Below are 55,660 nucleotides of genomic sequence, written 5' to 3'. Positions count from 1 at the left end.
CGGCGTGGCCGTTGTGCCGCGCGTACTCCTCGATCATGTGAATGAGCACCCACCGCAGACTGACCTCGACCCCTGCCATCGGCCCGTCCTCGATCCGCCCCACGCTGTCCAGAGCCCGCGCGCCACAGACTTCCCGCCCCCGCGCGATCTCCCGCCGCCACACATCCAGCGCCTCGCCGATCCCGCGCCCGGCGTCGAGGGCGTATCCGCTCCCGTTGCCCTCCCCGTACACCGGCGGCACGTCCACCCCGCCCGCCACCCGCTGGAACCAGTTCCGCTCACACTCCGCGAGGTGCTGCACCAGACCGAGCAGGGTCAGCCCCGAGGGCTCGGCGGAGGCCAGCCGTACCTGGGCGTCGCCCAGCCCCGCACACTTCAGCTCCAGCGTGGCGCGGTGGAAGTCCAGCCAGCTCTCCAGCATGGGGCGCTCGTCGCCGGTCGTGAGGGGGATGGGGCGACCGTCGGGGAGGTTCATGGGGGCGGGCGCGTCGGTGGTGGTCATACCGGGAGCGTTGCATGGCGGCCCGGACCCAGACCACCCGGCGCGCAGGCCAAGTCTTTCGCCAAACACCGGAGGGGCTGGGTATTTCAGCCCGTCCGGCGTTTGAGGACGAGGCCCGGAGGGCCGACAGCGGGGGTCTGGGGGCGCAGCCCCCAGGGACGGGACGGGTAGGGGCGGCGGGGGCGAGAAAGGCCCCTAGCGCCAGCCCGTGTCCACCGCCCGCAACGCACCCTCCACATCCACACCCAGCCCCTGCTCCGCCAGCGCGTCCCCCAGCGCCGCCACACACCCCCGCACCACGTCCGCCGTCGCATCGCCCCCGTAGTGATTGACCCGGATCATCTCCTTGGCCAACGCCCCACCCCCGGCGACCAGCGGCAACCCCGGATCGCTCGCCACGGCCCGAGCCACCACGTCCGACGCCACCACCCCCACCGGCACCCTCAACGTCGTAGCGACCGGAGCAGCCTCCCGGACGTCGTGCACATACGGCTCCAACCCCCCGCCAAGGGCCACCGCCCCGGCCCGAGTGGACAGCGCGGCGGCCTGATGCCGGCCCATCACCGCCTCCAGCCCGTCCCCCTCGATCCGCTCCACACACGCCTCCAGCGCCAGCATCTCCAACTGCGCGGGCGCATGCAGCAGCACCCTCCGCCCGCCGTCGACCCACCGCTCCTTCCAGTCCAGCAGCGACAGATACGACCGCCGCGGCGCCCGCGGATTCGCCGCCATCCGCGCCCACGCCCGCTCGCTCACCGACACCGCCGACACCCCGGCCGGCCCGCCCATCGCCTTCTGCGCCCCGATCACGCACAGGTCCACACCCCACGCGTCCGGGAGCACCGGCTCGGCCCCGATCGACGCCACCGCGTCCAGGTAGAACAGCGCCCCGTGCGCCCGCACGACCTCACCGATCTCCGCGACGGGGTTGGTGTTGCCGGTCGCCGCCTCCGCGTGCACCAGGGACACGAAGTCGATCTCCGGGTGCTCGGCGAAGGCCTCCCGGATCTGGTCCGCGGTGACCGCCGTGTGGAAGGGCACCGCCAGATCGATCACGGTCGCGCCGCAGTCACGCAGCCAGTCCCCGAAGGTCTGCCCGTAGGGGCCGGTGATGACGTTCAGCGCGACCGTGCCGGGCCCGGCCGTCCCCCGGATCGCCCCCTCCAGCGGCAGCAGCGCCTCCCCCTGCATGATCACGACGTCCTGCTCGGTACCGAGCAGCCGCGCCACCCGGTCCTCGATGGCGGCGAATCGGGCGGCGCTCAGCGGGGCCAGGTCCAGGAAGGGGTGGGTCACGGCGGTGCTCTCTTCGCTCTCTTCGCTCCGGGGGACGACGTGACGAGCGTAACCGCGAGCCCCAACGCCCCTTCCCGCACCCGACTTCTTAGGTCGAACGACCCCTTAGCCATCGGTTTGGTTTGGGGATCTCAAACCTCTCCTTATAATCGGAACTCATAGTTCCCTGACAGGAGGCCCCCCGTGAAGACGACCTTCGGGCGCCGGACCCGCATTCTGGCCGCCACCACCGCGACGGCCGGGCTGGTGCTCGTGGCCGGCTGCTCCTCCGACGGCAACGGCGGCAGCGGTACGAAGACGGCGGCCGGCGGTGTCGAAGTCGTCAAGGCGGGGCAGCTCACCACCTGCACCCATCTGCCCTACCCGCCCTTCCAGTCGGAGATCGACGGCAAGGTGCAGGGCTTCGACGTGTCGCTGATCGACCTGGTCGCGGACGACCTCGGCGTGCAGCAGGCGATCGTCGACCAGCCCTTCGAGAACTTCAAGACCGGTGGCTCCCTCAACGCCGGACAGTGCGACCTCGCCGCCGCCGGCATGACCATCACCGACGAGCGCAAGAAGAACGTCGACTTCTCGGACCCGTACTTCGAGGCCACCCAGGCCGTCCTGGTCGACAAGAAGAGCGGCATCTCGTCCTTCGCCGGCCTCAAGGGCAAGAAGGTCGGCGCCCAGGCGCAGACCACCGGCGAGGACTACGCCAAGAGCAAGGGCCTGGACCCGGTCTCCTTCGAGTCCTCCGACGCCGTGATCAACGGCCTGCGCACCGGCCAGGTCCAGGCGGTCGTCATCGACTACCCGGTCGTCCAGGGCTGGCTGAAGGACAAGGCCAACGCGGCCGCCTTCGAGGTCGCCGAGCAGATCAACACCGGTGAGCAGTACGGCTTCACGGTGAAGAAGGGCAACACCAAGCTCCGCCAGGCCATCAACAAGGCGATCGCGGACGCCAAGGCCGACGGCACGTACAAGAAGCTGTACGAGCAGTGGATCGGCCCGTACGACGAGTCCGCGGCATCCGCGTCTCCGTCCGCCTCATGACCGGCACGGACGTACGACTCCAGCCGAAGAAGAAGGGCCTGACCCGGCGCCAGAAGCGCAGCCTGTCGCGCGGCATCCAGTACGTCGTCTTCGTCGCGGCCGTGATCGCCTTCGCGGTCGCGGCCGACTGGGACCGGCTCGCGAACCAGTTCGCGCAGGGCGACATCGCCCGGCAGATGTTCCCGGACGTCATCACGCTGGCGCTGAAGAACACCGTGCTGTACACCGTGTCCGGCTTCGTCGTCGGACTCGTGCTCGGCATGGTGATCGCGCTGATGCGGCTGTCGTCCGTGGGTCCGTACCGCTGGCTGGCCGGCGTCTACATCGAGATCTTCCGCGGCCTGCCCGCCCTGCTGATCTTCATCTTCATCGGGGTCGCCGTACCGCTGGCCTTCCCGGGGACGGAGATCCCCGGCGGGACGTACGGCAAGGTGGCACTCGCGCTCGGCCTGGTGGCCGCCGCCTACATGGCGGAGACGATCCGCGCGGGCATCCAGGCGGTCCCCAAGGGACAGATGGAGGCGGCGCGTTCGCTCGGCTTCTCGCCCGCCCGGGCCATGATCTCGATCATCATCCCGCAGGCGTTCCGGATCATCCTCCCGCCGCTGACCAACGAACTCGTCCTGCTCTTCAAGGACTCCTCGCTGGTGCTGTTCCTCGGTGTCACGCTGGAGGAGCGCGAGCTGTCCAAGTTCGGCCGCGACCTGGCCAGCCAGACCGCCAACTCCACGCCGATCCTGGTCGCGGGCCTGTGCTATCTGCTGGTGACCATTCCGCTCGGCTTCGTCGTGCGCCGTATGGAGGCGAAGGCCCAGGAGGCCGTGAAGTGACAGAGAAGATCCAGACCCCGGGCTCCCGGCCGGAGATCGAAGTCCGCGGCCTGTACAAGTCCTTCGGCGCCAACGAGGTGCTGCGCGGCATCGACCTGGAGATCAAGCAGGGCGAGGTGGTCTGTGTGATCGGCCCGTCCGGCTCGGGCAAGTCGACGCTGCTGCGGTGCGTGAACCTGCTGGAGGAGCCCAGCAAGGGCCAGGTCTTCGTCGGCGGCGCCGAGCTCACCGACCCGGACGTCGACATCGACGCCGTACGCCGCGGCATCGGCATGGTCTTCCAGCAGTTCAACCTCTTCCCGCACCTCACGGTGACCGAGAACCTCACCCTGCCGCAGCGCCGGGTCCTGGGGCGGGACAAGGCCGCCGCCGCGAAGGTCGCCGCCGAGAACCTGGAGCGCGTCGGCCTGTCGGAGAAGGCGTCGGCGTACCCCGCCTCCCTCTCCGGCGGCCAGCAGCAGCGCGTCGCCATCGCCCGTGCGCTCGCCATGGGCCCCGCGGTGATGCTCTTCGACGAGCCGACGTCGGCGCTGGACCCCGAGCTGGTGGGGGACGTACTGGCGGTGATGCGCATGCTGGCGAACGAGGGCATGACCATGATGGTCGTCACCCACGAGATGACCTTCGCGCGCGAGGTCGCCGACCGGGTCGTCTTCATGGACGGCGGAGTGATCGTCGAGGACGGCACTCCCGACCAGGTCATCGGCAACCCCCAGCACGAACGCACCCGCCACTTCCTGTCCCGGCTCCTGGACCCGGCGATGGCCGAGGTGGAGGAGGAGACCTCCGGCCAGGTGGGCAAGGGCGACTAGCCGGTCATCGGGGCCCGGTCATTAGGGTGCACTCATGAGCGAACGCGCGGTGCTGCACGTGAAGGGCCGGGTCCTCGTCGGTCCGCAGGACGTCCGGGACGAGCTGTGGGTGGTCGACGGCCGGATCTCGTACGACCGTCCCGTGGGTGGCCGCGACGTCCGGACCGTCGAGGGCTGGGCCCTCCCCGGCCTGGTCGACGCGCACTGCCATGTCGGGCTCGGCCCGCACGGTCCCGTCGACGACGACGTGGCCGAGAAGCAGGCGCTGACCGACCGCGACGCCGGCACCCTGCTCATCCGCGACGCCGGCTCGCCCTCCGACACCCGCTGGGTCGACGACCGCGAGGACCTGCCGAAGATCATCAGGGCCGGCCGGCACATCGCCCGCACCCGCCGCTACATCCGCGGCTACGCCCACGAGATCGAACCGGAGGACCTCGTCGCCCATGTCGCCCAGGAGGCCCGCCGCGGCGACGGCTGGGTCAAGCTGGTCGGCGACTGGATCGACCGCGACCTCGGGGACCTCGCACCGACCTGGCCGCGGGACGCGGTCGAGGCGGGCATCGCCGAGGCCCACCGCCTGGGCGCCCGGGTCACCGCGCACTGCTTTGCCGAGAGTTCCCTGCGCGACCTCGTCGAGGCGGGCATCGACTGCATCGAGCACGCCACCGGGCTGACGGAGGACCTGATCCCCCTCTTCGTCGAGCGTGGCGTCGCCATCGTCCCCACCCTCGTGAACATCGCGACCTTCCCCAACCTGGCCGACGGCGGTGAGTCCAAGTACCCCCGCTGGTCCGCCCATATGCGCCGGCTCCACGAACGCCGCTACGACACCGTCCGCTCCGCCTACGACGCCGGCATCCCGGTCTTCGTCGGCACCGACGCGGGCGGCACCCTGCCGCACGGCCTGGTGGCCGCCGAGGTGGAGGAACTGGTCACCGCCGGCATCCCCGCGGTCGAGGCCCTCGCGGCGACGACCTGGTCGGCCCGGACCTGGCTAGGCCGCCCCGGCCTGGAGGAGGGCGCCGCGGCCGACCTCGTGGTGTACGAGTCCGACCCGCGGGCGGACGTACGGGTGCTGGCGGCGCCCCGGCGGGTGGTGCTGAACGGGCGGGTCGTCGGCTGACCTCGACGGGGCGACGGGGCGACGGGACGACGGGACGTTACGGATCGTGACGGAACCCCGCGGTGGCCGTCGTGCGCGCCGTCTCGCGCTCCGGGGCGTCAACCCGCATATTCGGAAAGACGCCGGTGCGACGGTGAAAGCATGGAACACCCGTGCCGCGCGATTCGAAAAAGTTCACGGAAACCCCACGGAGGAGTGAAGTCCGGGCGGATTGCTGACTGTTCACTCTCGGTACGCGATTCTTGCCGGGTCCCGAGCAAGTCTCCCCTGGGGGTCCCCACCTTGAACGGCAAGAACTTCCGCCTGCCCGCACGCCGTCTCGCCACCGTCGCGACGGCCACCGCCCTGGCCGCCGGTCCCGCGGCCCTGGGCACCGCGGGCACCGCGCACGCGACCGGTGACGAGGGTCGCGCGAGCGCCGTCGTGCTCCGTACCGGGCTCGACGTCTCCCTGCTCAACAAGACCGTGAACGTCCCGCTCGCGGTCTCCCTCAACGAAGTGCAGGCGCCGCAGAGCGCCGAGAAGGCCACGCTCACCGCCGAGTTGAACGGCGTCGACGGCGGCCGGCCCTTCAGTGTGCTGAACGCCGAGGTCGCCCAGTCGAAGGCCACGGTCGCGGACGGCAAGGCCGAGGGGTACACCCACCTCGCCCACGCCAAGGTCCACGTCCCCGGTCTGCCGTTGCTCTCCCTCATCGAGGTCGGCCAGGTCACCTCCAAGGCGACCTGCGAGGCAGGGAAGGCGCCGACGGCCACCTCCAACCTGCTCGGCGACGTCACCGTCCTGGGCAAGAAGGTCACCCTGACCGCCGGCGGCACCACGAACGTCAAGGTGCCCGGCGTGGGCGACGTGCGCCTCGACTACGCCAAGACGGAGGAGACCTCACGGACGGCCGCCGCCACCGCCCTCGAACTCAAGGTGTCCGTCAACCCGTTGAAGCTGAACGTGGCCGACGTCCAGGGCACCCTGACGCTGGCCGAGGCGACCTGTGAGAGCCCGGCCGAGCCCGCGCAGGAGGCCGACCCGAGCGCCGGTCCCAGCACCGACCCGGGAGCCGGTTCGGCCGGTGACGTGAAGCCCCAGGGCGAGTCCGGCGACGAGGGTCTCGCCGAGACCGGCGGCAACTCGATGACGCCGTACATCGCGGGCGGCGCGGTGGCCCTGCTCCTCGCGGGCGGGGGAGCGGTGGTCCTGGCGCGGCGCGGCAGGAGCTGACCTCGCGGGGGAGGCTCCAGAGGGCCCCTCGGTCAACAGCCCGGTCAACCGTGGAGCGCGTGCCGGCCGGGCTCAGCGACGCGCCAGAGCCATCGCCTGGTCCAGCGCCCGCAGGAGCCGGTTGACCGTCCCCCGGTCCCGCACCGCCAACCGCAGCCACTCCTCGCCCAGTCCGGGGAAGGTGTCCCCGCGCCGCACCGCGAACCCGAGGTCGCGCAGATGGTGCCGTACGCCGGCCGCCCTCGGCAGTCGTACGAGGACGAAGGGACCCTCCGCGGGCTGGACGACCCGGAGCCCGAGCGAGGCGAACTCGCCAAGGCCGGCGACGAGATGGGCCCGGTCGGCGGCGATGCGGTGGGCCGCGTGAGCCGCCTCCGCCAGGGCCTGCGGTGCCACGCAGGCCTCGGCGGCGGCGAGCGCGGGTGTGGAGACGGGCCACAGGGGCTGGGCGCGCTCCAGTTCGGCGATGGTCTCCGGCGCGGCGAGGACATAGCCGATCCGCAGCCCGGCCAGCCCCCACGTCTTGGTCAGGCTGCGCAGCACCACCAGACCCGGCACGTCCGTCCGCCCCGCCAACGCCTCCCGCTCACCCGGCACCGCGTCCATGAACGCCTCGTCCACGACCAACGTCCGTCCGGGACGGGCGAGTCCGGCGAGGGCGGCGGCGGGGTGCAGCACGGACGTCGGGTTGGTGGGATTGCCGATGACCACGAGGTCGGCGTCCTCGGGGACGGCCGCCGGGTCGAGGCGGAAGCCGTCCTCCTCCCGCAGCAGCACCCGGTCGACGCTGTGCCCCGCGTCCCGCAGCGCCGCCTCCGGCTCCGTGAACTGCGGGTGCACGACGACCGGCCGCAGCACCTTCAGCGCCCGCGCCAGCAGCACGAACGCCTCCGCCGCCCCCGCCGTCAACAGCACCCGCTCCGCCGGCAGCCCGTGCCGCGCCGCGACCGCCGCCCGCGCCGCCCGCCCGTCCGGGTAGGCCGCGAGCGAGCCCAGCGAGGCGGCGATCCGCTCCCGCAGCCATGCGGGCGGCGTGTCCGCGCGGACGTTCACGGCGAGGTCGACGAGTGCCGAACCGTCGTCACGGACCTCGGCGTCACCGTGATGCCGAAGATCGTGCGCTTCAGTGTGCATGGGAGAGTGCCGCCTCCTCGTACCGCTCCATCACCAGATCCAGCAGCTCCGGCACCGGACCGAGGACGTCCGCCGACCGCACCTCGATCTCCGGATGCGCCGCCGCCCACCCCTCGGCCCGATCGCGCACCCGGTCCGGCAGGACGCCCGGGAACAGGAAGTACGGCAGCACGACGATCCGCCGCGCGCCCAGCTTCACGCACCGGTCGAGACCGCTCGGCACATCAGGCGCCGCCAGCGACCCGAACGCCGTCTCCACGCCCGCGAAACCGCGCCCCTCCCACAACAGCCGCGCCGCCCTGTGCACCTCGGCGTTGGTTTCCGGGTCGGTCGAGCCCCGCCCGACCAGCAGCACGGTCACCTCGGCCCGGTCCCCCGGCGTGCGCCCCGCGGAGCCGAGCGCGTCGTCCAGCCGCCGCTCCAGTACGGACAGCAGCGCGGGATGCGGGCCCAGCGGGCGGCCGCAGGTGTACGAGATCCCGGGGTGCCGCTCCTTCTCGTGAGCCAGCGCGGCCGGGATGTCACCCTTGGCGTGCCCGGCGGGCACCAGCATCAGCGGCACGGCGGCGAACCGCCGTACACCCCGCTCGACCAGCTCCGCGACGGCCTCGCCCAGCGGCGGCGAGGAGAGCGCGAGGAAGCCGCCCGAGACGGGCAGCTCGGGGTGGCGGCGCCCCAACTCCCGTACGACGTCACGGAACGCCTCGGCCCCGGCCTCGTCCCGGGTGCCCTGACCGGCGATGAGCAGGGCGGGCGGCTCAGTGGTCACGACGACTCCTCGGAGGGCGGAACGGGGTGGTGCGGCAGGACGTCGCCTGCGGCGGCGCGGTCATCATGTCGGCCGTCCGGCCCGGGACGCCGTACGACGGCACAGGTCGCCCTCGCCGGCCGTCCGTCGGCGCGCTCCGACTTCCGCTTCGGTACGAGGAGTTCCCCGCCGCGCGCGAGGGCGGCCGCCTCGGCGACCGAGCGGGTGCCGGTCGCGGCGAGGGACGCGTCGGAGGGGTGGGGGACGTCGACGGCGGCCAGCGCGTCGGCGGAGTAGGTGACGAGGGGGACGCCGAGGAGCGCGGCGGCCCGGACGATGCCGGGTTCGCCGGCCTTGGCTTCGACCGTGGCGAGCTCGGTGAGGGACGCGGGGGAGAGGCCCCGGTCGCCGAGGGCGCCCTCGATCAGGGCGAGGATCTCGCCGACGGGGACGCCCTTCGAGGCGCCGACACCCACCACGAGCTCCCCGACCGTGTCCGTTCTCACCGGGCGACCCCGTCCGCGGTACGGCACCTCGCCACGAACCGCCGGGCGACACCGGGCTCGGCCGCCCAGTGCGTGTGCAGATAGCTGGCGTGCACCCCGCGCCGCACGAACCCCTCGACCCGCTTCTGCGGCAGCCGCATCCCCCAGGCGGGCAGCTCCCCCGCCCCGGGCTCCACGACCGTCCGATGAAACTCGTGCCCCCGCATCCGCGTCCCGGCCACCGCGAGCACACTGTCACTCACGGCCACCGCGTCCCGGTAGCCGAGCGTCAGCCGCTCCGACATCCGAGCCCCGGCGTCGAGCACCCCGCACATCGGCCGCCCGTCCAGCTCCCGGCACAGATACAGCAACCCCGCACACTCGGCCGCGACCGGAGCCCCGCTCAGCGCGAACTCCCCGATGGCCTTGCGCAGCGGCTCATTGGCCGACAGCTCGGCCGCATACACCTCCGGAAACCCGCCCCCGATCACCAACCCCCGCGTCCCGTCCGGCAGTTGCTCGTCCCGCAACGGATCGAAGGGAACGACGACGGCCCCGGCCGCGGCGAGCAGCTCGGTGTGCTCGGCGTAGGAAAAGGTGAAGGCGGGCCCACCGGCGACGGCGACAACTTGCTTCAGCCCGTCTGTTTCTTCCAGCCCGGCCGGTTCTTCCAGCCCGTCCGGCGTTTGAGGACGAGGCCCGAAGGGCCGATGCGGGGGTCTGGGGGCGGCAGCCCCCAGGGATGGGACGGGTAGGGGCGGCGGGGGCGAGGAAGCCAGGACCTCAGCCGCATCCCACCCAGCACACGCCAACGCCCCCGCACTCCGCGCCAGCGAGACCAACGCCTCCAGATCACACCCGTCCCGCACCTGCGCGGCCATCGCCCCCACCGCATCCACCGCAGCGGCCCGCCGCTCGGCGACCGGCACCAACCCCAGATGCCGCGACGGCGTATCCACCTGAGCCGTCCGCCGCAACACCCCCAGCACCGGCACCCCGGCAGACTCCAACCCCTCCCGCAACAACTCCTCGTGCCGATCGGAGGCGACCTTGTTCAGGATCACACCCCCGACCCGCACCTCCGGATCCCAGGACACGAACCCGTGCACCAGCGCCGCCACCGACCGCGACTGCGACGACGCGTCGACCACCAGCACCACCGGCGCCCGCAGCAGCTTCGCCACATGCGCGGTGGACGCCAGCTCCCCCTGCCCCGCGGCCCCGTCGAACATCCCCATGACCCCCTCGACGACCGCGATGTCGCAGCCCCGCGCCCCGTGCAGGAACAACGGCCCCACCAGCTCGGGCCCGCACAGATACGCGTCGAGGTTCCGCCCCACCCGCCCGGTGGCGAGCGCGTGGTACCCGGGGTCGATGTAGTCCGGCCCCACCTTGTGCGGGGACACGGCGAGCCCCCGCGCGGCGAGCGCGGCCATCAACCCCGTGGCGACGGTGGTCTTGCCGCTGCCGGACGACGGCGCGGCGATGACCAACCGGGGCACGGAAGCGGGCGAGGACGAGGACGAGGGCATCACCACTCGATACCTCGCTGCCCCTTCTGCCCGGCGTCCATGGGGTGCTTGACCTTGGACATGTCGGTCACGAGGTCGGCGAAGTCGAGGAGCTTGTCGGGAGCGTTGCGCCCGGTGATGACGACATGCTGGGTCCCGGGCCGGTCGCGCAGCACGTCGATCACCTCGTCGAGGTCGACCCAGCCCCAGTGCAGCGGATAGGCGAACTCGTCGAGGACGTAGAGCTTGTACGACTCGGCGGCCAGGTCCCGCTTGACCTGCTCCCAGCCCTCCCGCGCCTTCTCCTCGTTGCTGAGGTTGTCGCCCTGGAGCTCACGCTGCACCCATGACCAGCCCTCGCCCATCTTGTGCCAGTCGACGGTGCCGCCCTCGCCGCTGGCGCCCAGCACCCGCAGCGCGTTCTCCTCGCCGACCTTCCACTTCGCCGACTTGACGAACTGGAACACCCCGATCGGCCACCCCTGGTTCCAGGCGCGCAGCGCCATCCCGAAGGCCGCGGTGGACTTTCCCTTGCCCACCCCGGTGTGCACCATCACCAGCGGCCGATTACGACGCTGACGAGTCGTCAGTCCATCGTCCGGCACCACACTCGGCTGTCCCTGCGGCATTACGCGGCCCTCCTGTTCGATCCACCCTGCGATCCACCCTGAACATCCCTGACGAGGCCGGCGATCGAGTCCGCCCGCAACTCGTCCAGCGTCACCGCCGTACCACCCAGCTCACCCGCGAGCTGCCCGGCGAGCCCCAGCCGCACGTAGCCGGCCTCGCAGTCGACGACCACGGACGCGATCCCCTCGGCGGCGAACAGCCGCGCGGCCCGCCCGGCGAGGGCGACCGGTTCCGTCCCGCCGGTGGCCCGCCCGTCGGTCACCACCACGACCAGGGCCCGGCGCGCCGGATCCCGCAGCCGCTCCACCCGCAGCACCTCGTGTGCCTTGAGCAGCCCGGCCGCGAGCGGGGTACGCCCCCCGGTCGGCAGCGACTCCAGCCGGGCCGCCGCCGCGTCCACCGACGAGGTCGGCGGCAGTGCCACGTCCGCGCTCGTCCCCCGGAACGTCACCAGCCCCACCTTGTCCCGCCGCTGGTAGGCATCCAGCAGCAGCGACAGCACCGCACCCTTCACGGCGCTCATCCGCTGCCGCGCCGCCATCGACCCCGAGGCGTCGACGACGAACAGCACGAGGTTCCCCTCGCGCCCTTCCCGGGTCGCCTGCCGCAGATCGTCGCGCCGTACGACCAGTCCCGGTCCCGACCGCCCCCGCGTCCGCTGATGCGGGGCGGCCGCGTGCACGGTGGCGGCCAGGTGCAGCTTGGTCAGCGCCCCTCGGGGCCGTCGCGCCCCGGTCGTCCGTCCGTGCTCGGTCCGCGCCCGCGAACGCCGCCCCGCCGCACCCTCGCCGAGACCGGGCACGCTGAGCGCCTTGGTCCGGAAGGGCTCCGAGGCCCGCACCGGTTGCTGCTCCCCGGCACCGGGAGCCTGCGGCTGCCCGCCCTCCCCGGCCTCGGGAGGCGCGCCCGCGTCACCGCTCTGCGGCCCCTGCGGCCCCTGCGGCCCCTGCGGCCCGTCCGGCCCCTCCGGCCCGGAAGGCGGCTGCCCGCCGCCCCCGCCGGGCCCGTCCGGATCGGGATCCTCGTCGTTCTCGTTGTCCGCGTCGTTCTGGCTCTCGTCGCCGGCGAACTCCTCCAGCGTCTCGTCGAGCTTGTCCTCGTCGAGTCCCGGAGCGTCGAAGGGATTACGCCGCCTGCGGTGCGGCAGCGCGAGCAGCGCCGCCTGCCGGACGTCCTCGGCGAGCACATCGGTCCGCCCGGCCCACGCGGCCAGCGCGGTCGCCGTACGCGCCATCACGATGTCGGCCCGCATCCCGTCCACCTCGAACGCGGCACAGGTCGCCGCGATCTGCCGCAGCGCCCCGTCACCGAGCCGCACCGACGGCAGCAACTCCCGTGCCGCAGCGATACGTTGACGTACCTCGGCCTCGTCGTCCGCCCAGCGCGCGGCGAAACCGGCCGGGTCGTCGTCGTAGGCGAGACGCCGCCGCACGACCTCCACCCGCTGGTCGGGCTCCCGCGAGGCGGCGACCTCGACGGTCAGCCCGAACCGGTCGAGCAACTGCGGCCGCAGCTCGCCCTCTTCGGGGTTCATGGTGCCGACGAGGAGGAACTTCGAGGCGTGCCGTACGGAGACGCCCTCCCGCTCGACGTACGACGCGCCCATCGCGGCCGCGTCGAGGAGCAGGTCGACCAGGTGGTCGTGGAGGAGGTTGACCTCGTCGACGTACAGGATTCCGCGGTGCGCGTCGGCGAGCAGGCCGGGCTCGAAGGCCTTCACGCCCTCCGCCAGCGCCCGCTCGATGTCCAACGCGCCCACCAGCCGGTCCTCGGAGGCGCCGACGGGCAGCTCGACCATGCGGGCAGGCCGATCGACCCCCGCTCCCGGCTCGTGCGGTCCGTCCGGGCACCCGGGGTCCGGCCGCGCGGGGTCGCACGAGAAACGGCACCCGGGGACGACGGGGACCTCCGGCATCAGCGCCGAAAGCGCCCGTACGGCCGTGGACTTGGCGGTGCCCTTCTCGCCGCGCACCAGCACGCCGCCGACCGCCGGTGACACGGCGTTCAGCAGCAGCGCCAGCCGCAGGTCGTCCTGGCCGACCACGGCTGTGAAGGGGAAGGGTGTGCTCATGCGGGCGCTCCCGGTGGAATGAAGGGCAGTCCTTGCGGCGCGCCCGACTCGATGAGCCGCCAGAGCGCGTCCGTGTCCGCGTGCTGTTCGATCAGGTCGCCGAGCCGGTCGAGCTGCTCCTCGCGCAGCGCGGCGAACGACGTGTCGGGGGCCGGCACGAAGCGTCGGCCCGCGGCGGCCGCCACCTCCCGCAGAAAGGCCCGCCGGAATCCGTCCGACTCCAGCGAGCCGTGCCAGTGCGTTCCCCAGGTCTGACCGACCCGGCAGCCGTCGAGGAAGGATTCCCCGCCTACGACATCGGCGACCCCGTGATGGATCTCGTACCCCTCGACCCGTTCCCCGAGGGCCTCGCCGACGGGCCGGGTGAGGGTCTTCTCGCGGGCGAACCGCACCCGCACGGGAAGGACTCCGAGCCCCTCGACATGCCCTTGCCGGCTCTCGACCTCGTCCTCGATGTGCTCGCCGAGCACCTGGAAGCCGCCGCAGATGCCGAGGATCGGCCGCCCCTCGGCGGCCCGGCGCACCAGGGCCTGCGCGAGCCCCCGCTCGCGCAGCCACTCCAGCGCGCGCACGGTTCCCCGGGTGCCGGGGAGCACCACCAGATCCGCGTCGGCCAGTTCCTCCGGCCGGTCCACGAACCGGACGACGACACCCGGCTCGGCGGCGAGGGCGTCGACGTCGGTGAAGTTGGACATCAGCGGGACGGCACAGACGGCGACCCGCAGCACGTCCTCGCCGACGGGGGAGGAGACCTGGGACTCCCGCACCGCTCCCCGCAGCGAGACCCGCAACCCGTCCTCCTCGTCGATGCCGAGCCCGTGCCGGAAGGGCAGGACGCCGTAGGTATGCCGGCCGGTGAGGCCGTGGAGCATGTCGAGCCCGGGTTCGAGCAGCGAGACGTCGCCCCGGAACTTGTTGACGAGGAACCCGGCGATCAGCTCCTGGTCCTCGGGGGAGAGAAGCGCCACGGTTCCGAAGAAGGAGGCGAAGACGCCCCCGCGGTCGATGTCGCCCACGACCAGCACGGGCAGCCGCGCGCTGCGGGCGATGCCCATGTTGACGATGTCGGTCCGCCGCAGATTGATCTCGGCCGGAGACCCGGCCCCCTCACAGATCACCGCGTCATACGTGGCCCGCAGTTCGGCGAGACAGTCGAGCACGGTCCCGAGCAGCGCCTGCTGCCGCCCGCCGTGATACCCGCGCGCGCTCAGTTCACCCACCGGCTTGCCCAGCAGCACGACCTGACTGCTCCGCTCGCCACCGGGCTTGAGCAGCACCGGGTTCATCAGCGCGGTCGGCTCCACCCGGCACGCCTGCGCCTGCATGGCCTGCGCCCGCCCGATCTCGGCGCCCTCGCGCGTCACGAACGAGTTGAGGGACATGTTCTGCGCCTTGAACGGCGCGACCTTGACCCCCTGCCGCACCAGCCACCGGCAGATTCCCGCCGTGACGACGCTCTTGCCGGCGTCCGAGGTGGTGCCGGCGACGAGAAGCCCCCCGCCTGTCATGACGTACGTCCCTTCGCGATACGGCGGGCGGCGGCACAGACGCCGAGCGCCAGCCAGCCGACGCGCTGCGACAGCCGTACGGCCCGCTCGATGTCCTGGACGGTGACGGCGCGCCCCGCCCCGTTGAGCACCGGCCGGTGCTCGACCCGTCCGCCGTACGACAGCGTCCCGCCGAGGCGCACCCCGAGCGCACCCGCGAACGAGGCCTCGACGGGCCCGGCGTTGGGGCTCGGGTGCCGGCCGGCGTCGGCGCGCCAGGCCCCTACGGCCCCACGGGTGTCACCTCCGGCGACGGCGGCGAGTACGGCGGTCAGCCGGGCCCCCGGCCAGCCCGCCACGTCGTCGAGCCGGGCCGAAGCCCAGCCGTAGCGGCGGTACTTGGGCGACTTGTGCCCCACCATGGCGTCGAGCGTGTTCACGGCCCGGAACCCGAGCAGCCCCGGAACTCCGCCGACGGCCCCCCACACCAGGGCTCCCACCACCGCGTCGGAGGTGTTCTCGGCGACGGACTCCACGACCGCCCGCGCGATCCCGTCCGCGTCCAGCGTCTGCGGATCCCGCCCGCACAGATGCGGCAGCCGCGCCCGCGCGCCCTCGACGTCCCCGGCCTCCAGGGCGCGCCCGATCGTGCGGGCCTCCCGGGCCAGCGAAGTCCCGCCGACCACCGCCCAGGTGGCGGCGGCGGTCAGCGCGACGGAGGCGGCAGGGGACGTACGGACGACACGGGCGGCGACGGCGCCCAGCGCCACGGCGGCACCGGCGCACACGGCGGTGTGCACCGCACCCCGTGCGCGGTCGTCGCGCCACAACACTCTTTCCACGGCGCCGGCGGCACGTCCGAACGCGGCGACCGGATGCCCCCGGCGAGGGTCGCCGAGCAGCAGGTCACCGAGAAGTCCGGCGGCGGCGCCGTACGCGAAGACGCGATCGGCTCGCATCGGGGTCAGCCGACCGTGGGGTCAGACGAGGGTCTGATACTGCGTGTCGATCGGCAGGCGAGCATCGCGTTCTGTCCTCACTCAGGGTGTCCACGCCCTGGTTCGACGAGACCGGCGGTGAGAGTTCCTGGCTCCCGGGGCTTTCTACCCCGGTGACAGTGGCGGGACCGCGCCGGATTCACACCGGCTTCCTCTCCTGCCGCCGTAGCTGGCCCCGGAAGTCCACCATGGGGTTGGAAGGGCCGTCAACTTGCCGTTGACCTGCGGCGGGAGAGTGTGCGAAGGCCCACACAGACGTGAGGTGCGGAACGGTGATCCGTCCCGCACCTCGGGTGTCTCAGGTGCCGTGCGCGCCGTACGCCGGGCCGTCAGGCCACGATCAGATAGATGCCGTATCCCACGGCCGCCGCACACGCCGCGAAACAGGCGTACGCACCCGTGACCGCGAGTGCGGCCGAGTCGCCCTGGGCCACGGCCCGTTCGCGGCGGGACAGGCCCGAGATGCCGAGGGTGAACAGGCCCACGAGGGCCACGGTGACCACGAGGCTGACGCCGAAGACGGAGCCGAGAGCCGCCCAGTCGATCTTCATGCTTCTTCTTCCTTGAGTACCGGGAGGAGTAACCGGGTGGGGGTCAGACCGCGGCCTGCGAGGGCGACGGCGTCGGCTCGGAGGCCGGGGCCGGGATGGTGGCCGCCAGGTCCTCGGTCGTCGTGCCCGCCGGGGGCGGGGTCACGGCGGCCATGGCGGTGGTCACCACGCCGGCCGGCTCCTCGGTCTCGTTGACGTTGGTGTGGTCGATGACCTCACGGCGGGAGATCTTCCAGATCGCGGCGCTGGAGCCGACCAGGAAGACCGCGACGAGGGCCGTGCCCCAGGCGCCGAACCCGGTCACGTACTCCGCGAGCGCGCCGACCAGGGCGGCGGCCGGGAGCGTCAGGCCCCAGGCGACGAACATCCGGGTGGCCGTCGACCAGCGGACCACGCCGCCCTTGCGGCCGAGGCCCGCGCCCATCACCGCGCCGGAGACGGAGTGCGTGGTGGAGAGGGAGAAGCCGAGGTGGGAGGAGGCCAGGATGACGGTGGCCGCGCTGGTCTGGGCGGCGAAGCCCTGCTGCGGCTGAAGGTCGGTCAGGCCCTTGCCCATGGTGCGGATGATGCGCCAGCCGCCGAGGTAGGTGCCGAGCGCGATGGCCAGGCCCGCCGAGAGGATGACCCACATGGGCGGGTCGGAGTCGGGGGCGAGGGTGCCGCCGGCGACCAGGGCGAGGGTGATGATGCCCATCGTCTTCTGCGCGTCGTTGGTGCCGTGCGCGAGGGAGACCAGACCGGCGGACGCTATCTGCCCGGCGCGGTAGCCCTTCTTGCTGGCGTCGCCGTCGGCCTTCTTGCCGAGGGCGTAGGTCAGGCGGGTGGCGAGCAGCGCGGCGATGCCCGCGACCAGCGGGGCGGCGATGGCCGGGATCAGCACCTTGGTGACGAGCACGTCGCCGTGGACGGCGCCCATGCCGGCCGAGGCGATGGTGGCGCCGATCAGACCGCCCATCAGGGCGTGCGAGGAACTGGAAGGCAGGCCCACCAGCCAGGTGAGCAGATTCCAGAGGATCGCGCCGACCAACGCGGCGAAGATGACCTCGGGGCGGATGCCGGTCTCGTCGACGAGACCCTTGGAGATCGTGTTGGCGACCTCCACGGAGAGGAAGGCGCCTACAAGGTTCAGCACGGCGGACATGGCCACCGCGACCTTGGGCTTGAGCGCACCGGTCGAGATGGTGGTGGCCATCGCGTTGGCGGTGTCGTGGAAACCGTTCGTGAAATCGAACGCGAGTGCGGTTACCACCACAATCGCGAGGATCAGCGAGAAGTTTTCCATTTACCCAGGCAATCGTTCGAGGTCATTGGCTGGACGAACGTAGGTAACCTGAGTGAACGGAAGATGAACTGAGGCGGGCCGCGCGGTGTCCGTAAGAGGGGGTTGTTCGTCCGGAAGGGGAGGCTTCCCCTCCGCCCGCCTCCGTCGGTCACCGCACGGCCCAGGCGCCCCAAGGGCTAGTAGCCCCGGGCAAACTTCCGGAGCTGGGTCATCGACCCGTTGAAGAGATTCTGGTCACCCGGCAGGCTGCCGCTGCCGTTGTCGTACTGCCAGATGGTCCAGAACTGCCATCCGGCCGGCAGGTTCCCCGCGGTCGCGGAGTCGTAGCGGGCTATCCACAGCGCGTGGTTCGAGGCGAAGGCGCGGCTGGCGCCGGTGCAGGTGTTCCACCAGTGGGTGGTGGTGTAGATCACCGGACGGCGGCCGGTCAGTCGCTTCACCTCGTTGCTGAAGGACTGGATCCAGCCGACCATCTTCGCCTTGCTCAGCCCGTAGCACTTGTGCTTGCTGTACGGGTTGTACTCGATGTCGAGCGCGGGCGGCAGGGTCCAGCCGTCCGACCGCCAGCCGCCGCCGTTGCGCACGAAGTGCGCCGCCTGAGTCCTGCCCGACGACTTGTTCGGCAGTGCGAAGTGGTACGCGCCGCGGATCAGGCCCGCGTTGCGGGAGCCGTTGTACTGCTGGTTGAAGTACGGGTTGCGGTAGGTGTGGGACTCGGTCGCCTTGACGTAGACGAACTGGGCGCCTTTCCCCTTGGCGCTCTGCCAGTTGACGTTCTTCTGATGGGAAGAGACGTCATGGCCCTTGGGCTTTCCGGCCGCCGCGGCCGGCATCTCGACCAGTGCGGTTCCGCCCAGGGTGAGCGCCGCCACCGATGCCGCTATGAGGCGGGAGCGGTGACGGGACGGTTTGCGATCACGGGCCATATTTCCCCCCGGAATGGCTGCGTGCACGACAAATCCCCCAGAGATTACGGGAAGATCGTTGAATCCCGATCGATCTCAGGCCAAGTGGGCGGCGGGAGTGATCTGTCCCGGTATGCACCCTTCCGGACGTCGGTCTTCCGCCCTAAAGTGCCCCGGGCCGGCGGCGACTTGAGGCCGTGCCGCCGCCCCGCCTGGCAGGATCGCCGCATGGCTGAGGAGCGGCGGGACCAGCGGGACGCGCGGGATGCGCGGGAGGGCGCACAGGAAATGGGGGAGTCGTGGGGCAGAAGTGCACGCCCCGAGGAGGCGGAGGCCTGGGAGGCCCTCGTGGCGACGGCTCGCCGGACCGTGTCCGACGGACTGGTCGTCGGCACGTCCGGCAACGTCTCGGTGCGCGTCGGTGACACCGTGCTGGTCACGCCGTCGGGAGTGCCCTACGACCGGCTGACGCCGGACGACCTGACCGGGGTCGACCTGACCGGCGCACAGGTGCTGGGCGCACTGGTGCCGACGAGCGAGCTGCCCATGCATCTCGCCGTCTACCGCGCCACCGACGCCGGTGCCGTCGTCCACACCCACGCGGTCCACGCCACCGCCGTCTCGACCCTCGTCCCCGAGCTCCCGCTGATCCACTACATGGCCGGCGCCCTCGGCGGCCCCGTCCGGGTTGCCCCGTATGCGACGTACGGCACGGCGGAGTTGGCCGAGAACATGCTCCGGGCCCTCGCCGACCGCACCGCCTGCCTCCTCCAGAACCACGGCACGATCGCCTACGGCACGACCCTGGACCAGGCCTACGACCGCACGGCCCAGCTCGAGTGGATGTCCCGCCTGTGGCTCACGGCGTCATCGGTACCGGGACTGTCCCCGGCCCTGCTGTCGGAAGGGCAGGTGGCGGAGGCGGGGGAGCGGTTGCGGGGTTACGGGCAGCAGAGGTGACCTTGAAGGGCCGATGGCGGGGGGTCGAAGGGGCGTGGGGCTGTATCGACATGCGGCTCCGCCGCGTGGGCACGGCGCGACTAGCCCCCGCGTGCGGGGTCTGGGGCGGAGCCCCGGAAGGGGCGCGGGGCTGTGTCGATTTGCGGCTCCGCCGCGTGGGCGCGACCACCCCCACTCGCCCGCACCCGAAGAACGACCCGGGGTCGAAGGGGCGGAGCCCCTGGGGATGGGACGGGTAGGGGCGGCGGGGGCGAGGAAAATGCCGGCGCCCCAGCCACCCCGGCCCTCACCCCAAGTCGCCCTCCCACTGGCCCCGCCCCCGGTCCGCCCGGACACTGGACAGGTGCGCACAGTCAAAGCGACGGCCGCCGCCGTCACCGTGGCTCTGGCCGCCGGCGCCGCGAGCGTCGCCGCCGGCCGGTTCGCCAGTGGCGCAGCCCTGACGGCCCCCGCCGGCCGCCCCCTGCCCACCGAACCCCGCCTCACCGTGCACGCCACGGCCGCCGGCCAGATCGCCCTCACCCGCGACCTCGCCTCCCTGCGGCCGGGCACCTACGGCCTCTCCGGCGATGCCTCGCACGCGGTCGTCGGCCCCGTCCTCGCCACGGCGAAGCACTCCGCCGACACCGTCGTACGCCGTCTGGAGCGCGTCACCCACGGCACCCTCGAACCCGGCGACAGCGTCTGGCTCACCCCGAACGTCCACGTCGGCAACCCGAGCGCCGCCCTCGGCCTCGACCACGCCGACATCGACATCCCGGGCGAACTCGGCTCCCTGCCCGCCTGGTTCGTCCCCGGCGCACGGGACACCTGGGTCATCGCGGTGCACGGCCTCGGCACCACCCGCGAACAGGCCATGAACCTCATGGAGTTCCTCAGCGGCCGCCACTTCCCGGTCCTGGCCCTCGCCTACCGCGGCGACCTCGGCGCGCCCCGCCCACCGGACGGCCTGAACCACCTCGGCGAGACCGAGTGGCGCGACCTGGACGCGGCGATGCGCTACGCCGTGCGGTACGGCGCCCGGCAGCTCGTCCTGCTCGGCTGGTCCACCGGCGCCACGATGGCGCTGCGCGCCGCCGCGCACTCCGGCCTGCGGGACCGGGTCTCGGGCCTCGTCCTGGACTCCCCGGTCCTCAGCTGGGAGACCACCCTGCGCGCCCTCGCCAGGGCCCGCCACACCCCGGGCGCGCTGCTGCCCCTCGCGGTCCGCGCCGCACAGGGCCGCACCGGCATGGGCGCCGACCGCTTCACCGGCGACGGCGCCCCCGAGCCGCTCACCGTGCCGACCCTGATCTTCCACGGCCCCGAGGACCGGGTGGCCCCCTGGAGCCTCTCCCGCCGCCTCGCCGACGCCCACCCCCACCTGGTGGCCCTCCGCACGGTCGAGGGCGCCCCCCACGCCGCCATGTGGAACGTCGACCCGGAGTCCTACGAGGAGTCCCTGCGCCGCTTCATGACACCGCTCATGTGACGCCGCCGGACCCGCCCCCGGCCTGCCGCGGTCAGCCCGACGGCAGGCACCGGTCCCTCGGATTCCGTTTAACCCCGTACCACTGGCCTGTTCTGCGTCCCTTGCCGCTCGCCGGACCCCGTGCGTTGGCCATCCCCGTAGCCCCTCGTGACATTCCGTTTGGGTTTTCGGACCGTCAACCGGAAGACTGCCCCCGTGACGTCCCGTATCCCGCGCGACTCCAGGCTTCGACTCGTCCGCCCGCGACCCCTGGCCGCCGCCCCCAGAGCTGTGAACCAGCGGCGCCCACGCCGCCCCGCACCCCGCCCCCCGGAGGGCACACCGGCCCGGTCCGAGCTGGCCAGAATGGCACGCTCAGGTCTGGCCGCCGCGGCCCGGGTGGCCCACTGGGCGGACGCCGCGCTGCGCCCCGGCCGGGACGGCGCGAGCCCCGACGGCAAGGGCGCCCTCTCCGACGCGACCGCCGAACGCGCGGCCCGCGACCTCGGCCTGACCGTGGCTCAGGTCCGCGCCGACTGGGACACCGCCCGGCTCGCCGGCCTCGTCGAGGTACACGGCGACAGCGCTCGGCCCGGCTGGCGGCTGCGCGCCTGGGACCGCGACGACAGCGCCGTGCTGCGCGGCTGGGTCGCCCTCTTCGACGCCTGGTCGCTGGCCCACCCGGAACCGGAGCAGCACGCCCACGGCGCCGTGTCCGACGTCGTCTCCGCCCTGCCCCAGGTGCTCTCCTTCCTCCAGCTGTCCGCCGGACCCGTCCCCGTGGAGCAGCTCCTGGACCTGCTGGAACAGCGGGTCACCGAACTGCGCACCGAACGCTGCGAGATCCCCTACGTCCCGCCCGTCGCCCACCACCCTTATGAAGAGGCGCTTCGCGCCGCCCCTTCTGACTCCGAGCCGCTCCCCGGCGCGCCGCCCGCCGAGGACACCGAGGACACCCCCCTCGCCCCGCTCCTCGACTGGGCTCTGCACGCCCTCGCCTCCGTCGGTGCCCTCACCTACGGCGACGGACAGGCCACCCTCACCCCGCTCGGCAGCTGGGCTGTCTGGGTCAAGCTGGAGCAGATCTGCGTCGCCGCCCAGAGCCCCGCCGGGAACATCGAGCAGGCCGCCGAGGACATGCTCCGCGGCTGCGCCCAGCTCCGCCCGAACGCCGCCCGCGACGAATACCGCGCCTGGCTCGCCGCCCGCCCCGTCGGCAGCGCCGTCACCGAGCTCCTCGGCGCCGCCCGCGGCGACGACGCCCTGCTGCGCGGCCTCGCCTTCGAGGCGCTGCGCGTCGTCGGCGCCCCCGCCGAGCCCGACGTGCGCGCCGTCGCCGACGAGCCGACCCTGCGGCCGTACGCCCTGCTGTGGCTCGCCGAGCACGACGGCATCGACCCCGAGGACGCCCACGAGGTGCTCACCCGGGAAGAGGCCACCTGGCTGTGGGTCGACACCGCAGCCGCCGTCGCCGACCACGGCGAGGCCCCGATGCTCGTACGGCACCTGGAGTCCGCGGTGCAGCCGACGGTGCCGATGCTCCTGGACGAGGTGCGTGCCGTCGGACACCCCCGCACCGTGCAGGTCCTGGTCGCGCTCGCCGCCGCGCACCCCGACCCCGCCCTCGCGAAGGCCGTACGCCGCGCCGCCTTCCAGGTGCACACCGGGGGGAGCTGAGCGGGACGCGGCGTGGCCGGCGCTCAGCCCGCTATCTCGGGTCCATGTCGGGGGTGTACGTGCCGAAGCTCCACACATTGCCCTCGAGGTCCCGGGCCATGTAGTCCCGCGAGCCGTAGTCCTGGTCCGTCGGGGGCATCAGGATCTCCGCGCCCTGCTCCACGGCCCGCCGGTGGTGTGCGTCGACGTCCTCCACGACGACGTACACCCCGGTCGTGCCCGCGTCCTTCATCACCTTGTCGAAGGCGCTGCCGGTGCCCTTGGAGCCGAGCATCACCGCGCCGTTCCCCTGCGCCAGCTCGGCATGGCCCACCGAGCCGTCCTCGCCCTCGTGCACCGCCAGCGCCGTGAACCCGAAGGCCTCCGTGAGCTGCTTGATCGCGGCTTTCGCGTCCGCGTAGAGCAGCGTGGGATAGACGCTCGGACGCCCACCGCTCGTACCTGCCATGCCGATCACTCCCTTGTGACGCATGTGCTCCCTCGCCGCCACCGGCCGGGAGTTCCACCCGATGCCCAGTCTTGCAGCGACCACTGACATCGGCCGGTCGTGCCGGGCCCCGGCAGCGGCCGAACGAGGGACAGGCCCCCGGCCCGCCCGACGTGTCGTCACGAGATGCCCCGCCGGCCGCCTCGTGCGTGGCTACGCTCTGCGCCGGATCCGCGGGAAGCGGATCGCCTGGGTGAGGGCCGGAGGGCCCGGAGACGGGTTCCGAGGGGGCAAGGTGGCGATCCGCTCCCGGCTTCCGGCGCCGGTGCTCGCCCTCCTCGTCGTGATCCCGCTCCTGGCAGTCGCCCACCAAGCCCGCCCCACCCCCTACGGCGACCACCTCACCGTCCCCCGCGCCGCCCCCGCGCGCGTGGTGCAGGCCACCCCGCGGCTCCGCACCCGGGACACCGCTCTGTGGGCCCACGACCCCCGCACCGGCGCCCTGCGCTGGCGCTACACCCGCGAAGGCCGGCGCCCCCTCACCTCGCTGCACGTGCGCGGGGACGTCATCACGCTCTGGGACGACGGCCTGGTCACCGGCACCGACGGTCGGACCGTCCGCTGGCACCGCGCCCTGCCCGCCCCGGGCGACTGGCTGCCGACCCACGGCGGAACCGGCGTCCTGCGCCCCTTGGGCCGCGGCATGCTGGCCGTCGTCACCCCGCACCGGATCGCCGCGTACCGCATCGCCGACGGTGATCTGCGCTGGGTGCTGCCCGCGCGCGACGGCTGCGCCTTCCGGCCCGAACGTGCCGTACATCACGCCAAGACGCTCATCGTCGCCCAGCCATGCCGCCACGCGGCCTGGACCGCCCAGCTCATCGCCCTGGACGACCTGGGACGGATCGCCCCGCACCGCCGACCGCTCGGCAACGAGGTCCGCGACAAGGACGGCCGAGGACGCGGCAGACCCCGGGTCGAACACCCGGACCCAGAAAAAGTGCTTGCACAGCCCCGTTAGACTGGCCCCATGGCCATTCTCCTCGCGCATTAGACGGCGGGAACGTCCTCAGCCGCCCATCCCGCCACCTACCCCCGCCCTGGAGTCTGTCCGTGATCTCCGCCTCCGGTATCGAGCTGCGCGCCGGTGCGCGCGTCCTCATCGAGTCCGCGACCTTCCGCGTCGCCAAGGGTGACCGCATCGGCCTCGTCGGCCGCAACGGCGCCGGCAAGACGACCCTCACCAAGTGCCTCGCCGGCGAGGGCATCCCCGCCGGCGGCACCATCACCCGCTCCGGCGAGGTCGGCTACCTCCCGCAGGACCCCCGCACCGGCGACCTCGACATCCTCGCCCGCGACCGCGTCCTGTCCGCGCGCGGCCTGGACGTACTGATCCGCAAGATGCGGGAGAACGAACAGCGCATCGCGGTCGGCCAGGGCGCGACCCGTGAGAAGGCCCTGAGGCAGTACGAGCGCCAGGAGACGGAGTTCCTCACCAAGGGCGGGTACGCCGCCGAGGCCGAGGCGGCCACCATCGCCGCCGCGCTGAACCTGCCCGACCGCGTGCTCGGCCAGCCCCTGCACACGCTCTCCGGTGGTCAGCGCCGCCGTATCGAGCTCGCCCGCATCCTGTTCTCGGACGCGGACACCCTCCTGCTCGACGAGCCGACCAACCACCTCGACGCCGACTCGATCGTCTGGCTGCGCGACTACCTCAAGACCTACCGCGGCGGCTTCATCGTGATCTCCCACGACGTCGACCTGGTCGAGACGGTCGTCAACAAGGTGTTCTACCTGGACGCCAACCGCGCCCAGATCGACGTCTACAACATGGGCTGGAAGCTCTACCAGCAGCAGCGCGAGGCCGACGAGAAGCGCCGCAAGCGCGAGCGGCAGAACGCCGAGAAGAAGGCCGCCGCTCTGCATTCGCAGGCCGACAAGATGCGCGCCAAGGCCACCAAGACGGTCGCCGCGCAGAACATGGCCAAGCGCGCCGACCGGCTGCTCGCCGGACTCGAGGCGGTCCGGGTCTCCGACAAGGTCGCCAAGCTCCGCTTCCCGGAGCCCGCGCCCTGTGGCAAGACCCCGCTGACCGCCGAGGGCCTGTCGAAGTCCTACGGCTCCCTGGAGATCTTCACCGACGTCGACCTGGCCGTCGACAAGGGCTCCCGGGTCGTCATCCTCGGCCTCAACGGCGCGGGCAAGACCACCCTGTTGCGGCTCCTGGCCGGCGCCGAACAGCCCGACACGGGCGCCGTCGTCCCCGGCCACGGCCTCAAAATCGGCTACTACGCCCAGGAGCACGAGACCCTGGACCCCGACCGCACGGTCCTGGAGAACATGCGCTCGTCGGCCCCCGACATGGATCTCGTCGAGGTCCGCAAGGTGCTCGGTTCGTTCCTGTTCTCCGGCGACGACGTCGACAAGCCCGCCGGTGTCCTCTCCGGCGGCGAGAAGACCCGCCTCGCCCTCGCCACCCTCGTGGTGTCCTCGGCGAACGTCCTGCTCCTCGACGAGCCGACCAACAACCTCGACCCGGCCAGCCGCGAGGAGATCCTCAGCGCGCTGCGCACCTACAAGGGCGCGGTCGTGCTCGTCACCCACGACGAGGGCGCCGTCGAGGCGCTCCAGCCGGAGCGGATCATTCTGCTGCCGGACGGCGTCGAGGACCTGTGGGGCGCGGATTACGCGGATCTCGTCGCCCTGGCTTGATCGAATGCGTGATCACCGGGCTATGGATCATTCGGCCCATCCGTGATCCATCATCTGTGTGAGATCTCCTCGTACCGAGGTGTGTGCTACATCGAATTCGCGGCCGAGTCCTTTATCGACAAGGGCTCGGCCGTCGTCCTGCTCTGACCTGGGGCTTCTTGAAAGAACCCGTTCGGCCGTACGGACAACTCTCTGCGGAATCCTGGATTCCCCTTGTGGGGATGTGCTCCTGTCGTCAAAACCTTGTCTCACGGACCTTGCCGAATGGGTGGCCATGAAGGCCCGGAGGGGTGATCATGAGGAGACCAGAGCGCACTTCCCATGAGGAGGCACGGGTGGCCGAGACTCTGAAGAAGGGCAGCCGGGTAACCGGCGCCGCGCGCGACAAGCTCGCGGCAGACCTGAAGAAGAAGTACGACTCCGGTGCGAGCATTCGGGCGCTGGCCGAGGAAACCGGCCGCTCGTATGGCTTCGTTCACCGGATGCTCAGCGAGTCGGGCGTCACGCTTCGTGGGCGTGGTGGCGCGACACGAGGCAAGAAGGCCGCAGGCTGATCGCGGGCGGCCCATCGGCTTCGATGGTGACCACCCGGTCGGTCGGCTGATCGACCGGGTGGTTACTGTGCAGTCACTTAGGGGGTGCCCTGCCGGGCATCCCATGATGACCGCACTCATCGGAGGCGCCCCATGGCTTCGACCGACCAGGAACACGCACCTCTGCTCGACAAGAACGGCGTACGGCTCGTCGTCGACGGCGCCATCGCCACGGTGACGCTGACCAACCCGGCCAAGCGCAACGCACAGAGCCCCGCCATGTGGCGGACGCTCGCCGAGGCCGGGCGCGCCGTGCCGGGCAGCGTGCGGGTCGTCGTGCTGCGCGGTGAGGGCCAGTCCTTCTCCGCCGGCCTCGACCGGCAGATGTTCACGCCCGACGGGATCGAGGGCGAGCCCTCGTTCATCGAGCTGGCGCGCAGCAGCGACGGTGAACTCGACGCTGCCATCGCCGAGTTCCAGGAGGGCTTCACCTGGTGGCGGCGCAACGACGTCGTGTCCATCGCCGCCGTACAGGGGTATGCCATCGGCGCGGGCTTCCAGCTCGCGCTCGCCTGTGACGTGCGCGTCGTCGCGGACGACGTGCAGTTCGCCATGCGCGAGACCAGCCTCGGGCTGGTGCCGGACCTGACGGGTACCCACCCGCTGGTTGGGCTGGTCGGATACGGCCGTGCGCTGGAGATCTGCGTCACGGGCCGCTTCGTGGCGGCCGAGGAGGCCGTCAGCAGCGGGCTGGCCAACCTCGCGGTGCCCGTCGACCAACTCGACGACGCCGTACGGGATCTGGCCGGCGCGATCGTGGCCGCGCCGCGGGACGCGGTGATCGAGACCAAGGCGCTGCTTCGTGGTGCCGTGGACCGCACCTACGACGAGCAGCGCGGTGCCGAGCGGGCCGCGCAGGCGCGCCGGCTGCGGGACCTGGCAGGCCTCGGCGAATAGCCGCCGCGCCGATCAACCGACGGCCGTGACCAGCACGGCCACCGTCGGGTGACCGACCAGCGCCTCGTGCACCCTCTTACGGACCTCCCGGGCCACCTCCACGGCCCGGTGGTCCGCGCTCACCGCGAGCTCCACGCGCACGTGCCGGCGCGGCAGGGCCGTCCCGTCCTGCCGTTCCTCGATGTGCACCGCGCGGCTCGCCCCGCCCAGGACGCCCGTCAGCCGGGCCACCCCCGGCACCGCCAGGGTCACGGCGGCGACGCGCTCCTCGTCGGGGTTCCCGGGCTCGGCGGCCCGCGTCGGCTCCGGCTGCCGTACGGAAGCGGGCTCGGCGTCCTCGTCGAGCAGGGCCGTCACCCGCAGGTCCACCTCGGTCACCGTCAGGCCCAGGCGGTCCGTGGCCGTGGCGGCCAGCAGCCCCCGTAGCCGGTCCGCCGTCACCGGCAGTGCCTCGGCCGCCGTCGCCGCGAAGTCCCCCGTCACCCGCAGCGGCCCCGGAGGCAGGGCGCTCGGCGGAGGCGGTACGGCGGCCTCGTACGTCTCCTCCGGGTCGGCGAGGGCGATCCGGAGCCCGTCCAGCCGTACCCCGGCCATGTTCTCGGCCGCGCGCCGCAGCGCCGCCTCGGCCGCCCTCTCGGAGATCCACGCGCCGTCGCGCGCGCCGCCCAAAGGCAGCAGCCTGCCGAGCCCCAGCTGCTGCCGCACTGCCTGCGTCCATCGGTCCGCCGTCGTCATTCCTCCAGCCTGCCGCATCCCTGGGGCGCAATCGCGCAAGCGTGCTTACGGTGGTCGAGGGACCGCAACCGAAAAGGACGAACGGCCATGACTGAGACGACGGACCAGAACCGGGGGACGGAGGCCGAGGCCGCCACCCCACGCAGGACCCAGGTCACCAAGCGCGGCGGGGGAGACCCCGGCGCCAGGGGCCGGACGACCATCGCGGACGGCGTGGTGGAGAAGATCGCCGGGATGGCCGCACGCGATGTGGACGGCGTGCACGCCATGGGCAGCGGAATCTCGCGGACCTTCGGGGCCGTGCGCGACCGGGTGCCGGGCGGGACGACGAAGTCGGTGACGCGCGGGGTGAAGGCCGAGGTCGGCGAGGTACAGGCCGCGCTCGATCTGGAGATCGTCGTCGAGTACGGCGTGTCCATCGCCGACGTGGCCCGGGATGTGCGCGAGAACGTGATCACCGCCGTCGAGCGGATGGCCGGCCTCGAAGTCGTCGAGGTCAACATCGCGGTGAGTGATGTGAAGCTGCCGGAGGAAGAGGAAGAGGAACCGGAGCGCCGGATCCAGTGACGCGTCGGCGGCTGGACGACGCAGTGGCCGGGAGTTACCAGGGAGCGATGAGCTGAGGAGCGCATCATGAGCATGGCCGTGGTCGGCATGATCGCAGGCATGGCACTGGGATTCGCCGGGTACTTCGGCGGATTCGGCGCCTTCCTGCTGGTGGCGGCCCTGGGTGCCGTCGGATTCGTCGCCGGGCGGTTCCTGGAGGGGGACTGGGAGCTCGGTGACTTCTTCCGGCAGCGTGACGAACGGCGGCGGTGACGTCGGTGAGCGGTGGGGCCACGGAATCCGGCAGAGCGCCGTTCGCCGTCCCACCCGGTGAGCGCGGGGCGACCCGGATCGCCGACCGGGTCGTCGCGAAGATCGCCTCACAGGCCGCGCGCGAGGCGGTCGGAGGGCTGCCCGAGGGCGCCGCCCGGCCGTACGCCGACGTCGTCGTCCGGCCCCAGGCCGGGGACGGGACGCCCGTCGACGCCGCCCGGGTCCGGGTCCATCTCGAACTGGACTACCCCTGCGACATCGGCTCCCGGTGCAGGGCCGTGCGTCGGCATGTCGTGGAACGGGTAGGCGCGTTGGTGGGCATGGAGGTGCCGGAGGTCGCCGTGCACGTGGAGCGGCTGCACCCGGCGCGCGGGCAGGGCGCGGCAGGGAGGACGCGATGAGCGAGTCCCAGGGTTCCGAAGGCACCACTCAACGACTGCCGGTCATGGAGAAGGAGACCGGACCCGACCCTCTCGACCAGTCGGCGTCCGCGGCCGCCTACGACCCCCCGCCCCCGGTCGACGACAAGGGCCGCGGCGAGGGCCGCTTCTGGTCGGCACGCCGCATCCCGGCCGCGATCACGGCCCTGGTGCTGGCGCTCGGCGCGGGCTTCTTCCTGTACGACATCGCCGCCGTGCGCGCCGGCCGGCCGCCCATGTACTGGCGCCGGGAACTGGCCCACCAACTCGCCGAGCGCCCCCTCGACGACATCTGGGTGCTCGTCGGCGCGGGCGTCGCCGCCGTCCTCGGCCTCTGGCTCCTCGCCCTGGCCACCACACCCGGCCTGCGCTCCGTCCTGCCGATGCGCCGCACCCACCCCGACGTACGCGCCGGCCTCCACCGCGACCTCGCCGCCCTGGTCCTGCGCGACCGGGCCGTCGAAGTCTCCGGCGTCCAGTCGGTACGGGTGCGGGTACGCCGCCGCCGTGCCGACGTCCGCGCCGTCTCGCACTTCCGTGAACTGGACGAGGTGCGCGCCGACCTGGACGCCACGCTCGCCGACGCGATCAGGGGCCTGGGGCTGTCCCGCCCGCCCTCGCTGTCGGTGCATGTGCGGCGGCTCGGACGGAAGGGGTGAGGGCCGTGCTCAGGTTGGTCAACCGGGTGCTGATCGGGCTCGTCGGACTGGTGCTGCTCGTGATCGGCGGTTCCGTGCTGGCCGTGGGGCTCGGGCTGGACCCCCCGTCCTGGTGGATCCACGACAGCCGGAACGACGTGCTGCTCAGCGACGCAGAGCGGACGCGCTGGCGGGACGAGGGCTGGTGGTGGCCGACCGTGATCGCCGTGCTGGCCGTCCTGGTCCTGCTCGCCCTGTGGTGGCTGACCTCGGTCCTGCGCCGACGCCGGCTCACCGAGGTCCTGGTCGACACCGGCGACGGCGAGGGCGCGCTGCTGCGGGGCCGGGCCCTGGAGGGCGTCCTGGCGAGCGAGGCCGCGGGCCTGGAGGGCGTCCAGCGGGCCCAGGTCCACCTGACCGGCCGCCGAGGCGCCCCCGAGGCCCGGGCGCGCCTCCTGCTGCAACCGCACGTGGACCCGGGGACCGCCCTGAACGACCTCACCGCACAGGCGCTGGCCCACGCCCGGAATTCAGCGGGCCTCGCGGCACTGCCGACGGAAGTCCGCCTGCGGGGTGCCAAACACCGTGCGGAAAGGGTGACTTGACCGAAAGGATGACTTGACCGGCGTCTCAGAATCCGTGCCGCATTCCGCCGTCCACCGGCACCATGATTCCCGTCAGATAGGAAGCCGCCGGAGACAACAAGAACGCGGCAGTACGCCCGAACTCCTCCGGAGTGCCATATCGGCGCAACGGAATCCGCGCCTCGTTCGCGGCCCGCGTCGCCTCCGGATCGGCCGACATCCCGTCCAGCTCCCGTACCCGGTCCGTGTCGATACGGGCCGGGAGCAGACCCACCACGCGAATGCCGCGCGGCCCCAGCTCGTCCGCGAGGGACTTCGCGAAACCGGCCAGCCCGGGCCGCAGTCCATTGGAAATCGTCAGCCCCGGAATCGGCTCGTGCACCGAACCCGACAGCACGAATCCGATGACCCCGCCCTCGTCGAGCTCCGCCGCTGCCGCCCGAGCCAGCCGCACCGCGCCCAGGAACACCGACTCGAACGCCGCCTGCCACTGTTCGTCGGAGTTGTCGGCGACAAATCCGGCCGGCGGCCCGCCCACGCTGATGAAGATGCCGTGGAAGGCGCCGAACCGCTCGCGTGCGGCGGCGATGAGCCGTGTGGGCGCCTCCGGATCGGCGTTGTCGATGCCCGCCCCGAACGCGTTCGGCCCCAGCTCGGCGGCGGCGTCGGCGGCCCGCTTCTCGTCCCTGCCGGTCAGGACGACCTTTGCCCCGTCGGCCGCGAGCTCACGCGCCGCCGCGTTGCCCAGGCCGCGGGTGGCCCCCGTGACGACGTACACCCGGTCCTTCAGTCCAAGATCCATGGTCCCTATCCTGCCCCGTCACCCCCGAACAGGGCGAGGGCGGAGTTCACCAGGCCGATGTGACTGAAGGCCTGCGGGAAGTTGCCGAGCTGACGGTCGGCCACCGGGTCGTACTCCTCGGACAGCAGGCCCACGTCGTTCGCCAGCCCCACCAGCCGGTCGAACAGCTCCCGCGCCTCCTGCGTACGCCCCGTCATGTGCAACGCCTCCGCGAGCCAGAACGAGCAGGCCAAAAACGTGCCCTCGTCTCCCGGCAGCCCGTCGACGGTCGTTCCGTCGGTGCTGTAGCGGCGCAGGAAGCCCTGATGGCTGAGCTCGGCGCGGATCGCGTCGATGGTGCCGACGACGCGCGGGTCGTCGGGCGGCAGGAAGCCCACGCGCGGGATGAGCAGCAGCGCGGCGTCGAGCTCACGGGAGCCGTAGGACTGCGTGAAGGTGTTCCGCTCGGCGTCGTAGCCCTTCTCGCACACCTCGCGATGCACCTCGTCGCGCATCGCCCGCCAGCCGTCGAGGTCGCCCTCGATCCTCGGGTTCTGTTCCAGGGTGCGCACGGCACGGTCGGCGGCCACCCACACCATCACCTTCGAGTGCACGAAGTGACGCCGCCCGCCGCGCACCTCCCACAGCCCCTCGTCCGGCTGCCGCCACTGCGCTTCCAGCCACTCCATGAGGGAGGACTGGATCGCCCACATGTGCGGCTTGATGGGCAGGCCCGCCTCCCGGGCCAGCGCGAGGGTGTCCATGACCTCGCCGTACACGTCCAACTGGAGCTGTTTCACGGCCTCGTTGCCGATGCGTACGGGAGCGGAGCCGGCGAAGCCGGACAGCCACGGCACCTCGAACTCGGGCAGCCGCCGCTCGCCCGCCAGGCCGTACATGATCTGGAGGTCGGCCGGGTCGCCGGCGACCGCGCGCAACAGCCAGTCGCGCCAGGCCTCGGCCTCCTCCCGGTAGCCCGCCGACAGTCCCACGTTCAGCAGGAGGGTGGAGTCGCGCAGCCAGCAGTAGCGGTAGTCCCAGTTGCGGACGCCGCCCAGCTCCTCGGGGAGTGAGGTGGTGGGGGCGGCGACGATGCCGCCGGTCGGCCGGTAGGTGAGGGCCTTGAGGGTGATCAGGGAGCGGACCACGGCGTCCCGGTACGGGCCGTCGTAACGGCAGCGCTTCACCCAGTGCCGCCAGTCGCGGACGCTGCTGTGCAACGCCTTGTGCGCGTCGATGAGCGGCGGGCGCGGCTCGTGCGAGGGATGCCAGGTGAGGACGAAGGCGACCTTGTCGCCCTTTTCGACCGTGAACTCCGACTGCGTACCGAAGTCCTTGCCCCATGTGTGCACCTCGGGTTCGCTGCGCAGCCAGACCGAGTCCGGGCCGGCCACGGCCACCCGCTGCCCGTCGGACTCGCGCACCCAGGGCACGATCGAGCCGTAGTCGAAGCGGATCCGCAGGGTGCTGTGTACGGTGACCCGGCCGCTGAGGCCCTCGACGACGCGCACGAGGTCGGGGGCACGGTCGCGTTGGGGCATCAGGTCGGTGACGCGGATCGCGCCCTCCTCGGTCTCCCACTCGGTGTCCAGCACCAGGGTGTCCGGGCGGTAGGCGCGGCGGGTGCAGGGGCCCTGCGCGTCCTTGGGGGCGATGCGCCAGTGGCCGTTGTCGTCGTCGCCGAGGAGTCTGGCGAAGCAGGCTCCCGAGTCGAAGCGGGGCAGACACAGCCAGTCGACGGACCCGTCCCTGCCGATCAGGGCGGCCGTCTGCTCGTCGCCGATGAGGGCGTAGTCCTCGATGCGCGGGTGCACGCAAATGCGGGTTCCCCAAGGGCCGGTGGGCCAATCAGGGGTGGGGCCGGGGGAGTGATGCGCGAGTGCTACACGCCCGCCGGCTCGGCCTCCGCCTCCGCCGACTCCTGCCGCCCCGCCGTCCGGTCACGGGCCTCGCGGCGGGCCAGGATCACCCACCCGAGGGGCACGCCCGCGGCGAACAGCCACCACTGGAGGGCGTACGCGTAGTTCAGCGGGGCGTTCTCCTCGCCGGGCTTCCCGATCAGCTCCGGCGTGTCGCCCTTCGGCTCCGGAGTCGTCTGCACGATGTAGCCGCCGAGCACCCGTGCGTCGAGGCGCCCCGCCTCCTGCTCGCTGTTGATCAGCATGACCTGGCGGTGCGGGAGGCCCTTGAGGTTCTTGATGCCGCTCGCCTCGGTCGTCTCGTCGGGCATCAGCCGTCCGGTGACGGTGATCCGCCCGCTCGGCGGCGCCGGGATCTTGGGGAAGGCCGTCTGGCTGGGCCCGTCCGAGGGGATCCAGCCGCGATTGACCAGCAGCACCTTGCCGTCCGCCAGGACGAAGGGGGTGAGGACGTGGAAGCCGACCTCCTCGTCGGAGTTGACGCGGCGCCTGACCACGACCTCGTGCTCGGTGTCGAAGCGGCCCACCGCGGTCACGGTGCGGTACCGCTCCTTGGTGGTGACGGTGTGCCCCGGGGCGGTCAGCTTCTCCACCCCCACCGGCTTGGCGCCCAGTGCGTCGGCGACCAGCTGGTTCCGGGCGTCGCGCTCCTCGTAGCGGTGCATCTGCCAGATGCCCAGCCTGATCATCGTGGGGATGAGGAGCAGGGCGACCAGCGTGAGGATCACCCACTGCCGGGACAACAGGAAGCGGTACACCCCACGACCGTACAACTCGGTCGTGGGGTGCTTTCAGGCGGGTACGGGTCCTGGCAGGTCACACCTTGTCGACGATCCCCACCTTTCCCTCCGCACGGGCGCAGTGGGCGCCGCAGAACCACTGGCCCTCGACCTCGACGCCCTGCCCGATGATCTGGACGCGGCAGTGCTCGCAGACGGGGGCCATGCGGTGGATCGCACAGGAGAAGCAGTCGAAGACGTGCACGGCGCCCTGCGCGTGCACCTCGAAGGTCATGCCGTAGTCGTTTCCGCACACTTCACATGTCGCCATGGGCCTCAGGGTGAGCCGTCACCGCGGTCCGGGCGAGACGGCTCGGGGCGAGTCGCCCGGCAATCACCCGTCCGTACGGTCACTGCTCCGACGCCGGTTCCACGTCCCTGAGGAGTTGCCCGAACGCCGCCTCGTCGATCACCGGCGTCCCGTACTGGCGGGCCTTGACCACCTTCGACGTGCCCGCGTCCGGGTCGTTCGTGACGAGCAGGCTGGTCAGCCGGGACAGGCTCGTGGCCACATGCAGCCCGGCCTCGATCGCGCGGTCCTCCAGCAGGTCGCGCTCGATCGACGTGTCCCCGGAGAAGGCGATCCGCATACCCTGCTTGAGTCTTTTGCCCTCTTCGTAACGTCCTGGGTTGGGATAGGGGCAGGCGGGCCTTTTGCGGGACGGGCGCCAACTGGTCGGACGATAGCTGCCGTAACCCCCGCCGCCGTAACCGCTGCCGCCGCCTCCGCCCGCCTGCTGTCCGATCCGGGGCGTGGCCGTGTCCCGCCACTCGGTCAGCGGCCGGCACTCCTGGAGCGGCAGCCGCACGCTGCCCGCCGCCGCTGCCCGCAGGCTCGGCCGGAACGCCTCTGCCAGCACGCGCGCGTCGTCCAGCGCGTGGTGCGCGCGCTGCTGTACGACGCCGAAGTGGGCGGCCAGCGACTCCAGCTTGTGGTTGGGCAGCGGCAGGCCCAGCTCCTTCGACAGCGCGATGGTGCACAGCCGCTGCCGCACCGGGGCCTCGCGCTCCGCGCGCGCGTACTCCCGCGCGATCATCTGCCAGTCGAAGACGGCGTTGTGCGCGACGAGCACCCGTCCGTCGAGCCGGGCCGCGAACTCCTCGGCGATGTCCGAAAAGAGGGGAGCGCCCTCCAGCGCCTCGCTCGTCAGACCGTGGATCCAGACCGGGCCCGGGTCGCGCTCCGGGTTGACCATCGTGTACCAGTGGTCCTCGACCTCGCCGCGCGAGTCCAGGCGGTAGACGGCCGCGGAGATTATCCGGTCGTCCCGGGCCAGGCCGGTGGTCTCCACGTCAACGACCGCGTATCCCTCGGGGTACGCGGTCGGCCATGCAGTGGGGGAGGGCGCTGCGGTAGCACGGTCTTCGAGCATGGTCACTGAGGATACGGGCCGGGGCTGACAGTCCAGGCCGTCAGGTGTCTTGCGCCGCCCGCCTGTTCGAGCGCGGCGAACGTCAGCGCGTCAACCGCTCGGCGTCCGCGCGGTGTTGCCGCCCCTCGTCCGCACGCTGGTGAGCCCGCGCCCGCCCAGGAGCGTCGGTACATCCCGTATGTCCCCCGCGGTGCGATGCTCCGCATGTGACCGAATCGACGCAGGACGAGACCCATGGCGGCTCGCTGGGCGAGCGGCTGAACTGGCTGCGGGCGGCCGTTCTCGGGGCGAACGACGGCATCGTGTCCACCGCGGGCCTCGTCGTCGGCGTGGCCGGCGCGACCGACGACCGCACGGCCCTGCTCACGGCCGGCCTCGCCGGGCTGCTCGCCGGGTCGATGTCGATGGCGGCGGGTGAGTACGTCTCGGTCTCCACGCAGCGCGACTCCGAGAAGGCCGCGCTGGCCCAGGAGAAGCGGGAGTTGCGGGAGCGGCCGCAGGCGGAGCTGGAGGAGCTGACGGGACTGCTCGAACGACGCGGACTGTCCGAGGACGTGGCCCGGGAAGCGGCCGTCCAGCTGACGGAACGGGATGCGCTGAAGGCACACGCGCGCGTGGAGCTCGGTATCGACCCCGACGACCTGACCAACCCGTGGCACGCGGCCTGGGCCAGCTTCCTGGCGTTCACGGCCGGTGCGCTGCTGCCGCTGCTGGCCATGGTGCTGCCACCGGCGGACTGGCGCCTGACGGTCACCGTCGTCTCCGTCCTGACCGCCCTCGCGCTGACCGGCTGGAGCAGCGCCCACCTGGGCGCTGCCGCTCCCACCCGCGCCGTACTGCGCAATACGGCGGGCGGGGCGCTGGCCATGGGGGTCACTTACGTGGCCGGGACGCTGCTGGATGCGGCGGGGGCGTAGCGCCTGCTTGGGGCCTCCCTGCCCCGGCCTCGCGGTGAACGGCCTGGCGATGGACCAGCGCACCGCCCTCGAGGTCCCGGTGACCACTGAGGCCGTGGACCAGCCGACCGATGACTAGGGGGTGTTTGAAAGTCCCGCACAGCACCCGCGGCGCCCGGCACGCACCCCCGCCGCACGGGCCAAGGCCCAAGTAGCTCCTCCGCCACTCTCGGCTTCGCTCGAGCGGGGGGACCCCCGTCGAGGGCCTTCGTCCGGCGCGCCGAGGGCACGCACCGGCTGCGACACCAGCCGCTGCCGCGGCGGGCGCGGGCACCGCGCGGGACTTTCGAACACCCCCTGATGCGCTCGCCGACGCGGACGCGACGGGCTCACCAGCGGATCGGCACCGGCAGCGCCGTCAGCAGTCCCGACACCGCGACCACCACTCCCAGGGCGACGACCTCGGCCCGCGCGGGAGCACAGGCGGTCAGCGGGTCGGCCGTACGGCGCAGCCGGAACCGGGCCCACAGGGCGAGCGAGGCCACGGCCAGCATCAACAGCACCTTGGCCAGCAGGGCGCGTCCGTAAGCCGTCTCGGTGAGCTGCTGGAGGACCGTGTCCGACGGCATCCGACGCAGCGAACTCCACACGCCCGTCGCCGTGATGGCGGCGAGCAGTACGGCCGCCACGCGCGCGTAGAGTCCGAGCAGGGCCGCGCCGGTCTCCCTGACCCCCCATCCGCGCAGGGTCCGCAGGGCGTGCAGCAGCCCGCCGGCCCAGAGCGTTGCGCAGGTCAGGTGCACGAAGGTCAGGCCGGAGCCCAGCAGCGGGCTGTGCTCGGTCGTGGGGTGCGCGCGCAAGGCCTCGGCGAGCACGACCGCGGCCAGTGGCCAGAGCTGGGTCGTGGGCCGACGCGAGAGGGCGCACAGCCCGGCCACGGCGAAGGCGTTGACCTCCAGCAGCGCGAGCTTGCCGTCGCGCGACGCGTAGAGGCCGCCGACGTCGAGGTCCGCGAGGCTGTGCGGCACGAGGTTGCCGGTGGAGACGACCGAGGCGAGACCCAGGGCGGCGACGAAGCCCGCCCCGGCCGCGTAGGGCGCCCAACTGCGGGGCATGACCGTCGGGGTACCGGGCACGGACCTGGCCAGCCGGTTCACGAACAGCTCGCCCGCCGGGACGCACAGCGCCGCGAACAGCACCGTACGCAGCAGCGCGATCCCCTCGGTGCCGGGCGCGGCGGCCTCCCCGGTGCCGTCCAGCGCGGCCGACGGCCCGAGCAGCGGGATCAGCGCCGCCAGCGCCACCAGGACGAGAACGGCGACGGCACGGCCGACGCCGGGGCGCGGTCCGGGCCCACTCCCGTCGGCCACGCCGGGGGAGGGTCTTGTCAATGTCACCTCATGATCTTCACAAAACATTACAGATCCGGGCAAGCACCGGAAAACAAGTGGTGGTGCGGCATTCCGCACGGAGGTACGGCTCGGACGGCCCCCGGCCCTCAGACCCACCGCGCCGAATCCGCACCCCAGACCCCCGGCGGCCGTGCCCAGTCGCCGGGACCGCCCGCGAACGACACCGGCGGCAGGGCATACCGCAGCCGCCCGAGCGCACTGCTCCGCTCGTTCAGCCAGATGCCGGGCGCGTTGTCAGAGTCGTACGCGTCGGATGAGCTGGCCACCCCGTCCCCCAGGCTCCCCTCCGGGTCAGGCCTGATCCCGTTCATCAGCCACTCCGCCGTCCGCGCCAAAGCCAGCCGTACGCACCGGCCCTGGCCCTCCCCTTGCCCCAACTGCTCGGACAGTGCCCGCAGTACAGCTGCCGCCAGCAGATACCCCGTCCCGTGGTCGAGGGCCTGCGCGGGCAGGGCGCCGGGCGAGCTCACGGCCGCCGGCCCGTCGGTCGAGGCCCTCGTCGCTCCCGTGGCTCCCGTGGCTCCCTCGATCGCGGCGATTCCGGTGGCGGCCTGCACGAGGCTGTCGAACCCGCGCCGCTCGCGCCACGGTCCGTACGACCCCCAGGCCGACAACTCCGCCACGATCAGCCCCGGTCGCCGCTCGGCGAGCGCCCGGGCCGACAGCCCGAACCGGTCGAGGGCGCCCGGCCGGTACCCCGTGACGACGACGTCCGCCGCCGCGAGCAGTTCCTCGAAGGCACGCCGGTCGGCCGCCAGGTCCAGCGTCGCCGAGCGCTTCCCGAAGCCCGTGTCGGTGTGCTGGTCGGCCAGTTCGGGCAGCTGTGGCGCGTCCACGCGCAGCACGTCCGCGCCGAGCAGCGCGAGCGTGCGCGTGGCGACCGGTCCGGCGATGACCCGCGTCAGGTCCAGTACGCGGACCCCGGCGGCGGGCAGCAGGGGAGTGCCGTCGAGCGCCGGGAGCGCACGCGCGCGTACCGTGTCCGACCGCTCATGCTCGACCAGCGGCCGTCGGGCCACCGCGACCGCCTGCTCGTGCGCCGCCCACTCCTCAGGTGTCCGCAGCGCCACGGCCAGCCCGCCGGCCGCGTACATGGCCGCCTCCACCTCCAGCGAGGAACGCTCGGCGAGAGCCGCCCCCACGGCGTCGGGCTCCTCCTCGGCCACGCCCAGCGCGGCCGCCAAACGGGCCCGGTGATGGGGATAGTTCGCATGCGTCCGCACCCAGCCGTCCGCCGTCGGCCAGAACCGCGACAGCGGCGCGAACGCCACGGGTGCGCGCCCGTCGACCATTAGATGCCGTTCACTCACGAACGCCGTGGCGACCGCCCCGTCGTCCAGCGTCACCCGGGGCACCTCGGCGAGCCCGGCCCGCCGCGCCCCGAGCTCCGCGGCGGCCAGCGCGCACGCACCCACACAGGCGCGCGCCAACTCCCGTACGGGAAGGCGTGCCTGAAGCGCGCCTTCCCGCGTCACGGTCGACACACGGGTGAGAAGGGCGGGGTCGCCGCCCACCCCGGACCAAGCGGAGTTGATTCCAGTCATGACTGCACTATGCAGTATTGACTCAATCAATATGTGTGCCCGATACGTCGACCGGGAGAGGTGTGACTACTCAGTCAACGGCGTCCAGTGCGTCAACGACGCCGTACCCGTAGAAACCGTTGAACCGCTTGCCGCCCTCGCACACCGCGTCCTGCGCGCCGTCGCCGTCCTGGTCGTACGACTCAGGGCAGCCCGGGTTGTCCGCCTGCGCCTTCAGCAGCGCCTGAAGCGCGGCCGGAGTCGCCTTCGGGTACCGGGACTTCAGCAGCGCGGCGACGCCCGCCGCGTGCGGGGAGGCCATCGAGGTGCCCTGTAGCCAGCCGTACTCGCCGTTCGGCATGGTGGACAGGATGCGGCCGTTCTTCGACGGGGTGTCCGTGGGGATCTGGAACTTCCGGTCGCCGCCCGGGGCCGCGACGTCCACGACGCCGTACCCGTAGGACGAGTAGTACGACTTGTCGTTCTTGACGCCGGTCGCGCTCACCGTGACCACGCCCGGCAGCTGGGTCGGCACGTCGAAGCACTTGTGCGGGTCGATCGTGCGGTTGACCGGCGTGGAGTCGTCGGGGCTGGACTCGTCCACGATGGCGTCGGCGTCCATGTCGTGGTTGGAGTTGCCCGCCGAGGCCAGGTGCAGCGTGCCCTTCTTCTGGGCGTACAGCTGGGCCCTGTTGACCGCGTCAACGATGGCCTTCTGGTCGGGGTCGTCCATGCAGTTGTACAGCCACGGGTCGACGTAGTAGCTGTTGTTCGTGATCTCCACGCCGTGGTCGGCGGCGAACACGAAGGCGCAGACGACGTTCTCCGGGTAGAACAGACCGTTCTTGGGGTCGCTCACCTTGATACCGGCGACCTTCACGCCGGGCGCGACCCCCGCGACGCCGATGCCGTTGCGGGCCGCGGCTATCTCACCGGCGACATGCGTGCCGTGGTAGTCCTCCGCGGTGTACGGCCGCCAGGCGCCCTCGCTGGTGTCCGGGACCCCGCCCACGCAGTTCGCCGACTGGGCTGCGGAGAAGTTCGGGGCCAGGTCCGGATGGGTGTCGTCGACGCCCGTGTCGATGACGGCGACGGTGACCTTCTCGCTGCCCGGGTTGATCTTGGCGGCCTTGTCGGCGCCTATCGCCCGCAGGTCCCACTGGTCGGCCTCAAGAGGCTCGCTGTCGGCCGCCGCGCCGGACGCCTTCGCGGCCTTCGTGGCCTGCTGCTTCGTCAGCAGCTGGGCGGGGCCCTCGTCCGTGGAGCCGGCGGCGGTCAGGGGCGCCGTACGCGTCGCGCCCGCCGACTGCACCCCGCGCACGGTGCGCATCGTCTTGGCGAAGTCGGGGTTCGCCGAGTGGACGACGATCACGCCGATCTTGTCGTACGAGGTCACCACGGTGCCGCCGGCCGCTGTGATCGCCTTCTTCACCGACTCGATCGTGCGGTGGTCCGGCCAGGTGTTGACGACATACGCCAGCGAGGTCGCGTCCGTGGCCTGCACGGGCGCCTCCGCGAGCGGTGCGGCCGAGGCCGCCGCCGGCAGGAAGCCGAGCGAGGCGGTCAGTGACAGGGCGAGGGGCACGGCGAGGCCGAGACGGCGTCTGGACCGCAGATGAGCCATGGGTTCTCCACATCATCCGGAACGGAAAACCCGCCCTGGGCGGGGATGGGCGCTCGGGCAGGTACATGACGATTCGTACTGGAGTGAAGCTATCCCTGATCTTCCGGACCAGCAATCACTGATCCGAGCGACTTCGGAAAGAGGCCCTCGGAGTTGAACCGGTCCTCGCGTGGCGCCGTGACCTTGTGAAGGAGGCACGAGCAGGATCGAGCCCCCTGTCGGATCACGCGCCGTGGCCCTAACATCGCCACCCGGCTCAAGTGATCCACGTCATCGCGAGGAACAGAGCCGCCATGCCCCTACCCAACTCGTCCCCACCCCCCGACCCGTCCCCGTCAACCGTCGCAACAGCGCCCGCAACGCGAGGAGACTCCGTGGCTACCGACGCACCGCCCCCCTCGAAAGAGACACACAAACTCCCCACAACCGAGGAGTTCACCGAGGTGCAGCAGAGTGCGGAGTTCGGTGAACTGCGCCGCTCCTACCGCTCCTTCGCCTTCCCGCTGACCGTCGCCTTCATCGCCTGGTACCTGCTGTACGTCCTGCTCTCCAACTACGCGGGCGACTTCATGGGCACCAAGCTGTTCGGCAACATCAACGTCGCGTTCGTCCTCGGTATCGCCCAGTTCATCACCACGTTCCTCATCGCCTGGTGGTACTCGCGCCACGCCGGCGCGAAGCTCGATCCCAAGGCCGAGGCCATCAAGACACGTATGGAGGGCGGCGCATGAGCCCCGCGATGACCCATGTGCAGCTCGCCGCCAACGAGGCCAGCGAGCACCGGCCGCTGATCATCACCCTGTTCGCGCTCTTCGTGGTCGCGACCCTCTTCATCACTGTCTGGGCGGGCCGCCAGACCAAGGACGCCGCCGACTTCTACGCGGGCGGCCGGTCCTTCAGCGCCTTCCAGAACGGCCTCGCCGTCTCCGGCGACTACATGTCCGCCGCGTCCTTCCTCGGCATCGCCGGCGCCATCGCCCTCTTCGGCTACGACGGCTTCCTGTACTCCATCGGCTTCCTGGTCGCCTGGCTGGTCGCCCTGCTCCTGGTGGCCGAGCCGCTCAGGAACTCCGGCCGCTACACGATGGGCGACGTCCTCGCGTACCGCATGCGCCAGCGCCCCGTGCGCACGGCGGCCGGTACGTCAACGATCGTCGTGTCGATCTTCTACCTGCTGGCCCAGATGGCGGGCGCGGGCGTCCTGGTCTCGCTGCTGCTCGGCATCACCACCGACGCGGGCAAGATCCTCATCGTCGCCCTCGTCGGCGTCCTGATGATCGTGTACGTCTCCATCGGCGGCATGAAGGGCACCACCTGGGTCCAGATGGTCAAGGCCGTGCTCCTTATCGGCGGCACCATCCTGATCACCTTCCTGGTGCTGCTGAAGTTCAACTTCAACATCTCCGACCTGCTCGGCAAGGCCGCCGAGAACAGCGGAAAGGGCGCCGCCTTCCTGGAGCCCGGCCTCCAGTACGGCGCGACCGGCCTCTCCAAGCTGGACTTCATCTCCCTCGGCATCGCCCTGGTCCTCGGCACCGCCGGCCTGCCGCACATCCTGATCCGCTTCTACACGGTGCCCAACGCCAAGGCCGCCCGTAAGTCCGTGAACTGGGCCATCGGCATCATCGGCGGCTTCTACCTGATGACCATCGCCCTCGGCTTCGGCGCCGCAGCGCTGATCTCCCAGGACGAGATCATCGCGTCCAACCCGTCCGGCAACACGGCGGCGCCCCTGCTCGCCCTCCACCTGGGCGGCGTCGACTCGGCCTGGGGCGCGATCCTGCTCGCCACCATCTCGGCGGTGGCCTTCGCGACGATCCTCGCCGTGGTCGCCGGTCTGACGCTGGCCTCGTCCTCGTCGTTCGCCCACGACATCTACGCGAACGTGATCAAGAAGGGTCAGGCCACCGAGAAGGAGGAGATCCGGGCCGCCCGCCTCGCCACCATCGGCATCGGCGCCGTCTCCATCCTCCTCGGCGCCCTCGCCCGCGACCTCAACGTCGCCGGCCTGGTCGCCCTGGCCTTCGCGGTCGCGGCCTCCGCCAACCTGCCGACGATCCTCTACAGCCTGTTCTGGAAGCGGTTCACCACCCAGGGCGCGCTGTGGTCGATCTACGGCGGTCTGATCGTCGCCGTCGGCCTGGTCCTGTTCTCGCCCGTCGTCTCCGGCGACCCCAAGGCGATGTTCCCGGATGTCGACTTCGCCTGGTTCCCGCTGAAGAACCCGGGCATCATCTCCATCCCGTTCGGCTTCTTCATGGGCTGGCTCGGCACGGTCCTGTCCAAGGAAGAGCCCGACGCCGGCAAGTACGCGGAGCTGGAGGTCCGGTCCCTGACCGGCACCGGCGCCCACTGAGCATCACCCTTCAGCGGCCGCGTCGTAGATCCCTACGACGCGGCCGCGTCGTACGTCGTGGGATCGGGCCGGTGTCGCTGTCAGTGCGGTCACGTAGGCTCACAGGTGACGGAAGTTGAATCTGGTCGTGACGAGGGAGGGGGCCCAGTGCTCATCGACACCTACGGCCGTGTGGCCACCGACCTGAGGGTTTCGCTGACCGACCGCTGCAACCTGCGGTGCACGTACTGCATGCCCGAGGAGGGCTTGCAGTGGCTGGCCAAGCCCGACCTGCTCACGGACGACGAGATCGTCCGCCTGATCGACATCGCCGTCACCTCCCTCGGCATCGAGGAAGTCCGCTTCACCGGCGGCGAGCCCCTGCTGCGCCCGGGCCTGGTCGGCATAGTCGAGCGGGTCGCGGCGCTGGAGCCCCGCCCCCAGATGTCCCTGACGACGAACGGCATCGGCCTCAAGCGCACCGCGTCCGCCCTGAAGGCGGCGGGCCTGGATCGGGTCAACGTCTCCCTGGACACCCTGCGCCCCGACGTCTTCAAGACCCTCACCCGCCGTGACCGCCACAAGGACGTCATCGAGGGCCTGCACGCCGCCCGCGACGCGGGCCTGACCCCGGTCAAGGTCAACTCGGTCCTGATGCCGGGCCTGAACGACGACGAGGCCCCCGACCTGCTCGCCTGGGCCGTGGAGCACGACTACGAACTGCGCTTCATCGAGCAGATGCCCCTGGACGCCCAGCACGGCTGGAAGCGCGACGGCATGATCACCGCCGGGGACATCCTGACCTCCCTGCGCACCCGCTTCGAGCTGACCCCCGAAGGCGCGGAAAAGCGCGGCTCGGCCCCGGCCGAGCGCTGGCTGGTCGACGGCGGCCCGCACGTGGTCGGCGTGATCGCCTCCGTCACCCGCCCGTTCTGCTCGGCCTGCGACCGCACCCGCCTGACGGCCGACGGCCAGGTCCGCACCTGCCTGTTCGCCACGGAGGAGACGGACCTGCGCGCGGCCCTGCGCTCGGGCGCCCCGGACGAGGAGATCGCCCGCATCTGGCGCCTGGCGATGTGGGGCAAGAAGGCGGGAGCGGGCCTGGACGACCCGTCGTTCGTCCAGCCGGACCGTCCGATGTCAGCCATCGGTGGCTGAGGAGTCCTCCCTGGAGTCCTCTTCCCACTCCTTCAACAGGACGACGTCCTTCAAGAACCCCCGCACCCCGAGGAACTGCGACAAGTGCTCGCGATGCTCCTCACACGCGAGCCATGTCTTGCGGCGCTCCGGCGTGTGAATCTTCGGATTGTTCCACGCCAGCACCCACACGGCGTCGGCACGGCACCCCTTGGCGGAGCAGATCGGCGTCTCGTCACTCACAGATTCGTCTCACAGATTCGCGCATAAAAAGGCGACGCCGAGCAGCCACGGGGGGAGCTGCCCGGCGTCGGTCCGTCGCTCCGACGGGGGATGCGGAGCGCCTACGAAGTATGTCACGGGTAACCCGTCGCCCGGCACCGGAACAACACTATTGATCTGAGCTTTTCCTGAGCTTGGCGCGGACTGGCCTTCCGGACGGCACCGGTCCGCGAAATCACGCCCCGTCGCGTGGTTTGCTTTGTGCGTCCGGCGCGGAGTCGGCCGCAACATCTTCCGGGACCGATTCCGCGAAACCGTCATTCGTCCGCGGCGGCGCGATCATCGGCCGCACATGCGCGGTCACGAACGTCGACGGCAGAGACGGCGCATTCTCCCGCCCCGCGTTGGCGATCACCACCGCGATGTACGGCAGGACCGCCCCGAGGACCAACGCCACGATCGCGACGTGCCGTTCGACGTTCCACAGGGTGGCCGCGAGGATCACCGACACCGTACGGACCGACATCGAGATGATGTACCGGCGCTGTCGCGCGCGCACATCGTCGTGGAGACCCGCCCGGGCTCCGGTGATCCGGAACACCTCGGTGTTGGCGCCCGCATGCAGCTTCCGCATCACATTCCACCATCCGCCCGCATCGGACTCTCCCCCGCCCGTACCCGTCCGACCCCGGCCGGGGACCCTGGCCGGGACACCACCCACGGTACGCCTCGCCTCCCCCGCCTACGAGACCGGGGCCCCTGCCACCTGGAGGAACGCCGTGAGCCGTAACGCGTACAGCCGTACCCGACATGCGGCGTACCCCGACCGGACCAAAACTGGGCGTACTGCTCACCCGAGCCGTACGAGGAGGAAGCCATGGGCTGGTTGTGGGCGATCATCGTCGGATTCGTGCTGGGCCTGATCGCGAAGGCGCTCATCCCGGGCAAGCAGCACAGCCCCCTCTGGCTGACCACCATCTTCGGCATGCTCGGCGCCATCGTCGGAAACGCCGTCGCCCGCGGGTTCGGCGTCGAGGAGACCAGGGGCATCGACTGGAGCCGGCACATCTTCCAGGTCATCGCCGCGGTGATCATCGTGTACGCGGGGGACATGCTGTACATGTCGACGCTGGGCAAGAGGAAGGAGCAACGGGGGTGAGGTGCCCCAAAGAGGCGCGGGGCTGTGTCGACCCGCGGCTCCGCCGCGGGGCGCGACCAGCCACAACGCAGCCGCACCCCGCAGATCACCGCACCCCTGCGGCGCAACCCGAAACGGCGCCTCCCGCGGAGCGCTACGCGCTCGTGACCTCCACGGCCGCCAGGTTCTTCTTCCCGCGCCGCAGCACCAGCCACCGCCCGTGCAGCAGGTCCTCCTTCGCCGGCACCGCGTCCTCGCCGGCGACCTTGACGTTGTTCACGTAGGCCCCGCCCTCCTTCACGGTGCGCCGCGCGGCGGACTTGCTGGCCACCAGGCCGACCTCGGCGAGCAGGTCGACGACCGGGCCGAGCTGATCCACCTGGATGTGCGGCACCTCGGACAGGGCCGCCGCCAGCGTCCGGTCGTCCAGCTCCGCCAGCTCGCCCTGGCCGAAGAGGGCCTTGGACGCGGCGATCACCGCGGCCGTCTGGTCGGCGCCGTGCACCAGAGTCGTCAGCTCCTCGGCCAGCGCACGCTGCGCGGCCCGCGCCTGCGGCCGCTCCTCGGTCTGCCTCTCCAGCTCCTCCAGCTCCGCACGGGACTTGAAGGACAGGATCCGCATGTACGTCGAGATGTCCCGGTCGTCCGCGTTCAGCCAGAACTGGTAGAACGCGTACGGCGTCGTCATCTCCGCGTCGAGCCAGATGGCGCCGCCCTCGGTCTTGCCGAACTTGGTGCCGTCCGCCTTCGTCATCAGCGGGGTCGCGAGCGCGTGCACATTGGCGTGCGGCTCCAGCCGGTGGATCAGGTCCAGACCCGCCGTGAGGTTGCCCCACTGGTCGCTGCCGCCCTGCTGGAGCGTGCAGCCGTGCCGCCGGTACAACTCCAGGAAGTCCATGCCCTGGAGGAGCTGGTAGCTGAACTCCGTGTAGCTGATGCCCTCCTCGGACTGGAGCCGACGGGCCACCGAGTCCTTGGTGAGCATCTTGTTGACGCGGAAGTGCTTGCCGATGTCCCGCAGGAACTCGATGGCCGACATGCCGGCCGTCCAGTCCAGGTTGTTCACCATCACCGCGGCGTTGTCGCCCTCGAAGGACAGGAACGGCTGGATCTGCGCGCGCAGGCGGTTCACCCAGTTCGCGACCGTCTCCGGGTCGTTCAGCGTGCGCTCGGCCGTCGGGCGCGGATCGCCGATCTGGCCCGTGGCGCCGCCGACCAGCGCCAGCGGGCGCAGGCCCGCCTGCTGGAGGCGGCGCATGGTGAGGACCTGGACCAGGTGGCCGACGTGCAGGCTGGCCGCGGTGGGGTCGAAACCGCAATAGAACGTGACGGGACCGTCCGCGAGCGCCTTGCGCAATGCGTCCTCGTCAGTGGACAGGGCGATCACGCCGCGCCACTTCAGCTCGTCGACGATGTCCGTCACGGTTCTCGTGTCTCCTTGATGATCTCGGGCAGTCGGGTGACAGCCGACTACGAGGTTATACGCCCTGACTGACAGAGCTCATGTTGAAATCGGGGACGCGCAGGGCCGGCATCGCCGCCCTGGTGAACCAGTCGCTCCACTCCCGCGGCAGCGTCTTCTCGGTCCGCCCCGCCTCAGTCGCCCGCCCCAGCAGGCCGACCGGCGACTCGTTGAACCGGAAGTTGTTGACCTCGCCGGTCACCTCACCGTTCTCGACGAGGTAGACGCCGTCCCGGGTCAGGCCGGTGAGCAGCAGCGTCGCCGGATCGACCTCGCGGATGTACCAGAGGCAGGTCAGCAGCAGCCCGCGCCCGGTGTTCGCGACCATCTCCTCCAGTGAGCGGTCCTCGCCGCCGTCCAGGATCAGGTTGTCGGCCCCCGGCGCCACCGGCAGACCGGTCAGCCCGGCACTGTGGCGGGTGGTCGTGAGGTGCTTCAGCTCGCCCTCGCGCATCCACTCGGTGGCCACGATCGGCAACCCGTTGTCGAACACGGACTGGTCGCCGCCGGAGGAGTGCGCGATCACGAAGGGCGCGGACTCCAGACCCGGCTCGTTCGGGTCACTGCGCAGCGTCAGCGGCAGCTCGCTCACCTTCTCGCCGACGCGCGTCTTGCCCCCGGGCTTGGAGAACACCGTCCGGCCCTCGACGGCGTCCCGTCCCGACGCCGACCACATCTGGTAGATCAGCAGGTCGGCGACGGCGGTCGGCGGCAGCAGCGTCTCGTAGCGGCCCGCCGGCAGCTCCAGGCGCCGCTCGGCCCAGCCGAGACGTACGGCCAGCTCTGCGTCCAGCGCGGTCGGGTCCACGTCCTTGAAGTCCCGAGTGGAGCGCCCCGCCCACGCCGAACGCGTACGATCCGGCGACTTGGCGTTCAGCTCCAGCGTGCCGTTGGGCTGGTCGTGCCGCAGCCGCAGCCCGGTGGACGTGCCCACGTACGTCGACACCAGCTCGTGGTTGGCGAAGCCGTACAGCTCCCGTCCGCCCGCACGCGCGCGTGCGAACGCCTCACCGAGTGCCGGGGCGAAGTCGGCGAACACGGTGGACGACGTCTCGGCCGGGGCGTCCGTGAAGTCCGGCGACGCCGGTGCCTCCGTCACGAGCGGCTGCGCGTCCTCGGCGGGCCCGGCACCGCGTGCGGCGGCCTCGGCGGCCCGCACCAGCGGCTCCAGCTCGTCCACGGTGACGGCCGACCGCGACACGACCCCCGAGGCCGTGCCCTCCTTGCCGTCGACGGTCGCGACGACGGTGAGCGTCCGCCCGCGCGTGACGCCGTTCGTGGTGAGCGCGTTGCCCGCCCAGCGCAGATTGGCGGTCGACTGCTCGTCGGCGATGACGACGCACCCGTCGGCCCGGGACAGCTCCAGGGCCCGCTCGACGATCTCGTGCGGCTTGTGCGCCTTGTTGGAGTGAGCGCTCATCGACCGGCCTCCTGCGTGGTGTTGAGAATGTTGACTCCCTTGAAGAGGGCCGACGGGCAGCCGTGCGAGACCGCGGCGACCTGGCCCGGCTGGGCCTTGCCGCAGTTGAAGGCGCCGCCGAGCACATAGGTCTGGGGACCGCCGACGGCCGCCATCGAACCCCAGAAGTCCGTGGTCGTCGCCTGGTAGGCCACGTCCCGCAGCTGCCCGGTGATCCGCCCGTTCTCGATCTTGAAGAACCGCTGTCCCGTAAATTGGAAGTTGTAGCGCTGCATGTCGATCGACCAGGACCGGTCGCCGACGACATAGATGCCGCGGTCCACGCTCCCGATCAGATCCTCGGTCGACATCCCGGCCGGATCCGGCTGAAGCGACACATTGGCCATGCGCTGCACCGGCACATGGCCGGGGGAGTCGGCGAACGCGCACCCGTTGGACCGCTCGAACCCGGTCAGCTTCGCGATCCGCCGGTCCAGCTGGTAGCCGACGAGGGTGCCGTCCTTCACCAGGTCCCAGGACTGGCCCGCGACGCCCTCGTCGTCGTATCCGATGGTCGCGAGGCCGTGCTCGGCGGTGCGGTCACCGGTGACGTTCATCAGGTCGGAGCCGTACCTGAGCTTGCCGATCTGGTCGAAGGTGGCGAAGGAGGTGCCGGCGTAGGCGGCCTCGTAGCCGAGGGCGCGGTCCAGCTCGGTGGCGTGACCGATGGACTCGTGGATGGTCAGCCACAGGTTGGAGGGGTCGACGACGAGGTCGTACGGGCCCGCCTCGACGCTCGGCGCCCGCATCTTCTCGGCGAGCAGCTCGGGGATGCGCGCCAGCTCGTCGGCCCAGTCCCAGCCGGTGCCCGTCAGGTACTCCCAGCCACGCCCCACGGGCGGCGCGATGGTGCGCATGGAGTCGAACTCGCCGCTCGACTCGTCGACCGACACGGCGGTCAGCTGCGGGTGCAGCCGTACCCGCTGCTGGGTGGTCACGGTCCCGGCCGTGTCGGCGTAGAACTTGTTCTCGTGGACGGTGAGCAGCGAGGCGTCCACGTGATTGACGCCGTCCGCCGCCAGCAGTCGCGCGCTCCAGTCCGCCAGCAGTGCCGACTTCTCCTCGTCGGGCACGGAGAACGGATCGATCTCGTACGACGAGATCCACGTCTTCTCGGCGTGCACCGGCTCGTCGGCGAGCTCCACCCGCTCGTCCGACCCGGCGGCCTTGATCACCTGGGCCGACAGCTTCGCCATCGCCACCGCCTGCGACGCGACCTTGGCGGCGGCGTCCAGCGTCAGATCGACCCCGGAGGCGAACCCCCAGGTCCCGGCGTGCACCACACGCACCGCGTACCCGAGGTCGGTGGTGTCCGACGACCCGGCGAGCCGGGCGTCCCTCAGCCGCCAGGACGCGCTGCGCACCCGCTCGAACCGGAAGTCCGCGTGCTCGGCGCCGAGCGCACGCGCGCGTGCGAGCGCGGCGTCGGCCAGGGCGCGTAGCGGAAGCGCCGTGAAGGCTTCGTCGATCGTATGAGGCACGGAGGTCTCCCTGCTGTCGTGGCCTGTCGGCACCGATCATGTCGCGCCGGCGGGGCCGCGGACCACATGTTTCCGGCTGGAGTGCGCATCTTTCTGTAGGGACCCGACAGTGACACCCCTACGCCACTGTCGGTGCCCGAATGTCCCCGGACCGGACCGGCCCGATAGGTTTTCGGAGAAGCCGCCTGTCATCCAGCTGTTCGGGCGGGTGTGTCAGACCCCTATCGAAAGGGTGATCCGTTGAGCCGCTCGGTTCTCGTCACCGGAGGCAACCGGGGCATCGGCCTCGCCATCGCCCGCGCTTTCGCCGACGCCGGCGACAAGGTCGCCATCACATACCGCTCGGGTGAGCCGCCGGCCGGCTTCCTGGCCGTCAAGTGCGACATCACCGACAGCGAGCAGGTGGAGCAGGCCTACAAGGAGATCGAGGACGCGCACGGGCCCGTCGAGGTGCTCGTCGCCAACGCCGGGATCACCAAGGACCAGCTCCTGATGCGCATGTCCGAGGAGGACTTCACCTCGGTCATCGACACCAACCTCACCGGCACCTTCCGCGTCGTCAAGCGCGCCAACCGCGGCATGCTGCGCGCCAGGAAGGGCCGCGTGGTCCTCATCTCGTCGGTCGTCGGTCTGTACGGCGGTCCCGGTCAGGCCAACTACGCCGCCTCCAAGGCCGCCCTGGTCGGCTTCGCGCGCTCCCTTGCCCGTGAGCTGGGCTCGCGCAACCTCACCTTCAACGTCGTCGCGCCCGGCTTCGTCGACACCGACATGACCAAGGTGCTCACCGACGAGCAGCGCGCGAACATCGTGTCGCAGGTCCCGCTCGGCCGGTACGCGCAGCCGGAGGAGGTCGCCGCCGCGGTGCGCTTCCTCGCCTCGGACGACGCCTCGTACATCACTGGAGCCGTCATCCCCGTTGACGGCGGACTGGGAATGGGTCACTGATCACCATGAGCGGAATTCTCGAGGGCAAGCGCATCCTCATCACCGGTGTGCTGATGGAGTCCTCCATCGCCTTCCACACCGCCAAGCTGGCCCAGGAGCAGGGCGCGGAGATCATCCTCACCGCCTGGCCCCGGCCCACGCTGACCGAGCGCATCGCCAAGAAGCTGCCCAAGCCGGCCACGGTCCTGGAGCTCGACGTCTCCAACGACCAGCACCTTGCCCGCCTCGAGGGCCAGGTCCGCGAGCACCTGGGCGACCGGCTCGACGGCATCGTGCACTCCATCGGCTTCGCGCCGCAGGACGCGCTCGGCGGCAACTTCCTGAACACGCCGTTCGAGTCCGTGGCCACCGCCATGCACGTCTCCGCCTTCTCCCTGAAGTCGCTGACCATGGCGCTGCTGCCGCTGATGACCGAGGGCGGCTCCGTCGTCGGCCTCACCTTCGACGCGCAGTTCGCCTGGCCGCAGTACGACTGGATGGGCCCCGCCAAGGCCGCCCTGGAGGCCACGAACCGCTACATGGCGCGTGACCTCGGCAAGCACGACATCCGCTGCAACCTGATCTCGGCGGGTCCGATCGGCTCCATGGCCGCCAAGTCCATCCCCGGCTTCGCCGAGCTGGCGTCCGTGTGGGACAGCCGCTCCCCGCTGGAGTGGAAGCTGGAGGACCCGGAGCCGGCGGGCAAGGGCGTCGTCGCCCTGCTGTCGGACTGGTTCCCGAAGACCACCGGCGAGATCGTCCACGTGGACGGCGGTCTGCACGCCATCGGCGCCTGATCTCCCGTACGCCGTTCGACGCCCCGTTTCCTGCCCGCGCGCGGGGAGCGGGGCGTCACCCGTTCGGCCTATCCAGCCGGGCGGGCCGGGGCCACAACTGCGCACTCTGGAGTACGCGTTCACTTCGCGAGCCCCTCCCCACCACGGCCGAGGAGGTCCCCTTGTGCGCTTGTCCCGCCGCCTGGCCTCAACGACCGTCGCCGTCGCTCTCGTACTGCCCCTGTCGTACGACGCGATAGCCCACGCGCGTGTGCACCCCGCGGAAGCGGAAGCGGAGCCCGAGGGTCTCTTCGGCGCCGCGTGCCGGATTCGCATCACCGGCTCCCATGTGACCGCGTACTGCCACAACCCCTATCCGCAGACCGACAGCGTGAGCCTGCACGTCGAGTGCGCCCGCTGGTGGGATCTGGACAGTGACGGCTCCTCGGTGGACGCCGAGCCGGCGCAGACCGTGCGGCTGACCGGCCGCTGCTGGAAAGAGGTCGCCTCGGTGTGGGTCAGCCACCGGCCGGAGAGCTGAAGCGCCCCGGACGGCACAGGAACGGATAGCTCGCCGCCTCCGCCGCGGCCGCCGTCGCGTCGCCTGCGCGGATCGCGTCCACCAGCCGCGCGTGGTCCATGTGCGTCTCCGGCGTCAGCTCCTGGCCGACGTCCTCGCGCAGCCAGTCCCGCAGCACCTCGCCCAGGTCGGCGTACATCGCGGTCATCACGTCGTTGTGGGAGGCCGCCACCACCGCCAGATGGAAGGTCGCGTCGGCCGCCACGAACGCCTCCGCGTCGCCCGACTCCCAGGCTTCCTCACGCCGCACCAGCAGCGCGTCCAGCTGCTTGAGGTCCTTCTCCGAGCGCCGCTCGGCGGCGAGCTTCGCGGCGGCGGACTCCAGCGTGGAGCGCAGCTCGGCGATGTGCCGGGGGTCGGCGTCGGCGAAGCGGCGGTGCATCACGCCGGCCAGCTCGCTGGTGGCCACCACATAGGTGCCGGAGCCCTGGCGGATGTCCAGCAGGCCGTTGTGGGCGAGCGCGCGGACGGCCTCGCGGACCGTGTTGCGGGCCACGCCGAGCTGCTCGACCAGCTCGGGCTCCGTCGGGATGCGGGCGCCGACCGGCCATTCGCCCGATGTGATCTGGTTCCGCAACGCCGCGATGACCTGCTCGGACAGCGCCGAACGACGGGGGTGGCTCAAGGGCATGGCACACCTTCGCACGGGAGGGCGGGCAACGAGCGGCCCGGAGGTGGACAACCAATCATCCTATGATTCTATGATGGATCGCATGGCACGCGAGGAACACCGGACGGCGACGTCCACGCGCATACGCACGGCCCAGACACGCACCACCGAGGCGCCCACCCGCTCACAGCCCGCCACGCGCGCGTGGACGACGCGCCTGGTGGTACTCGGCATCGTCCTGACCGCGTTGAACCTCCGCCCCGCCATCACCAGCCTCGGCGCCCTCCTCGAAGAGGTCCGCGACGGGCTCGGCATGAGCGGCAGCGTGGCCGGACTGCTCACCTCCGTGCCCCCGCTCTGCTTCGCCCTCTTCGGCGTCATGGCCCCGCGGCTCGCCCGCCGGTTCGGCCCCGGCGCGGTGGTCTGCGCCGGCATGGCCGCCATCACCGCCGGACTGCTCCTGCGCCCGTACGTCGGCAGCACGGCCGGCTTCCTGGCCGCCAGCGCCCTCGCCCTGATGGGCATCGCGCTCAGCAACGTCCTGATGCCGGTCATCGTCAAGCACTGGTTCCCGGACCGGGTCGGCTCCATGACCGGCCTGTACTCGATGGCCCTCGCCCTCGGCACCGCGTCCGCGGCGGCCGTCACGGTGCCGATGACCGAGGTGCTGGGCGGCAGTTGGCAGACCGGGCTCGCGGTGTGGGCGGGCCTCGCGGCGTTGGCCGTACTGCCGTGGATCCCCTTCGTACGGGACCGGGACCGGGACCAGGAGCGGGAGAGGGGCCGGGACCAGGAGCGGGAGAGGGGCCGGGACGGGGGAGCGGCGCCCGGTTTCTCCGCTCAGGAGAAGCACGCGCGCGTGGTGGCCCCCACGCTGCGGATCACCCGGAGCCGCACCGCCTGGGCTCTCGCCGTCTACTTCGGGCTCCAGGCCACCGGCGCCTACATCACGATGGGCTGGATGGCGCAGATCTTCCGCGACGCGGGCGTACACGCCGGCACGGCGGGGCTGCTGCTCGCCGTCACCATGGTGATGGGCGTGCCGCTGGCCTTCGTGATCCCGCGCCTCGCCACCCGGCTGCCCCACCAGGGCCCGATCGTGCTCGCGCTGGGCGTCTGCGGCCTCGTGGGCTACGCCGGCCTGTATCTCGCGCCGGTCGCCGGCTCCTGGGCCTGGGCCCTGCTGCTCGGCGTCTCCAACTGCTCGTTCCCGCTGGCCCTCACCCTGGTCGGCATGCGGGCCAGGACCAGCGCGGGCGTGGCCCAGCTGTCGGGCTTCGCGCAGAGCACCGGCTATCTGATCTCCATCCCCGGCCCGCTCCTGGTGGGCGTCCTCTACCAGCACAGCGGCGGCTGGGGGCTGCCGATCGCGCTCATGGCCGGTCTCATGATCCCGCAGATGGCGGTGGGCGTCCTGGCGGGACGCAACCGCACCGTGGAGGACGAGGCGGCCCGCTGAGCGTCACCCCGGCGCGCCCGCCGCGGACCGCGGGTGCGAGACTTGCCGTATGCCAGTGCTCGACCCGAACCCCCAGAACGGCCAGAAGAAGATGCTGCTCGTCTTCGGCGCCTTCTTCGCCATCTTCGTGATCATCGCCATCGTGGCGTCGATCGCCGCGCCCTGAGACGGGACGACCGCCGCCTCTGACGCAGGTCGTCCAGCCGATGGTGGGGCTAGCACCACCGTCCCCTAGGGGGCGAGTGTCAGGGTCAACTGGGTGGATCACCGGATGGGTTGACGGCCGAGAAGTCCGTAACTTCGAAGTGTGACCGCGGGAGGCGGACACGGAGACTCGAAGACTCACGGAGGCGACATGTCGGCCCGCACCCACACCCCGCCCCACCCGGCGTCCACGGGCCGTGGCGACATCCGGCTGCCCTGGTGGGCCCTCGCGCTGCCGACGCTCGCGTTCATCACGCTGCTGACGCTGATCCTGAACCCGTCCGACGCGCACGCCGCGACCGCCGAGCCCACGATCACGCAGCTCTTCGAGCACATACAGCGGTTGATCACGCGCTGAGCACCCCGGAAGCCGCCCGTCAACTCCCAGCGCCCCGTGGCGTGTTTCATGCGAAGCTGGATCTCATGAGCGTCGCAGAACCCCGCAGGATTGTCCTCTTCCGGCATGCGAAAGCCGACTGGCCACAGGTGAACGACCACGAGCGTCCGCTCGCCGACCGGGGCCGAAAGGACGCGGCAGAGGCCGGACGCAGGCTGGCCGACACCGACGTCCCCTTCGATCTGGCCCTGTGCTCGACCGCGACCCGGACCAGGGAGACCTGGAAGCTCGCCGTCCACGAGTTCCCGCACCGGCCGAAAACCATCTACGAGGAGCGGGTCTACGAAGCCTCGCCCGGCGAGCTGATCGCCCTGCTCAACGAGACACCGGACGATGCGCAGAACGTCCTGCTGATCGGCCACAACCCCGGCGTGCAGGGCCTCGCCGAGATCCTCGCCGGCGCGGCCGAGAGCGACGCACGCGAGCGTATGAGCCGCCGCGGCTTCCCGGCCGCCGCCTTCGCGGTCCTCTCCTTCAGCGGCACCTGGAAGACGCTGGAGCCCGGCGTGGCCACGCTGCTCGACTACTGGGCCCCCTCCGAGTAACCGACCCACGCGAAGGGGCCCGGCACCGTCACGGTGCCGGGCCCCTGTGCACGTAGGGCCTCAGACGCGGGCCGAGGGGGCCGATGCGGCGGGGG

56 protein-coding genes, 2 pseudogenes and 1 riboswitch (1 of these 59 cut by a window edge) are annotated in these 55,660 nt (G+C 71.6%); of the genes and pseudogenes, 29 read left to right on the top strand and 29 right to left on the bottom strand.

Features of this window, described 5'->3' with window-relative positions:
- Positions 1 to 502, bottom strand: partial view of a DinB family protein gene (locus KUM44_RS16555; RefSeq protein WP_217208650.1) — the 5' portion only. Its footprint begins 41 nt before the window's first position; 502 of the gene's 543 nt are visible here — the first part of the coding sequence; the start codon lies at positions 500 to 502; its stop codon lies off the left edge, out of view.
- Between the two features lie 195 nt (positions 503 to 697).
- On the bottom strand, positions 698 to 1,798 hold the full coding sequence (locus KUM44_RS16550; RefSeq protein ID WP_217208649.1) for an aminotransferase class V-fold PLP-dependent enzyme: 1,101 nt from the start codon (positions 1,796 to 1,798) through the stop codon (positions 698 to 700).
- Positions 1,799 to 1,981: 183 nt separating this feature from the next.
- Between KUM44_RS16550 and KUM44_RS16545 the strand changes: the two genes are divergently transcribed.
- The 5 genes from KUM44_RS16545 to KUM44_RS16525 all read left to right on the top strand — a co-directional run bounded on the left by KUM44_RS16545 (position 1,982) and on the right by KUM44_RS16525 (position 6,816).
- Complete coding sequence (locus tag KUM44_RS16545; RefSeq protein ID WP_217208648.1) at positions 1,982 to 2,833, top strand: transporter substrate-binding domain-containing protein; 852 nt, start codon at positions 1,982 to 1,984, stop codon at positions 2,831 to 2,833.
- Positions 2,830 to 3,663 carry an amino acid ABC transporter permease gene (locus tag KUM44_RS16540; protein ID WP_217208647.1) on the top strand — a complete coding sequence of 278 codons (834 nt, stop codon included), beginning with the start codon at positions 2,830 to 2,832 and terminating at the stop codon, positions 3,661 to 3,663. The genes KUM44_RS16545 and KUM44_RS16540 overlap by 4 nt, the downstream gene beginning before the upstream one ends.
- Positions 3,660 to 4,475 carry an amino acid ABC transporter ATP-binding protein gene (locus KUM44_RS16535; RefSeq protein ID WP_308402629.1) on the top strand — a complete coding sequence of 272 codons (816 nt, stop codon included), beginning with the start codon at positions 3,660 to 3,662 and terminating at the stop codon, positions 4,473 to 4,475. The genes KUM44_RS16540 and KUM44_RS16535 overlap by 4 nt, the downstream gene beginning before the upstream one ends.
- A 34-nt stretch (positions 4,476 to 4,509) precedes the next feature.
- Positions 4,510 to 5,601, top strand: coding sequence for an amidohydrolase family protein (locus KUM44_RS16530; protein WP_217208646.1), 1,092 nt, complete (start codon positions 4,510 to 4,512; stop codon positions 5,599 to 5,601).
- 282 nt (positions 5,602 to 5,883) lie between these two features.
- Positions 5,884 to 6,816: an SCO1860 family LAETG-anchored protein gene (locus tag KUM44_RS16525; protein WP_217208645.1), complete on the top strand. Its 933-nt coding sequence runs from the start codon at positions 5,884 to 5,886 to the stop codon at positions 6,814 to 6,816.
- Positions 6,817 to 6,888: 72 nt separating this feature from the next.
- Here KUM44_RS16525 and cobC read toward each other — a convergent pair whose 3' ends face one another.
- The 11 genes and pseudogenes from cobC to KUM44_RS16470 form a co-directional block, all read right to left on the bottom strand.
- On the bottom strand, positions 6,889 to 7,950 hold the full coding sequence (gene cobC / locus KUM44_RS16520; RefSeq protein ID WP_217208644.1) for an Rv2231c family pyridoxal phosphate-dependent protein CobC: 1,062 nt from the start codon (positions 7,948 to 7,950) through the stop codon (positions 6,889 to 6,891).
- A 10-nt stretch (positions 7,951 to 7,960) separates the two neighbouring features.
- Positions 7,961 to 8,719: pseudogene (locus KUM44_RS16515) on the bottom strand (sirohydrochlorin chelatase); the annotation flags it as partial.
- Between the two features lie 83 nt (positions 8,720 to 8,802).
- Positions 8,803 to 9,180, bottom strand: a pseudogene (locus KUM44_RS16510) (cobalamin biosynthesis protein); the annotation flags it as partial.
- A 20-nt stretch (positions 9,181 to 9,200) separates the two neighbouring features.
- Positions 9,201 to 10,715, bottom strand: a complete 1,515-nt coding sequence (locus KUM44_RS16505; protein WP_217208641.1) for a cobyrinate a,c-diamide synthase — start codon at positions 10,713 to 10,715, stop codon at positions 9,201 to 9,203.
- Complete coding sequence (gene cobO, locus KUM44_RS16500) at positions 10,715 to 11,323, bottom strand: cob(I)yrinic acid a,c-diamide adenosyltransferase (RefSeq protein WP_217208640.1); 609 nt, start codon at positions 11,321 to 11,323, stop codon at positions 10,715 to 10,717. Before cobO ends, KUM44_RS16505 begins: the two co-directional genes overlap by 1 nt.
- Positions 11,323 to 13,395, bottom strand: a complete 2,073-nt coding sequence (locus KUM44_RS16495) for a putative cobaltochelatase (RefSeq protein WP_217208639.1) — start codon at positions 13,393 to 13,395, stop codon at positions 11,323 to 11,325. Before KUM44_RS16495 ends, cobO begins: the two co-directional genes overlap by 1 nt.
- Complete coding sequence (locus KUM44_RS16490) at positions 13,392 to 14,903, bottom strand: cobyric acid synthase (RefSeq protein WP_217208638.1); 1,512 nt, start codon at positions 14,901 to 14,903, stop codon at positions 13,392 to 13,394. The genes KUM44_RS16495 and KUM44_RS16490 overlap by 4 nt, the downstream gene beginning before the upstream one ends.
- Positions 14,900 to 15,841, bottom strand: coding sequence for a cobalamin biosynthesis protein (locus KUM44_RS16485; RefSeq protein ID WP_217208637.1), 942 nt, complete (start codon positions 15,839 to 15,841; stop codon positions 14,900 to 14,902). Before KUM44_RS16485 ends, KUM44_RS16490 begins: the two co-directional genes overlap by 4 nt.
- Positions 15,842 to 15,941: 100 nt before the next feature.
- Positions 15,942 to 16,084, bottom strand: a riboswitch (cobalamin riboswitch).
- 125 nt (positions 16,085 to 16,209) lie between these two features.
- On the bottom strand, positions 16,210 to 16,431 hold the full coding sequence (locus KUM44_RS16480) for a hypothetical protein (RefSeq protein WP_030051597.1): 222 nt from the start codon (positions 16,429 to 16,431) through the stop codon (positions 16,210 to 16,212).
- Positions 16,432 to 16,474: 43 nt separating this feature from the next.
- On the bottom strand, positions 16,475 to 17,713 hold the full coding sequence (locus tag KUM44_RS16475) for an inorganic phosphate transporter (RefSeq protein ID WP_217208636.1): 1,239 nt from the start codon (positions 17,711 to 17,713) through the stop codon (positions 16,475 to 16,477).
- 176 nt (positions 17,714 to 17,889) lie between these two features.
- Positions 17,890 to 18,639, bottom strand: a complete 750-nt coding sequence (locus KUM44_RS16470) for a lysozyme (RefSeq protein WP_217208635.1) — start codon at positions 18,637 to 18,639, stop codon at positions 17,890 to 17,892.
- Between the two features lie 207 nt (positions 18,640 to 18,846).
- Between KUM44_RS16470 and KUM44_RS16465 the strand changes: the two genes are divergently transcribed.
- The 3 genes from KUM44_RS16465 (at position 18,847) to KUM44_RS16455 (ending at position 22,705) form a co-directional block, all read left to right on the top strand.
- Positions 18,847 to 19,578 (top strand): class II aldolase/adducin family protein, encoded by a 732-nt coding sequence (locus KUM44_RS16465; protein WP_217208634.1) that lies wholly within the window; start codon positions 18,847 to 18,849, stop codon positions 19,576 to 19,578.
- A 343-nt stretch (positions 19,579 to 19,921) separates the two neighbouring features.
- Entirely contained in the window at positions 19,922 to 21,049 is a 1,128-nt protein-coding gene (locus KUM44_RS16460; RefSeq protein WP_217208633.1) for an alpha/beta hydrolase, read from the top strand.
- 345 nt (positions 21,050 to 21,394) lie between these two features.
- A complete protein-coding gene (locus tag KUM44_RS16455; RefSeq protein WP_254389611.1) occupies positions 21,395 to 22,705 on the top strand; it encodes a hypothetical protein in 1,311 nt (436 codons plus the stop codon).
- Between the two features lie 31 nt (positions 22,706 to 22,736).
- Here the strand turns inward: KUM44_RS16455 and KUM44_RS16450 are convergent, their stop codons facing one another.
- Complete coding sequence (locus KUM44_RS16450) at positions 22,737 to 23,153, bottom strand: VOC family protein (protein WP_217208631.1); 417 nt, start codon at positions 23,151 to 23,153, stop codon at positions 22,737 to 22,739.
- A 274-nt stretch (positions 23,154 to 23,427) separates the two neighbouring features.
- On the opposite strand from KUM44_RS16450, the gene KUM44_RS16445 reads away from it, so the two are divergent.
- The 4 genes from KUM44_RS16445 (at position 23,428) to KUM44_RS16430 (ending at position 27,334) form a co-directional block, all read left to right on the top strand.
- A complete protein-coding gene (locus tag KUM44_RS16445; protein ID WP_217208630.1) occupies positions 23,428 to 24,153 on the top strand; it encodes a PQQ-like beta-propeller repeat protein in 726 nt (241 codons plus the stop codon).
- Positions 24,154 to 24,245: 92 nt separating this feature from the next.
- Positions 24,246 to 25,844, top strand: coding sequence for an ABC-F family ATP-binding cassette domain-containing protein (locus KUM44_RS16440; protein ID WP_217208629.1), 1,599 nt, complete (start codon positions 24,246 to 24,248; stop codon positions 25,842 to 25,844).
- A 335-nt stretch (positions 25,845 to 26,179) separates the two neighbouring features.
- Positions 26,180 to 26,398: a helix-turn-helix domain-containing protein gene (locus KUM44_RS16435; RefSeq protein ID WP_019758351.1), complete on the top strand. Its 219-nt coding sequence runs from the start codon at positions 26,180 to 26,182 to the stop codon at positions 26,396 to 26,398.
- A gap of 132 nt (positions 26,399 to 26,530) precedes the next feature.
- A complete protein-coding gene (locus KUM44_RS16430) occupies positions 26,531 to 27,334 on the top strand; it encodes an enoyl-CoA hydratase/isomerase family protein (protein WP_217208628.1) in 804 nt (267 codons plus the stop codon).
- 12 nt (positions 27,335 to 27,346) lie between these two features.
- On the opposite strand, the gene KUM44_RS16425 is transcribed toward KUM44_RS16430, so the two are convergent.
- Positions 27,347 to 28,069 carry a nucleopolyhedrovirus P10 family protein gene (locus tag KUM44_RS16425; protein WP_254389610.1) on the bottom strand — a complete coding sequence of 241 codons (723 nt, stop codon included), beginning with the start codon at positions 28,067 to 28,069 and terminating at the stop codon, positions 27,347 to 27,349.
- A gap of 87 nt (positions 28,070 to 28,156) precedes the next feature.
- Between KUM44_RS16425 and KUM44_RS16420 the strand changes: the two genes are divergently transcribed.
- From KUM44_RS16420 to amaP, 5 genes are all read left to right on the top strand, one after another.
- Positions 28,157 to 28,636: an Asp23/Gls24 family envelope stress response protein gene (locus tag KUM44_RS16420; RefSeq protein ID WP_217208626.1), complete on the top strand. Its 480-nt coding sequence runs from the start codon at positions 28,157 to 28,159 to the stop codon at positions 28,634 to 28,636.
- Between the two features lie 66 nt (positions 28,637 to 28,702).
- Complete coding sequence (locus KUM44_RS16415; protein ID WP_030054863.1) at positions 28,703 to 28,888, top strand: hypothetical protein; 186 nt, start codon at positions 28,703 to 28,705, stop codon at positions 28,886 to 28,888.
- Complete coding sequence (locus KUM44_RS16410; RefSeq protein WP_217208625.1) at positions 28,885 to 29,289, top strand: Asp23/Gls24 family envelope stress response protein; 405 nt, start codon at positions 28,885 to 28,887, stop codon at positions 29,287 to 29,289. The genes KUM44_RS16415 and KUM44_RS16410 overlap by 4 nt, the downstream gene beginning before the upstream one ends.
- Positions 29,286 to 29,966 carry a DUF6286 domain-containing protein gene (locus KUM44_RS16405; protein ID WP_217208624.1) on the top strand — a complete coding sequence of 227 codons (681 nt, stop codon included), beginning with the start codon at positions 29,286 to 29,288 and terminating at the stop codon, positions 29,964 to 29,966. Before KUM44_RS16410 ends, KUM44_RS16405 begins: the two co-directional genes overlap by 4 nt.
- A complete protein-coding gene (gene amaP / locus KUM44_RS16400) occupies positions 29,963 to 30,550 on the top strand; it encodes an alkaline shock response membrane anchor protein AmaP (protein WP_217208623.1) in 588 nt (195 codons plus the stop codon). Before KUM44_RS16405 ends, amaP begins: the two co-directional genes overlap by 4 nt.
- A 25-nt stretch (positions 30,551 to 30,575) precedes the next feature.
- On the opposite strand, the gene KUM44_RS16395 is transcribed toward amaP, so the two are convergent.
- The 5 genes from KUM44_RS16395 to KUM44_RS16375 form a co-directional block, all read right to left on the bottom strand.
- Complete coding sequence (locus tag KUM44_RS16395; RefSeq protein WP_217208622.1) at positions 30,576 to 31,331, bottom strand: SDR family oxidoreductase; 756 nt, start codon at positions 31,329 to 31,331, stop codon at positions 30,576 to 30,578.
- Positions 31,332 to 31,336: 5 nt separating this feature from the next.
- Positions 31,337 to 33,124 (bottom strand): glycoside hydrolase family 15 protein, encoded by a 1,788-nt coding sequence (locus KUM44_RS16390; RefSeq protein WP_217208621.1) that lies wholly within the window; start codon positions 33,122 to 33,124, stop codon positions 31,337 to 31,339.
- 68 nt (positions 33,125 to 33,192) lie between these two features.
- Positions 33,193 to 33,987 (bottom strand): SURF1 family protein, encoded by a 795-nt coding sequence (locus KUM44_RS16385; RefSeq protein ID WP_217208620.1) that lies wholly within the window; start codon positions 33,985 to 33,987, stop codon positions 33,193 to 33,195.
- Positions 33,988 to 34,045: 58 nt separating this feature from the next.
- Entirely contained in the window at positions 34,046 to 34,279 is a 234-nt protein-coding gene (locus KUM44_RS16380) for a hypothetical protein (RefSeq protein WP_062719308.1), read from the bottom strand.
- A gap of 79 nt (positions 34,280 to 34,358) precedes the next feature.
- Positions 34,359 to 35,381, bottom strand: coding sequence for a DEDDh family exonuclease (locus KUM44_RS16375; protein ID WP_217208619.1), 1,023 nt, complete (start codon positions 35,379 to 35,381; stop codon positions 34,359 to 34,361).
- Positions 35,382 to 35,587: 206 nt separating this feature from the next.
- Between KUM44_RS16375 and KUM44_RS16370 the strand changes: the two genes are divergently transcribed.
- On the top strand, positions 35,588 to 36,298 hold the full coding sequence (locus tag KUM44_RS16370) for a VIT family protein (protein WP_217208618.1): 711 nt from the start codon (positions 35,588 to 35,590) through the stop codon (positions 36,296 to 36,298).
- A 368-nt stretch (positions 36,299 to 36,666) separates the two neighbouring features.
- On the opposite strand, the gene KUM44_RS16365 is transcribed toward KUM44_RS16370, so the two are convergent.
- From KUM44_RS16365 to KUM44_RS16355, 3 genes are all read right to left on the bottom strand, one after another.
- Positions 36,667 to 37,674 (bottom strand): CopD family protein, encoded by a 1,008-nt coding sequence (locus KUM44_RS16365; protein WP_308402627.1) that lies wholly within the window; start codon positions 37,672 to 37,674, stop codon positions 36,667 to 36,669.
- Between the two features lie 101 nt (positions 37,675 to 37,775).
- Positions 37,776 to 39,233 (bottom strand): CoA transferase, encoded by a 1,458-nt coding sequence (locus tag KUM44_RS16360; RefSeq protein ID WP_217208616.1) that lies wholly within the window; start codon positions 39,231 to 39,233, stop codon positions 37,776 to 37,778.
- Between the two features lie 70 nt (positions 39,234 to 39,303).
- Entirely contained in the window at positions 39,304 to 40,836 is a 1,533-nt protein-coding gene (locus tag KUM44_RS16355; RefSeq protein WP_217208615.1) for a S8 family serine peptidase, read from the bottom strand.
- A gap of 374 nt (positions 40,837 to 41,210) precedes the next feature.
- Between KUM44_RS16355 and KUM44_RS16350 the strand changes: the two genes are divergently transcribed.
- The 3 genes from KUM44_RS16350 (at position 41,211) to moaA (ending at position 44,329) form a co-directional block, all read left to right on the top strand.
- Entirely contained in the window at positions 41,211 to 41,567 is a 357-nt protein-coding gene (locus tag KUM44_RS16350) for a DUF485 domain-containing protein (RefSeq protein ID WP_217208614.1), read from the top strand.
- Positions 41,564 to 43,192, top strand: a complete 1,629-nt coding sequence (locus KUM44_RS16345) for a cation acetate symporter (RefSeq protein ID WP_217208613.1) — start codon at positions 41,564 to 41,566, stop codon at positions 43,190 to 43,192. The genes KUM44_RS16350 and KUM44_RS16345 overlap by 4 nt, the downstream gene beginning before the upstream one ends.
- A 147-nt stretch (positions 43,193 to 43,339) precedes the next feature.
- Entirely contained in the window at positions 43,340 to 44,329 is a 990-nt protein-coding gene (gene moaA / locus KUM44_RS16340) for a GTP 3',8-cyclase MoaA (RefSeq protein WP_217208612.1), read from the top strand.
- Here moaA and KUM44_RS16335 read toward each other — a convergent pair.
- The gene (locus KUM44_RS16335) at positions 44,312 to 44,551 is read right to left on the bottom strand and encodes a hypothetical protein (RefSeq protein WP_217208611.1); all 240 of its coding nucleotides are present in this window, start codon (positions 44,549 to 44,551) and stop codon (positions 44,312 to 44,314) included. The two genes, moaA and KUM44_RS16335, sit on opposite strands and share 18 nt — an antisense overlap.
- Positions 44,552 to 44,765: 214 nt before the next feature.
- Entirely contained in the window at positions 44,766 to 45,164 is a 399-nt protein-coding gene (locus KUM44_RS16330) for a DUF3099 domain-containing protein (RefSeq protein ID WP_217208610.1), read from the bottom strand.
- A gap of 243 nt (positions 45,165 to 45,407) precedes the next feature.
- Here KUM44_RS16330 and KUM44_RS16325 point away from each other — a divergent pair, with 243 nt between their 5' ends.
- On the top strand, positions 45,408 to 45,689 hold the full coding sequence (locus KUM44_RS16325) for a GlsB/YeaQ/YmgE family stress response membrane protein (RefSeq protein ID WP_217208609.1): 282 nt from the start codon (positions 45,408 to 45,410) through the stop codon (positions 45,687 to 45,689).
- A 133-nt stretch (positions 45,690 to 45,822) separates the two neighbouring features.
- Here KUM44_RS16325 and tyrS read toward each other — a convergent pair whose 3' ends face one another.
- The 3 genes from tyrS to KUM44_RS16310 are packed head-to-tail and all read right to left on the bottom strand — an operon-like array spanning position 45,823 to position 50,070.
- Complete coding sequence (gene tyrS, locus KUM44_RS16320; protein WP_217208608.1) at positions 45,823 to 47,091, bottom strand: tyrosine--tRNA ligase; 1,269 nt, start codon at positions 47,089 to 47,091, stop codon at positions 45,823 to 45,825.
- A gap of 55 nt (positions 47,092 to 47,146) precedes the next feature.
- Positions 47,147 to 48,550: a metallopeptidase TldD-related protein gene (locus KUM44_RS16315; RefSeq protein WP_217208607.1), complete on the bottom strand. Its 1,404-nt coding sequence runs from the start codon at positions 48,548 to 48,550 to the stop codon at positions 47,147 to 47,149.
- A complete protein-coding gene (locus KUM44_RS16310) occupies positions 48,547 to 50,070 on the bottom strand; it encodes a TldD/PmbA family protein (RefSeq protein WP_217208606.1) in 1,524 nt (507 codons plus the stop codon). The genes KUM44_RS16315 and KUM44_RS16310 overlap by 4 nt, the downstream gene beginning before the upstream one ends.
- 240 nt (positions 50,071 to 50,310) lie before the next feature.
- Between KUM44_RS16310 and fabG the strand changes: the two genes are divergently transcribed.
- The 3 genes from fabG (at position 50,311) to KUM44_RS16295 (ending at position 52,311) form a co-directional block, all read left to right on the top strand.
- Positions 50,311 to 51,015: a 3-oxoacyl-[acyl-carrier-protein] reductase gene (fabG, locus tag KUM44_RS16305; protein WP_217208605.1), complete on the top strand. Its 705-nt coding sequence runs from the start codon at positions 50,311 to 50,313 to the stop codon at positions 51,013 to 51,015.
- Positions 51,016 to 51,020: 5 nt separating this feature from the next.
- A complete protein-coding gene (gene fabI / locus KUM44_RS16300; RefSeq protein WP_217208604.1) occupies positions 51,021 to 51,791 on the top strand; it encodes an enoyl-ACP reductase FabI in 771 nt (256 codons plus the stop codon).
- A gap of 163 nt (positions 51,792 to 51,954) precedes the next feature.
- Positions 51,955 to 52,311 carry a hypothetical protein gene (locus tag KUM44_RS16295; RefSeq protein ID WP_217208603.1) on the top strand — a complete coding sequence of 119 codons (357 nt, stop codon included), beginning with the start codon at positions 51,955 to 51,957 and terminating at the stop codon, positions 52,309 to 52,311.
- Here the strand turns inward: KUM44_RS16295 and KUM44_RS16290 are convergent.
- Positions 52,289 to 52,981: a FadR/GntR family transcriptional regulator gene (locus KUM44_RS16290; RefSeq protein WP_217208602.1), complete on the bottom strand. Its 693-nt coding sequence runs from the start codon at positions 52,979 to 52,981 to the stop codon at positions 52,289 to 52,291. The genes KUM44_RS16295 and KUM44_RS16290 overlap by 23 nt on opposite strands.
- A gap of 70 nt (positions 52,982 to 53,051) precedes the next feature.
- On the opposite strand from KUM44_RS16290, the gene KUM44_RS16285 reads away from it, so the two are divergent.
- The 4 genes from KUM44_RS16285 (at position 53,052) to KUM44_RS16275 (ending at position 55,565) form a co-directional block, all read left to right on the top strand.
- Positions 53,052 to 54,419: a CynX/NimT family MFS transporter gene (locus KUM44_RS16285; RefSeq protein ID WP_217208601.1), complete on the top strand. Its 1,368-nt coding sequence runs from the start codon at positions 53,052 to 53,054 to the stop codon at positions 54,417 to 54,419.
- Between the two features lie 49 nt (positions 54,420 to 54,468).
- The gene (locus KUM44_RS45410; protein ID WP_254389607.1) at positions 54,469 to 54,585 is read left to right on the top strand and encodes an SGM_5486 family transporter-associated protein; all 117 of its coding nucleotides are present in this window, start codon (positions 54,469 to 54,471) and stop codon (positions 54,583 to 54,585) included.
- Positions 54,586 to 54,774: 189 nt separating this feature from the next.
- Positions 54,775 to 54,981, top strand: coding sequence for a hypothetical protein (locus tag KUM44_RS16280; protein ID WP_217208600.1), 207 nt, complete (start codon positions 54,775 to 54,777; stop codon positions 54,979 to 54,981).
- Between the two features lie 65 nt (positions 54,982 to 55,046).
- On the top strand, positions 55,047 to 55,565 hold the full coding sequence (locus tag KUM44_RS16275) for a histidine phosphatase family protein (protein WP_217208599.1): 519 nt from the start codon (positions 55,047 to 55,049) through the stop codon (positions 55,563 to 55,565).
- Positions 55,566 to 55,660: the final 95 nt, after the last annotated feature.

The organism is Streptomyces sp. AC550_RSS872 (assembly GCF_019049285.1).
Lineage (GTDB): Bacteria > Actinomycetota > Actinomycetes > Streptomycetales > Streptomycetaceae > Streptomyces.
This window is presented reverse-complemented; position numbering and strand designations above follow the sequence as displayed.

Excerpts from the sequence above, each read along its gene's own strand:
- KUM44_RS16540 (WP_217208647.1), top strand. The coding sequence starts at position 2,830 with ATGACCGGCACGGACGTACGACTCCAGCCGAAGAAGAAGGGCCTGACC.
- KUM44_RS16530 (WP_217208646.1), top strand. The coding sequence starts at position 4,510 with ATGAGCGAACGCGCGGTGCTGCACGTGAAGGGCCGGGTCCTCGTCGGT.
- cobC (WP_217208644.1), bottom strand. The coding sequence starts at position 7,950 with ATGCACACTGAAGCGCACGATCTTCGGCATCACGGTGACGCCGAGGTC.
- KUM44_RS16505 (WP_217208641.1), bottom strand. The coding sequence starts at position 10,715 with ATGCCCTCGTCCTCGTCCTCGCCCGCTTCCGTGCCCCGGTTGGTCATC.
- cobO (WP_217208640.1), bottom strand. The coding sequence starts at position 11,323 with ATGCCGCAGGGACAGCCGAGTGTGGTGCCGGACGATGGACTGACGACT.
- KUM44_RS16495 (WP_217208639.1), bottom strand. The coding sequence starts at position 13,395 with ATGAGCACACCCTTCCCCTTCACAGCCGTGGTCGGCCAGGACGACCTG.
- KUM44_RS16490 (WP_217208638.1), bottom strand. The coding sequence starts at position 14,903 with ATGACAGGCGGGGGGCTTCTCGTCGCCGGCACCACCTCGGACGCCGGC.
- KUM44_RS16485 (WP_217208637.1), bottom strand. The coding sequence starts at position 15,841 with ATGCGAGCCGATCGCGTCTTCGCGTACGGCGCCGCCGCCGGACTTCTC.
- KUM44_RS16480 (WP_030051597.1), bottom strand. The coding sequence starts at position 16,431 with ATGAAGATCGACTGGGCGGCTCTCGGCTCCGTCTTCGGCGTCAGCCTC.
- KUM44_RS16475 (WP_217208636.1), bottom strand. The coding sequence starts at position 17,713 with ATGGAAAACTTCTCGCTGATCCTCGCGATTGTGGTGGTAACCGCACTC.
- KUM44_RS16470 (WP_217208635.1), bottom strand. The coding sequence starts at position 18,639 with ATGGCCCGTGATCGCAAACCGTCCCGTCACCGCTCCCGCCTCATAGCG.
- KUM44_RS16465 (WP_217208634.1), top strand. The coding sequence starts at position 18,847 with ATGGCTGAGGAGCGGCGGGACCAGCGGGACGCGCGGGATGCGCGGGAG.
- KUM44_RS16455 (WP_254389611.1), top strand. The coding sequence starts at position 21,395 with ATGGCACGCTCAGGTCTGGCCGCCGCGGCCCGGGTGGCCCACTGGGCG.
- KUM44_RS16450 (WP_217208631.1), bottom strand. The coding sequence starts at position 23,153 with ATGGCAGGTACGAGCGGTGGGCGTCCGAGCGTCTATCCCACGCTGCTC.
- KUM44_RS16430 (WP_217208628.1), top strand. The coding sequence starts at position 26,531 with ATGGCTTCGACCGACCAGGAACACGCACCTCTGCTCGACAAGAACGGC.
- KUM44_RS16425 (WP_254389610.1), bottom strand. The coding sequence starts at position 28,069 with ATGACGACGGCGGACCGATGGACGCAGGCAGTGCGGCAGCAGCTGGGG.
- KUM44_RS16420 (WP_217208626.1), top strand. The coding sequence starts at position 28,157 with ATGACTGAGACGACGGACCAGAACCGGGGGACGGAGGCCGAGGCCGCC.
- KUM44_RS16415 (WP_030054863.1), top strand. The coding sequence starts at position 28,703 with ATGAGCATGGCCGTGGTCGGCATGATCGCAGGCATGGCACTGGGATTC.
- KUM44_RS16405 (WP_217208624.1), top strand. The coding sequence starts at position 29,286 with ATGAGCGAGTCCCAGGGTTCCGAAGGCACCACTCAACGACTGCCGGTC.
- KUM44_RS16395 (WP_217208622.1), bottom strand. The coding sequence starts at position 31,331 with ATGGATCTTGGACTGAAGGACCGGGTGTACGTCGTCACGGGGGCCACC.
- KUM44_RS16380 (WP_062719308.1), bottom strand. The coding sequence starts at position 34,279 with ATGGCGACATGTGAAGTGTGCGGAAACGACTACGGCATGACCTTCGAG.
- KUM44_RS16375 (WP_217208619.1), bottom strand. The coding sequence starts at position 35,381 with ATGCTCGAAGACCGTGCTACCGCAGCGCCCTCCCCCACTGCATGGCCG.
- KUM44_RS16360 (WP_217208616.1), bottom strand. The coding sequence starts at position 39,233 with ATGACTGGAATCAACTCCGCTTGGTCCGGGGTGGGCGGCGACCCCGCC.
- KUM44_RS16355 (WP_217208615.1), bottom strand. The coding sequence starts at position 40,836 with ATGGCTCATCTGCGGTCCAGACGCCGTCTCGGCCTCGCCGTGCCCCTC.
- KUM44_RS16345 (WP_217208613.1), top strand. The coding sequence starts at position 41,564 with ATGAGCCCCGCGATGACCCATGTGCAGCTCGCCGCCAACGAGGCCAGC.
- KUM44_RS16330 (WP_217208610.1), bottom strand. The coding sequence starts at position 45,164 with ATGCGGAAGCTGCATGCGGGCGCCAACACCGAGGTGTTCCGGATCACC.
- KUM44_RS16325 (WP_217208609.1), top strand. The coding sequence starts at position 45,408 with ATGGGCTGGTTGTGGGCGATCATCGTCGGATTCGTGCTGGGCCTGATC.
- KUM44_RS16315 (WP_217208607.1), bottom strand. The coding sequence starts at position 48,550 with ATGAGCGCTCACTCCAACAAGGCGCACAAGCCGCACGAGATCGTCGAG.
- fabI (WP_217208604.1), top strand. The coding sequence starts at position 51,021 with ATGAGCGGAATTCTCGAGGGCAAGCGCATCCTCATCACCGGTGTGCTG.
- KUM44_RS16290 (WP_217208602.1), bottom strand. The coding sequence starts at position 52,981 with ATGCCCTTGAGCCACCCCCGTCGTTCGGCGCTGTCCGAGCAGGTCATC.
- KUM44_RS16285 (WP_217208601.1), top strand. The coding sequence starts at position 53,052 with ATGATGGATCGCATGGCACGCGAGGAACACCGGACGGCGACGTCCACG.
- KUM44_RS45410 (WP_254389607.1), top strand. The coding sequence starts at position 54,469 with ATGCCAGTGCTCGACCCGAACCCCCAGAACGGCCAGAAGAAGATGCTG.
- KUM44_RS16280 (WP_217208600.1), top strand. The coding sequence starts at position 54,775 with ATGTCGGCCCGCACCCACACCCCGCCCCACCCGGCGTCCACGGGCCGT.
- KUM44_RS16275 (WP_217208599.1), top strand. The coding sequence starts at position 55,047 with ATGAGCGTCGCAGAACCCCGCAGGATTGTCCTCTTCCGGCATGCGAAA.